Consider the following 57,671-nt stretch of genomic DNA (forward strand, 5'->3'; position numbering starts at 1 on the left):
CCGTTGGATCTGTTGGRTCYGTTGGATCTGTTGGRTCCGTTGGATCTGTYGGGTCCGTTGGATCTGTTGGGTCCGTTGGATCTGTTGGGTCCGTTGGATCTGTTGGGTCCGTTGGATCTGTTGGGTCCGTTGGATCTGTTGGGTCATCGTCATAAGAGGCGGTCAACGTCACGCCGCTATAGCGCAAATAACCGTGCAGCATGATGTGATACACGCCAGGTCTCACGACCAAGTCGTCACAGACCTCTTCATTGCCATTTTTGTAGGGACGGCAATCGTATTCAGTTAGCGTCGGATCTTCTTCCGCTCTGACGTACAGATCGACATCTCCGCGACCGCCTTCGATCTTGACGGAAAGATGCTTGGCGCCTTCAGGCACTTCGATAGTGTAATAAACCTTGCTGTCGGAAACGCCGTTCAAATCCTCAATCGGCTTGCCGTTGCCCAGCACGTTATCGTCGTCGCCATCGCCGTCATCGGGACCGTCTGGATCATCCGGATCGCCGGGATCAGGCGTGTCGCCGCCGACATAAGAGGTTACCCAGTCCTTGAAGCTGGGCACAGCGGTATATACGCCGTATTTTCCTGGTCTTGCGCAACCATCGCCCCAGCTTACGATACCCAGCTGACGGAACTCGCCGGCCTGGTTAACAAACAAAGGACCGCCGGAGTCGCCCTGACAGGAGTCTTTCCCGCCCTGCTCCAGCCCCGCGCAAAGGCTATAGTCATAAATCGCGTCGTCGCCGTAGGCCATACGACACTCATCGAGAGACACGACCGGCACATCCACTTTCTGCAGGATATCCGGGGAGCCGCCATTTTCACGTAACGCACCCCAGCCGATAACTGTCACGTCGCTGCCGGGCATAATGTCACTGGGGTCGCCCAGAGTAATGCGGGTGTACTTCTCATCCACTTTTTCCGACAGCTTCAGCAAGGCGATGTCGTTCTCCAGAGTCTGTTCATTAAACTCTGGGTGATTGATCACTTCCACCACTTGGATTTTCTGTGCGTCGCGCATGTCGTTCTGGTCGTGCAGACCGATGACGGCTTTGAAGCTTTCGGCAGAAATACCAGCGGTACAGTGCGCCGCAGTGAGCACATAATAATCATCTATTACCGACGCGCCGCACCACTGGCCGCCGTTGTATTGCAGATACACCATAAAGGGAAATTCGCCCTCGGCGGCGTCTTCACCGCCGACGATCTTGGGCGTCAAATTGCGATATACGCTTAGATCTTCCGGCGCGCTTGGGTTCGCGTAGCTCGCGCCGCTAAAGGTGAGGCCGGCAATCATCCCTGCCAGCAGGTTCTTTTGAAACGGTTTCATAGTTCTATCAGTTCATTGGCGATTGGTGTTAATAACATCAGGCAGCTTCTTCTAGATTATTCTGACAACTGCTACCTGCTTGATTCTGAACGCTAATTTCGGGACACAGAGACGCTCCCGCAACAGCAAACCAAATCGGCGCCCAGCCTGACCAAGCTAACACGCTCACAAAGTGGCCTACAATTCGGACAGATATGCTAGGAACCAGGGCCTACTCGCGGCGTTCGAGAGAATACCGCCAAGGCTAGAAACGACAGGGGGTTCAGCCAGGGTCGATACAAATGAGACTAGACTCTAATGCATCGAATAAGCGGCGAAATCTGCTAAGAAAAAGGGATATGCAACTATGTGATTGTGTCTCGGGTTTTCGCCGATAGGTGGTTGATGAAAAAGAGAAAATTGCTCGTTACGAACAATTGCCAGGGGAATGTTTGTAAAGACGCCGCACTGATGGCGGCGTCTGGTATGGAAAGCGGATTATCCCTGTACGGAGTCCAAGCTGTTCAACACGGATTGCGGAGCTTTCCCCATCCGGGAGCGTTGCGGGAACTCGCCGACGGGAATGCGGGCGGCTTCCTGAGTGGTAGTGTAGTCAAACACGCCCACCGTGCCCTCCACGCTATTGGAAACGAAGCAGTAGGCGCCATCAGAGCTGGTCGTCGCCCAATACGGAAGATCATAGCCATCCATAATGCGATCAGTGGCGAGGGTTTCCGTGGAAATGATCGCAACATAGTTATCGATGGTTCCCGCCAGACAGAGTTTCTTACCATCGCCGGACAGCGCCAGACCATGATGCGCCGAGTTCTTCGGGAAGTCGTCATAATTGGGATAGTTGGCTTTGCCGAATGCGCTGGCGGGCAATTCCACCGTATGAGTAATAGCACCCTGCTCCAGATCCACTTTCACAAATCCACGCAGATAGGAAAGCTGGGCGTACAAGGTTTTCTCATCCGGCGTAAACACATTGGGACGCACTCCCTGGGGAAACTTGATGGTGCGCAACAACTGCAGGGATTCCGCATCGACAATGCGTAATGAGCGCTCGCCTTTCATAAAGTTCAAGGCGTGAGGCAGCAATACGTTGCCGATACTGGTATTGTAGATGCGCTTGCCGTCCGGGGAGAAATCGTTTTGATGAGGAAAGTCTCCCGTAGCGAATTCGCCTGTGCGTCTGCCGGTGACGGCGTCTATCAGAAAGGCTTTCTTGGATGTGGAATCGGAAACCACCAGCGTCCCGCCATCGGGAGAAAGCGCCGCATGGTCGGCATGAAATCCCGGCACTGGATGCCGCCACAGCATGCGATGTCCCGGCGCGGTAAGATCAAATGCGGCCACGTCTCCCAGATAGCCCCGGGAGACATACAACACCGTCCCGTCCGGCGACAGAAAAACGTCGTCAACATTGCGTTCGCCTCCGTTTTCATTAATAAACGCATCGTACAGCAGCTTCAGAATGCCCATCTCGCTGATGCGTTCCTCCTTATCTTCCGTCACATTCACCGACCCCAGATTGAGAAAGGTGTATGGATCTATAAAGCTGACAGTCCCGCTTTGCGCATTCCCCACCAACAGCACATCCCGCATTTCCGGAGCAGCCGCTGACGCCTCCGCACTCGCTACGCCAGAAACGCCCAACGCCAGCGCGAGGGCCGTCACGCCTAACGCCAGTTTCCTGAATCGCCTCTTCAGGCCAAAACCGCGGATATTCCCCTTGGCGCTTACCGCCCTCATCAGACCCGTTTTATTCTTGCGCATCGTTTCAGCTCCTTGATCTTGTATGCTTTATTAGGTCTTTTCTGGTACGGCTCACTTCTCCAGCAATGATTTAAAAGAGCTCTTTCCCCTTCAGCGAAAACAACCGCCGCTGAATGAACAGGGTTCAAATAAGCTCAACCTGACTAACACTAACTGCACTCAACAGAGCGATACTGTCGCCTTTCCGACTTTTCTGTAGAGGGATAAGGTTCAGATGCGATTGACGACTGATTGGTGATAGCCCTCAGCCGACTCCGTAAAGGATGACTATTTGGGTAATCTGGAGTTTGACTATTAACTCTTGTTAATTCATATTATTTCCGGGATTTCAATCAACAGTGTCATCATGTATGCGAAGGGAAACGCTATGCTAACACGTCGAACAATCACACCACGTCTTGTTTCATCATTCATCCGCGTCAGTAGTAGTCCGTGACAGTGCATCTCGGCCATATTCGAATCCGACATTAGTATTCCAAATATCAAAGAGCACACAAAGCAAGACCTACAAAGCGATCAGCCGCATTAACGCTTTCTCTAAATAACCAAGATCATTATTCATAGAAAAAGTTGTTTCTTTAGAGTTGTACAGAAGACGGAAATATAATGAAGCTATCGTGCTGCTGAAAAATACGCCTGTAGACTGATCTAAGGAGGCGCCTCATCATAGATTGGACTGAATGGACAAAGGCATAACGCCGAAACCTTTGATTAACTTTATTCAGCTAATTATTTAAAAACATGAAAAATATAAAAATTTTAATAGCCGATGATCATCAAGTATTTCGGCAGGGACTAATTTCTCTTATTAGTAATAGCTCAGAAATAGAGATAGCGCATAATTGTGATAACGGTACAGAGGCACTGACCTTTATTGAGAACCTTAAACCAGACATTGCCATATTGGATATTTCCATGCCTGGGATGAATGGCCTTGAAGTTATGTCACATGTTTTGGCGGCAGGACTCAACACCCGAATTATTTTTCTCACTATGCATAAAGAAATCAAGATCATCGACCACGCGATGGTTCAAGGAGCATCAGGCTATTTACTTAAAGACGAAGCGTTTGAGCATCTTCTAAGTGCTATCGATCTGGTTTCGCAAGGCAAAATATACCTATCTATAGAGCTGAATAGCGAACTGGCCACTTATCGGTTAAACCGGTCCCATGAAGGCTTAACCACGAGAGAAACGGAGATAATTCACTATATTTCCAATGGACTTTCCAACAAAGAAATTGCCAAAGAGTTACATATTTCACCAAGAACAGTCGACACGCACAGAACGCGACTAATGAGAAAGCTTGGGCTACACCGAGCTACTGATTTAGTGCGGTACGCTATTAAAGAAGGATTAGATATATAGAGTATTAAAAAGAGCAGCCTGATTCAGGCTGCTCTTTTTAAGGATCCTATTCGGACTCTGGCTCTAACTCCATGCCATTTATACTCCCAAGCCTAGATATATAAAAACAACCAGTGATACTACCCGCATCGTTTCCAGTATTTTGCATAACCCCAGTAAAATTATTTACACCTGTATTTTTAGCTGCATAGACCGTATTGTATGTGTTATTACTCTTATATTGAAAAATAAGAACATGATCAAGTTTAACTTTCTTCTCCAAATACCGGCCTGATCCACCCCCTGAAGTTGCGAACACGCCTTTACTTTCAGAGGCGTCGCTGGATTCTTCCGTAAACGTTAAAACTGACGCCTTATTAGTGCCATCGCACCCGTAATCATAAGCCAAGGTCCATTTTCCAGACATGTCCGCCATCGCGGATGAAGACAAAAAAGTCATAGCAATCATTGCAAATAATTTTTTCATAAGAAACTACTCCTTTAGCAGTTAAAGTGGCGATCTAACATTTAATTCACTCCCTTTAAAGCTACAAGTGTTTTTTGAATTAAATGGCCGACTTGAACTTTACCCTGTGAGTCAGACCTTGTATTTCGAGTGAATACTGTATTTAGTGTAAGGAAGACGCTCTAAGTATTAATCAGATACGTAGCTTCTTCGGAGTAACTATCACTTTATTTGGCCGCTTTTAAAGGCCCGCTGAGATAACGAATTGAGCCTGGTTTATAGAAGGCTGACATTTACGACTGGCGGATCACAATAATCGATAAATCATCCGCCAATGCCCCACTTTTATTGCGCGCCAAATCAGCGAACTGCGACGCCGTCGCGTTACTGGCGAAGTTCGCCAACTGTTTGATTTGCGCCAGCGAGGCGTAATTGAAAAAACCGTCGCTACCGACGACTAATACTCCCTGGAGAATCATCGGACCAAAGCCGATAGGAACCGCTTCGCCACATCCTAATAAAGGCTTGCGATGTTGCAGTTGCGTCAATTCATACACAAAGTCAGGGTGGAACAGCCAACATTGAGAGTCGCCGACACTGGCGCCAATCACCTCGCCGTTGGTGACTTTACCAATCACCGCCGTCGTCTCACCCAAGGGGGACGTAGCCGCAATTTCACGATCCCAACGCCGTAAATGACGCTCAAATTCATCTGGCGAATTCAATTCTTCTTCAAACAGCCGAGTGAATGCGTTAGCCACATAGTCTGAAGCTTCTTTACCTCCAGCCAGGCCACCTGCCCCATCAGCGATGCAGAACCAGATGCAACCGTCTTTTTCCTGTACAAACAACACATCCTCACCATGTGAGGAATGGGCTTCAAGATAGTGAGACAAGTCGAAGGGCGAGAATACATCCACGATGGCGTTATACTCGGGAATATGGTTGAATTTTATCGTTTTTTCACAGTGATAGTATAATCGCCGCCTAACAGGCGTTTCTCTTAAAGCTTGGCAATATCACTAGAAGCACAGCCCGCTCCGTCACCTTTTTGTCGGCGACTTTTTGGCTGCCTGATTGGAAATGAACAACCGTCATTCCACGAACTAATATGGACTAACTTATGAAACTGGATATTCAGGAATACGCCAACAAAAGCGTACTTTGCTGGCTGGCTACATCAAGTCTTGAGGGAGAACCCAATGTCTCGCCGAAAGAGATTTTCCTCGCCCTGAATCCCACGACATTATTAATCGCCAACATCGCCTCTCCCATCAGTCAACGCAATATCCGCGCTAACCCCAGAGTTTGCGTCAGCTATATCGATGTCTTTGAGCAAAGAGGCTGCAAAATAAAAGGCGATGCGCGGGTAATCGAGCCTGCAGCTCCAGAATGGAATGACTATCTGGACCAACTTAAAACATTGGCGGGAGATAACTTCCCCATCAAGAGTATCTTTGAGGTCAGTATCTCCAAGTCCACCAGCATTCTCGCCCCAAGCTACCTGCTTTTTCCTGAGATAAACGTTAAACAGCAGGTTGAAAGCGCGATGAAGACTTATGGCGTCGAGATGAAGGCCGATTGAGTATCGGCTGTCGCCAGGAGAGCTTAACGGAGCGTTAGGCTCTATCACTCACAATTTCCCACTCCTTTTCAAAGCCCTGGACGGTCAAATAACCACTAATGATCGTCATCAGCCTTTCCACCCAAAATGGGACGTTAGCATCGTAGAGTTTTCCACTCTCGCCATCAGCAATGGACTGGTCCAGCATCCACCAGAAGAACTCCGCCAGTTCAGTTGCCTGCTCCGGCGTCGCCACCGATGCGGAGCTTTGTGAAAGGCCCACGATAAAGGGGGCGCCAAATCGCAGAGCATAATGCGCCATGACATCCTGAGCGGCTTCATCCCGACCACTGAAATCTATCATTTCTCACCACTCAAAACCTGTAACGCTTTCGGCGACTCAATAGAGAAACGATCTTTTGCAATAAAGCCTCTGGCGCCGCAGTAATAAGTACGGCAGGCGCCGTCGACATCCTCGAACACCAAGGACTCATCTTCCAGATAAATGCGGAACACACATTGGCCCACATCCAGGTCACGATATTCGTATACGCCGCTTTTCGCCTGCAATGCTTCGCCTTCAACGTTACAACTGTGACCATTCGCATGATTGGATTCGTAGGCGAATTGCAGCACTCCGCCGTTATCGCTGCTGACTTCCAGATAGTCGGGAACCTGCGGCGCATCTACCTCGCCCACCAGTTGGCGCTCATATCTGGCGCGGAATAAACCCCGCATGCCGCCTAACTTGCCCAGCAGCTCAATGCGTCGCTCATAGGCGTTGCGCAGGCAGTCTGCGTCTACACACAGGTTGCGCGCCTCTTTCAACCACAATGTCTGGCTGAATTTTATCTCTTTACCGAACTGAGACTCTCTGGCCTGCTTGTATGCAGCAGCCAGCTGTTCATCCAGGTTAGACAGGTTTTCGTCTTCGCATATCAGCGTTTCAACGCTGGACGACGCTTGAGCGCAATCAAAACTGGCCGCGGCGCATATCGCGCCGTTAAAAAGCAGGAATGCCGCGCTGACGGAGACAAGCCCGTATCTGCGCAGCCTAGAAATCAATTTCATGTAAGCTGAATTTACCTTTATCCAAATCTTCAAAAAACCGCATCAATCCATATTTTACGGTATAGAAGCCAACCTCATCCCAAGGCAGATCATCTTTATTAAACAATTGCGTCCCGGAGGTCTCAGGACCATGAGGGCCGGTATCCTTCAACTCCGCCAGATACAGCATATACACCTGATTGGCGTGCGGCAGATTGGCCACCAGAAACAGATCTTGCATCGCCACGATAGCGCCGGATTCCTCCATGGTCTCCCGCTTCGCCGCGTCCCGAGTGCTTTCACCATTCTCCATAAATCCCGCCGGCACGGTCCACATCCCTAACCGCGGCTCAATGGCCCGCTTGCATAACAGCACTTTGTCGCCCTGATACACCAGACAGCCCGTTACGACTTTGGGATTTTGATAATGAACATATCCGCACTGATCGCAGATATGACGGGAATGACTATCGCCGGCGGGTGTGGCCAGACTGACCGAACCTCCACATTGACTGCAGTACTTAATATCCACTGAACTACACCTCTTGAAATGATTATTAAGTCACTTGAGACTGATCAATCCGCACCCAAAAATCAATCATCAGGACAACGTCGTCTCCGATTTACCCTGGCGGACGGCATTGTAGCGAGTGGAGGTCCGGCAAGCCCGTAGTTTAAATATATGAGTTTTGGTGATTTGATTACGTAGTTTGATTGCTTAATGGGTCGCGTCATTTGAGGCGAGTCACCGCAGTAGATTCATGCGGCGCCTGCACCCTCGGCGTCAACGAACTTAGATAACGTCCCTTCTCATACGCAACCAGTAGAGTCCATAAACGCCATAGACACATGCGACGCCTATCAGAGGCACAAGAAGTACTTTCGGATTTGAAAAATCAGTTTGGACCCATTTAGTAACGATGGGAATTGCGAGCACGGCAAATACGGAAATGCCTAATATGTGCACAGACACTGGCGGCCGGGAGTTTTTAAAATACTTCATTCTGCGCAGTAAACTACCGGCGCTAATGGCGAACATTCCCCAAAATACGAATATCAGCCCTAAATAAAACGCTTCTCTGGTGCTGTTAAGTCCAAAAACCGCCCCCGCTAATCCCAATACACTTATGACAACAAAAAATACCGCTAAATACATGTGCTACCGACCAACGTTCCCTTATCTCTGTTTTAAATTCAGCCGTAGCGTTTCCAGTTCAATACTTCACCGCGCCAAGCTGCTATGGGGGCGGCATTGTAGCGATTAGCGGTTTCATAATCCCGTTGTTTATAAGAATTCCTGGGACCTAATTACGGTCGTCGATTTCTCGCCATTGTTGGTAGATATCATCCGGCCACAGGCTTTGGAAATAGGCGACCAACGCCAGTTTCTGCTCCTGATTGAACTTGTCGCCAAAGGCCGGCATTACGCCTCCTACCGGCGCACCGCCATTTTCGATCGTCGCTAACAGCGTTTCCATGGGATGGTGCCACGCATGCGCTGTTCCGTTCAGCGGTGGGGGCGGATAATGTCCATTGGCGTCCGGCTTCTTCCAATTCTCCGCCAGCCCTTGGGCGCGACGCCCATGACACACCCCACAATTGGCTTCAAATAAGGTTTTTCCTGTTTCAGCCTGAGCTTTTGTGTACCAACGGCCGGTGTCTGTTTGGGGTTGCGTGCAAGCCGATAATATCAGCGTTAAGCCCAGTCCTATCGCCATAGCGAACCGACGGTATGCCGCTCGACACTGCACTACTTTCATGTTTAAGGTCATAACTCCAATACCCTCTTGAGCCGCTCTGCAACTTCTCGCGAAGGCGTGCGAATATTTCCAGAGCTATTGATGTTATTTAAGTGGTAATTCGCGTGCGCCATAACATGATGGTTAATGTAGTGCAGGAAACTGTCATACCTATATTCGACTTCCTTTGCGCCGGGATACCAAAATACTATTCGATACTCCTGTATCGCCTCGTTCCAATCGCTTGTATCAATACAGTCACAACATCGATCATGACCATGATTAATCACTATATACGGCTTTGGTTTGGCGGCCCGCCATTTATCGCCATGAGCCCTTCTGCGCAACCTGCGAAATATCCTGTTTACTCTGATGATATGGTAGTGGTTGTAGTAGTCTTCCCCCAGGCTGGCGAAGAAACTGCCAAATTTAGCCGATAGCATTGCGAAATCTATCAGTCCTTGGGGCAACGAAAATCCAAAGTGTTCATTGACCCGGTTAATGCTGTCCAGGGTTGGCTTTTCTTGGTGACAGACATATCCGCTCACCATATCATTAACTTCGGCCAGCTTTTCCAGGCTATACATCATTTTCGCATCGAATAACCCCGCAAGGCGGAGATATAAGCCGTCTTGTCGAAGTAGAAAGGACCGGTTCTTTTCATCCAGTCATTTTGGCTAAAGCCTTGTCCCCAGTTTGATTCCCATCTAATGTCGCTCCATTTTATCCGGTCACCCATGTCTTCTACCTTTACCGTTACTGCGCCGCAACCCAATTCCGCACAACAACCGCACAAATAGAGGGGAACGCGTCCTGACGCCAGACATGAAGGCATTCTCAGTAGTAGCTGCTTCGCATAATCACGGTCAACTTCAATAGCGCTGAAGTCGTCATTTATCCCTAGATGTTTCGCCAATCTGATATTGCCGATCTTGTAGTCAGCAAAGGATCTAGCCTTGTCTCTAGAACTTGGGGCGCTATATATTTCCAGTGTGTGCATGATATGTATGACGTTACAGCTTGCTCAAAAACAGGTGCTTTCAGCTTATCATTTTTCGCCGCACGAGACTCGACTACCAAGCGTTAAGCCACGCATCCCTGCGCAGCTTCTGGCGAAGTTATCGCGACAGGGATTATTTCACCGTCACGTCGCCGTGCATGCCCGCTTCATAGTGGCCGGGTAAGTTGCAGGCCATTTCGAAGGTTCCGGCGCTGGCGAAGGTCCAGACGATTTCGCGGCTTTCGCCGGGTTCCAGGGAGACGGAGGCGCCATCGTCGTGTTTCATGTCAGGCATGGCGCGCATCATTTCGCCGTGGGCGCGGTGTTCTTCTTCCGTACCCAACGAGAATTCATGACGCACCTGACCGGCGTTGGTAATCACCAGTTTCACGGTTTCTCCCGCTTTGACTTCGATCGCCCCCGGTTCGAATTTCATGGCGTCGGTGGTTTTTATCTCAATGGAGCGGCTTACTTTGGCGGCGTCGCCAGGGGAGCCGGCCGGGGACGCTTTCGACTCGTGATGGTGAGAATGGTCATGGCCGCCGGAAGCAGCGACTGTCACACTGGCGCTCATCAACAGCGCGCCGATCATCCAGTTTCTATTTAACATCTTTTTCTCTTCTTGCTTCGTTTTACTTAAGGATTTGTTCACTGTACTACTCGATCCAGTCGTCCCTGCGGAAATGACATCAGGAATGTAAAGACTCATGCCGATCTTCCCGTTGGAAGCCCCGTTCGCTTCCAAAGAAAATACAACGCGGGTATCACCAGTAGCGCTAACGCTAATGTGCTCAGCATGCCGCCTATCATGGGGCCTGCGATGCGCTGCATGACTTCTGAGCCGGTTCCCTCACCCAGCATGATGGGAATCAGCCCCACTACGATCGCCGCAACGGTCATCATAATCGGCCTGACGCGCATCCCCGCTCCCTGCATTACTGCGTTCAGCAGGTCTTCACGATTCAACGCCCGCCCCTCTTCAATCGCCTTCTCCCGCATCGCCGCAAAAGACTGATTCAGGTACACCAGCATCAACACGCCAATCTCCACCGCCACCCCGGCCAGGGCGATAAAGCCCACGCCAACGGCCACGGACAGATTGTAATTGAGCAGGTACAACAGCCACACGCCGCCCACCAGCGCAAACGGCAGCGTGCCCATAATGATCAAAACCTCAATGAAGTTGCGGAAGTTCATGTACAGCAACACCACGATGATCATCAAGGTCAGCGGCGCCACCAAAGTCAGTTTTTCTTTGGCCCGCAGCATGTACTCATACTGGCCTGACCAGGCAATGGAATAACCCGGGCGAACTTCCACCTGCTCTGCGACCACCTTCTGCGCCTCCGCCACGTATGACCCCAGGTCTCGACCTTCGATATCCACCAGGGTCCATCCGTTCAGGCGGGCGTTTTCGCTCTTGATCGCCGGAGGGCCGTCATCGATGTATATGTCCGCCACATCCGCAAGGGCGATGCGCTGTCCTGAGGCGGTGACGACTGGCAGCAGCTTCAACTGCTCCACGGAATCCCGGTAGGCTTGCGGATAGCGAATATTTACGGGAAAACGCTCCAGCCCTTCCACCGTTTCCGTCACATTCATGCCACCTACCGCCGCGCTGGTGACATCTTGAATGTCCGCCACCGATAAGCCATATCGCGCGGCGTCGGCGCGACGGATATCCACTTTGACGTAGCGCCCGCCCGCCACTCTTTCTGAGTACACCGAGGCCGTTCCCGCCACTTTCGGCAACACTTGCTCCAAGCGCTTGCCGATCTTCTCGATTTCCTTCAGGTCCGGGCCGGAGACTTTCACGCCCACCGGAGTTTTGATGCCCGTGGACAGCATATCGATACGCGTCTTGATCGGCATGACCCAGGCGTTGGTGAGGCCCGGCAGCTTCACCAGCCCATCCATCTCTTTGCGCAGGCTTTCCGGCGTCATGCCGGCGCGCCATTCCTCACGGGGTTTCAGTTGAATAAACGTTTCGATCATGGTGAGCGGCGCGGGGTCCGTCGCGGTGTCCGCCCGACCGATCTTGCCGAACACGGAAACCACTTCCGGCACCGTGCGAATCAGCTTGTCCGTGCGCTGCAGCACTTCCCTCGCCTCTTCGATGGACACGCCGGCGTAGGTGGTGGGCATGTACATCAGATCGCCTTCATCCAGCGGCGGCATGAACTCTGCGCCCAGCTTGTTCACTGGCCACAGCCCCACCGCCAGGATCACGATACTGAACAAAATCACCAGCAACGGATGCTTCAGAACGCCTTTGATGACGGGACGATACATCGCCGTCAGCAGACGATTCAGGGGATTTTTATGTTCAGGCGTCACCTTGCCACGGATAAAATAGCCCATTAGCACCGGAACCAGAGTGATCGCCAGTCCGGCCGCCGCCGCCATGGCGTAGGTTTTAGTGAACGCCAGAGGGGCGAATAATTTGCCTTCCTGCGCCTCCAGCGTGAATACCGGCAGAAAGCTCATGGTGATGATCAACAGGGAGAAGAACAGCGGCGGCCCCACTTCCGATGCCGCGTCCGCAATGACTCGCCAGCGGTTTTCAGCGGTCAAAGGCGTGCGCTCCATGTGTTTGTGCACGTTCTCCACCATGACAATAGCGCCGTCCACCATAGCGCCGATGGCGATGGCGATGCCGCCCAGGGACATGATATTGGCGTTGATGCCCTGATGCTGCATGACGATAAAAGCCACCAATATGCCGATTGGCAGACTGACGATGATCACCAGAGAAGAGCGCAGGTGGAACAGGAACACGGCGCAGATCAACGTCACCACGATAAACTCTTCCAGCAGTTTCTCGTACAGGTTGTGCACCGCTCTTTCGATCAGGTGGGAGCGATCATAGGTGGGAATGACTTCCACGCCCTCAGGCAGGCCCTTCTTGAGCTCTTCCAGCCGTTCTTTCACTCCTTCTATGGTCTTTTGCGCGTTCTCGCCGAAACGCATGACGATCACGCCGCCGACCACTTCGCCTTCGCCGTCCAGTTCAGCAATACCTCGACGCATCTGCGGGCCGATGACAATATCCGCCACGTCTTCCAGCAGTAACGGCGTGCCGTTGACATTCAACCCCAGGGGAATCTTTTTCAACTCGTCGATGCCCTGGATATAGCCGGTTACCCGCACCATATATTCCGCTTCCGCCATCTCAATGACCGAGGCCCCGCTCTCCCGGTTGCCCTTCTGGATCGCCGACTTGATGTGCGCCAGAGGCACGCCGTAGGCGCGCAGACGATTCGGGTCCACCTGCACCTGATACTGTTTGACCATGCCGCCCACCGTCGCTACTTCCGACACGCCGGGGACCGTCTGCAATTCGAACTTCAAAAACCAGTCCTGAATCGCACGTAACTGTCCAATGTCATGACCGCCGCTGCGATCCGCCAACGCATAGGCATATACCCAGCCCACCCCTGTGGCGTCCGGCCCCAATTGCGGTTTGGCGGCGAAAGGCAGTTGCCCCGATACCTGACTCAGATACTCCAGCACACGCGAACGCGCCCAGTACAAATCGGTTCCGTCCTTAAATATCACGTAGACATAGGAGTCCCCGAAAAACGAAAAGCCCCTCACCGTCTGCGCTCCCGGCACCGACAGCATAGCGGTGGTCAGTGGATAGGTCACTTGATCCTGCACGACCTGCGGCGCCTGCCCCGGGTAGGAAGTCTTGATAATGACCTGCACGTCAGACAGATCGGGGATGGCGTCGATGGGGGTATTGCGCAGAGAATGCCAGCCCCAACCCACCAGAATAAAGGTCGCCAGCATCACGAAAAATCGGTTGGCGACCGACCAGCGTATGATGGCTGCGATCATTGCCCGCCCTCCGTTTGCATCGCGTCAGACGCCGGCATGTCATGGTCCATGGAGTGATCCATCTGCATATCCGCTTCCATCTCAGCGTCCTTTGCGCTGTTTTCCGCACCCATAGTCTGAGCGGCCGGAGCGGCGGCGATGATATCCAGCGCAGTCACCTGGAAATCCGAAGGACTGCTGCGGGAGATTTCGAAACGCACACGCTGACCGGGCGCGACATCTTCCAACGGCAGCCCTTCGACCGTCGTGAAGTCCATGTCCATGGAGGGCCAGTTCCACGCCTTCACCGGGTCGTGGGAGATATTCAGCATGCCGTGGCCCGCCATCACACTGTTGATGGTTCCTGTCGCCCACACCGTACTTGGCGCAGCATCCTGTTGCGCACTTTGGCTGGAGGATTCCAGCGCCGCCAGCGCGACATCCACTTTGGACTCCGAGTCGATCAGGAACTGTCCCGAGATCACCACTTGATCTCCCGCCTTCAGCCCTTCCAGCACTTGCACGCGATCGTCCGCTTCCACCCCCAGTTTCACGAACGCGGGACGGTAACGGCCGTCGCCTTCCGACAGCACCACACGATCATGGCTGCCAGTGCGTATCACCGCCTCACGGGGAATAGATAGTGCTTGGTCATCGACTTTCGCCTGCAAGGTCAGGTCCGCAAACATATTGGGCTTCAGGGTCAGGTCAGGATTCGGGAAACGCAGGCGCACGCGCAGAGTCCGTGTTTTGGCGTCCAGCACCGGGTACAGGTAGTCGACCTTGCCTTCCCAGGTGCGTCCCGGCGCCGCCGCCACTTGCATGACGACCGGCTGTCCGGCTTTCACCCAGCCTGCCTGCCGCTCAAACACCTCCGCAATCACCCAAACTTGCTCCAGCCCGCCAATGGACATGATTTCCGTCGCAGGTTTGATGAACATGCCTTCCCGCACCATCAACGCATCCACCACGCCGCTCTGTTCCGCGTACACACTGATGCGCTGGTCCACCGAGCGACGTTTTTCCAGGCGACTGACCTGCCCATTATTCAGGCCCAACGATAACAAGCGCTCCCGCGATGCTTTGAGCAAAATATTGTTGGCGCTGCGCAGCGCCGCCAGATACTCTTCCTGCGCATTCACCAGCGCCGGGGAATAGATTTCATAGAGCTTTTGTCCCTTGCTGACCGGGTCGCCGCTGGACTTCACATTCAGCGCCTCAATCCAGCCTTCCACGCGACTGTGCACATGGGTCAGACGGTCTTCGTCAAACGCCACATAACCCACGGTATGAATCGGCAACGTTAATTGCCCCTGCTCCACCTTGGCGACGCGCACGCCCAGATTGTGCTCCATGGTGGGGTTGATGGTGACGCCGCCGTCATCGTTCTGGCCCTGAGCGTCTTCTTCATAGACTGGCGCCAGATCCATGCCCATGGGGGACTTGCCGGGTTTATCGCGGCGGTAATTGGGGTCCATGGGCGCCACCCAGTACAACGGCTGCTTCTCCCCGCCTGACTCGGCGGCGACCATATCCCCCATCGCCCCTATGTCTCCCATCAACGCAGTCAGCGCCGGATGCCGGCTGACGAACAGGCCGGCGACAAAGGCGGCGACGATAAAAATTAAACTGATCACTAAACGCATGGGTCACTCCTTGAAGGACAGGCTATCGATGGGGGATTCCGCGGCGAAGAAGTAATCGAGTCTCGCCAGCGCCGCGCGGCCGTCGATATCAATGCGTAACTGTTCCAGCCTGAGCTTCTGTACGGTCAGATAGGCGCGCATCACTTCCGCAAAGTCAGCCGTATCCGACTGATAGGAAGATAACGCCGAATCAGCCTGGCTTAACGCCTGAGGCGTGATCTGCTCCTTGTACAAGCGACCGCGCTCCTGAGCCTGCCGCCAGCGGCTGAAGGCCACTTGCGCCTCCGCATCCAACATGCGCAGCATTTCCAGGCGCCGACTGCGGCTGGCTTCCTGATTGCGCGCGGCGGCTGAGACGCGGCGATCCTGTCGCTGTCCGGTGAATAAGGGAAGTTGCACGCTTACCGCAGCGGAGAAAAAGTCTGCGCGCGCGGAGCCGTCCATATTCTCGCCGTCGCGCCAGGCATAGCCCACGTCCACGCCCCAGGACGGCTTGTAGGACTGCTCGGCCAGCGCCGCATTGGTGGCGGACATATCCACTTCCGCATCCAGGGCTTTTACCGCGGGATGCGCCAGCAACGCGCTTTCCAGCGCGCCGACATGAGGCGCATTCAGATCCGGCAACGCCGCGTTCAGCTCTCGGCTCATCACTTCCGGGCCAACCCAGCGAGCCAGCCGCGCCAGCGCTTCGTCTTCTTTCTGGCGAGCGTTGATCAAACGGTCGTTGAGCTGACTCAATTCCAGGTCAGCGCGCAATACGTCCTGCTGTTTGCTGCGGCCGACGCTATACAGGGATTGCGTGACTTCCTGCAGTTGCTGAAACAGTCCTTCATCCTGGCGATAAACCTCCTGGGCCTGCTTCCAATACAATGACTCCAGCCAGGCCAGACGCACTTCGCGGCGCACCTGATGGGCGCGGTCCTGGGCCATCCAGCGTTGGGCGACGGCATTCTGCTCACCGCGACGGCGGGACAGGGCCAAGGTGTCCCCCGCCGGGAATTTCTGTCCCAGCCCGACGCGGAACTGCGTCATGGGTTCCTGATCTGTGGCGAAGGTGTCGGTAGGCAGGTTCAAGGCGCCCAGAGACAGGCTTGGGTCCGGCAATTGTCCGTCCGCCACCGCCATGTCTTCACTGGCCTGGGATAACTGTTGCAGACGCGCGATATCCGCGTCTCTTTGCACCGCCAGGGTTTCCGCCTGCGACAGAGTCAGGCTCTGCGCGGACGCGGCGATGCTCCAACCCAACAGCAGGCTGGATAGAAACAGGTTTTGCAACGGCTTCATGGGAAGCTCCAATCTCAATGATCATGCCGTGCGACGCAGCAAAAGCCGGTCGCAGTTCCAGAGCCGGCGCGCGCGTATGCGCGGAACGACGCCGACTACGAGCTCAATTGAGTATTGGCGCTATTTAAGATATGTACAGTGGATGTCTTGCAGGGAGGGAGGTTTGGTATCGAGTTTGTGTTCACGGTAGCGTGCGCGACATACTCGCACCACACGTGCGATCAAAACCAGCCAGAAAATGAAAATGGCGGCCGCCAGAATCAGTTTCAATATCTGCGAAGGCTGCGCGCCAGTGGTGGAGTCATGCTCATCGCAGCAGTCCATGGATGGCGCCCCATCGGAGGCCTGAGCCATCTGCTGGCCGGCGATGTCTTTGCCGGTCATGTCTTTTCCAGATAACGGCATAGCGCCACCATGATGCTCATGCCCGCTTTGCAGCTGCGGCGCACCCTGAGACGTTCCGGCCACCGGCGTCGACGCGCCAGCGCAGGCGACAAAGCTAGCGCAAAGCAGCCACAGGGCCAGCAATGGCTTTATCAACCAGCGATATCGTTGCGGGAAACGGCTCAGCATGGGGTAAGGAGGATCTCTTTCTAACTTCTACTCACAGTTACTAGCTTCGTTCTGAGAGTCACAGGGACAAACTGAGGCTAATGTTACTCTTTACATGCGCACTTATGTCAACTTAAAAACTTGATATATGGAGCAAAATTAATAGTGATGTCATCAAGCTGAACCCAGTTCTCAATTTCCCGCAGGGATATGATGTGCAGGAAGAGATATTAGCAGGCACGGCTGAGGCCGGGAGCGAAAAGGAAACGCGACGGGGAAGAGAAAAGAAGACAATGACGAACCGAAAAGTGACCGCGGAGAAACAGCGTCCGCGGTCAGACGGCATGGAGCCGTCGCTGGGGTCAGGTTACTTCAAAGGAGTATAGGTCACTTTCAGGTTATAGTTGGAGGTTGCGCTGCTGTAACCGCGCACCATCACATAGGCTTCCTCTTTTCCTGCCGGAACCTTGAGATCGCAGGTTTCGTCAGAGCCGCCTTTGTAAGGACGACAGTCGTAGTTGCGAGTGGTCGGCGCTGCGCCGAAACGCACATACAGGTCAGCGTCGTTAGTACCGCTCATCGCCGCGCTGAAGTCCGTGCCCGGCTCCACTTTGAACGGTCCATGATTATCCGCCTGACTACGTCCGACACTGCCGCTGAAGTCTTCAGTCACTGGATCTTCAGGATCTGGATCAGGGTCAGGTCCGGGGTCATCGCTGAAGTTACCCTTCGCCAGTTCCGCCACATAAGCCGCCGCCAGTTTGCCGAAGCCCACCGCGTGGTTGGCGTTACCGCCGCTCTTGTCCAGGGTGTCCTGAGCGGAGTGAATGTGAGGGTTGGAGCCGTTGAAAGTGGACTCAAACGGGAACGACGCCGCGTAGCCCTGGTTGGTCCAGGAAGCATGGTCGGAACAACCGTAGCCGCATTCGCTGTATCCCACGGTGACGGTCGGCTGATAAGTGGTCACCAGATCCGCCAGGAAGTCGTTCTGACCGGAGTTGGTATAGTCCTGCATGATATAAATATCGCCGCTGGAGCCTTTGTAGTTGGTCATGTCCAACTGCAACACGCCTACCACGTTCTTGCCCTGGCTGCTGTAGGACTGAGCGATCGCCTGGGAGCCGCGCAGACCCACTTCCTCCGCCGCGTAGGCCATGAACGACACCGTGCGGTCCGGCTTATAACCCGCTTCCATCGCCGCCTTGATGACGGAAGTCAGCGTCGCAATGCCGGAGGCGTCGTCGTCCGCGCCAGGAGCGCGAGTGCCCTCGCCAGTGCCGAAGCCTGCAGTAGAGTCTTGATGCCCGCCGAGCACCACGATTTCATTGGGTTTGGTTTTGCCCTGAATCGTCAGGATAACAGACGGCTGACGCCAGCTGTGATTGAAAAACTCCACTGTGACATCGCTGCGCGAACCAGCCAGCGTCTGCCACTTGTCTTTGATCCACTGAGCGCCCTGCAGGCCGGTCTGGGTGGTGTAATAACGGTTGGTGAAGTTGGCCAGGCTCTCGATGGTGGAGCGAATATCAGATTCCTTCACCTTGCCCTGCATGGCTGCGACCACTTCCGCGTTATCAATGCTGTAGTCCACTATCCGTGGCGCGATGGCGGGCGCCATTAATGAATCATACAACGCCGCGCTCTGCGCGGATTCCTGAGAAGCATGCGCGATGAAACCGCCACAACGATTCAGCTCGTGGTGCATCATCTGCGAAATTTCAGGAATCCGATCTTCGCTCACTAGAAACGCGGACACGCCATTAGCGGTAAAAGTTCTCGCCCGGTTCGCCTCGATCACCTCCGGAAAATGCCGCTTAATGGCTGCAAAGCCATCGGCGTCCGTGGTAATCCATACATCATCAGCAAGAGCGAGTTGCGACGCCGCCAGCAAAGCCGGTACGGTCAGTCGTAGGTACTTGTTCATTAAGTATCTCCATTACTTAGAAGCCATTCCTACCACTACAGCCGGTCAACCACGGTCAGTGGGCCGCCGCAAGGAAAAGCAAACGTTTTATTAGGCCTATTTAGTAGTTATAGAGCCCGGGTTGTGCCCGGTCGCTCACGCCAGTGACCTGCCAGCCGGTAAGCCTGCGATCACTGATCAAAAAACACTCTAGTAACGGATCGTCAGTTTCACAATAGTCCCTACAACCTAAATTCAAAATTTGAGGTAAGAAACATGGATTAAGCTGATAACTATGGGCTTGCAAGGGTGTGACAAAATGTCGCATATGCTCTTTTTTTAATGCTTTTATTTCATGTAGTTATAAAACACTAAAATTTAATGACGCATATTTGACGCACCAGCAACTAACAGCATTAAGGGGCAATCTATGACGAGTTTAGTTGTTGGCGGGGTCATTGTGGCCTTACTGGCGGCCACTATATGGGGAATATTTCGTTCTGACGGAGAATGCGAGGCATGCGGAGCGAAGGCGGAGACTAAAATTTCATCGCGGGAGCTATATATCCAGTGCGCTGAAAACTGGGATGATGTCGGCGGGCCTTAACAGGTCCATTCCACTCGGATGGAAGCTCCAACATACTCAGGTTCTATACAAATTTCTAAGCGCTAGAGCGATTAAAAAAATTAATATACTAGAAACCACATCTTGAATTATTGCAAAAACATGCACGCAATCAGAAATCTGCTGCGCGCTTCCAAATAGGGTTACCAGTGCGTCTTCTCTAGCGTCTCGGGATGCGGGATAAAACGGTATCGTATGCCCCATTGAAAGGGTAAGTCCCGACACAAAGCTAACGTCAGGTTGATCTGACAAACTCCAATATCCCCCCCCAAAGATCAAAAAGGAGAATATCAAACACAGTAATGGTCTCAACACACTTCTTCCATAGTCACTAAAAAGGTCGTACAGGAAGAAAAAAAATAATCTAACACCAGTTATCCCTCTCCAATAATCGCTTCTCATTTCCTTGGCAAAAAAATCAAGTGCGCTCTTATGGTCCTCGGCTTCTTTAGCTAATTTCTTCAGCCTTCTATAACATGTTGAAGAATCAGGGCTTACTGCTTGTTTAAAAATAAAAAACCAACTAAAAAATCGCTCAAATATAGCCGAAACCTGTGAAATTCTTCTGATTACTTTTAAGTCTACAACCTCACTTCTATGACAAATTTTCGTTTTGTCCAAATCAATCGGACATTGTAGCTTGGAATGTCTTAAGTCGATCACTTCCGGCACGGAGATACCAGAAATTGATAGAACACCATCGAATAAAGAAGAAGACATATCTATTGCATTAACACCCACCACACGAGCAGGCTCAAAAATAAACACACCTTTAGAATAAATAGAATTCAAATAAACATTACACTCATCAAACTCGCAATTCCTAAAACTTGTTTTTTTACCGCGAAACCACGTTGAAACAAATGTTGCATTATTACATCTAAACTTTGAAAACTCAAAAATAGAATCACAATCCTCCAAATCATTCTCGCAGAAGTTAAAATGCTCACCTTCTACAGTAACATTTTGAAAATCGAATCGCCCCCGGTGAAACTTAGTACCAACAAAAGAAACGTTTCCCGAGAATTCGCAATCTGTAAAATCAACTTTTGAAAGGTGAAACTTCATATTATTAAAAATGGCATCCCCCTCAAACCTTGATTGATTGAAGCTTACATTTCCTCCCTGAAAAGAGGCGTGACTAAAATCAACCACTCCATTTCCGAATTTGCTTTTACAAAAACTTGCGCCTAGCACGCCAAATTTAGTATCACGAAACAAAACTTCATCCGCATTTTCAAAGCTCGCACCATCAAACTCCAACCTTGAAGTCTGTACATTCAAACCACTAAAATCATAAACCCCTTTTCCAAATTTCACATTAGAAAAACATAACAAGCAGCCTGAAGGGATTTTAAAGCCAGTGAAATCAAGCCCTTTATCTTCCAGTATAGAAAAGTCACAGGAACTAAAATCAAGCAATGATTCTGAAGCTAGACGAGAATTCCACGCAGAAACCCCTGAAAGGTATAGTTGCAAGGGATCTTCAATTGTTTTAGAAAGATTCCTTCTAAACATGATAGTCACTCCTCACATCATAACTTTATTCACTCAACTCATCCATATCTCAATGCTGCAACTACGCCGCCATTATTTCAATAATCGCGAATAGTTTATTACTTTCAACTTATTCCACCCAAACCGGTGTTGTTTCCGCTTGATAAAAGTGCAAGCCCCTATTTATTTTTGACAAGAACCGTATTGAATTAGCCCTTACCATCCTGTTTCCTTCAGAATTCTCAWCACCAAATATACTAACAAAAACTTTATTAATCTTACTGTCATATATTTCATCAAAAATATGTCGATCACTTTCATTCATTGAATGACCATATACAAAAAGAGCTCCATCAAGCTCTTTTAATTTCTGAAAACAGAAGCTCAAATATTGATTATTCTTTATTTTACTCTCTTTCTTTGAATACGTAGGCTCTGAAACAAAAAGAGGAAATTTACCTACTTCAAGATTCTCCCTTACCTGCTCCATTATCGTCTTAGATCCATATACACCATCAATAAAAACATGCTTCTTAACATGCTGATCACTTTCAAATAAATGAAGGCCACCATGCAAAAAAAACACATTTTGTGAAGTGCCAATTCCTATCCACTCTCTATCTCCTCTAAAGCCATCATCTGAATCAAAGTCCCGGGGCTCAATATTCTTCATATTTCTTGCCCAATAAAGCAATAAATCGTAATTCACAGTGAATATATTCGAAAAAATATTCAGGAAATTCCTAACAGTAGAAAATTGATTATCTGTAACTTGATGAGGAAGGTCTGGATGTGTCCGTGAGATAACTGATACTAATTCGCCTTTTAAAATCTCCATGTCGCGACGAAGCTGTTCCAAGGTCCTTGGTTCCACATTATATTCAGTTAGTATAAGTTCACTTCCGAGAAGTTGCTTTGCAACCGCTTCAAAGTCATAAGTTTCTAATCGATTGAATACAGCTCGCAATACTTGGTCCCTACCCCCAAAGTTTGCGGATTCCAGTAAGTTTGCGTAGTTGAATATATTAGGGTCCCAAGCCTGAGAGAACCCATTCCCTAGTAGAATAGAGATATCGCCCTCTTCATCAATCATATCAAGGGCTTCCTGAAAACTTAGCATCTTTGCCCTCCCATTTTTGATTAGCACAGGTAGACAAACTATAGGCTAATTCCACCTATGTTGCAGACAACAAACGGTGGCTTAAAGTCGAAGGGGGGCGCTTTTCTATATAGACACTATGCTGAGTCCAGCAATACCAGCCCGTCCTGAACGCTATAAATATCCCCTTTCATATTGTAGGGGATGATCGGCAGCTTTTCCCAACTCTCATCTATCACATTGTCGAACTGGTCTCGTGTCACATTACGGCGCCAGACATGTAGATAAAGATCAGCAACGGCTAACCCATATCCTTCAAGGTAGGCCACATAATTCTCAGTGGCCGCAATTGACGAAATATCGCTCATATCAGGCTCTAACGGATCTATGAGCCGCGCAATCTCTGTATCGGTGGCAAGGTCGAAAACAAACAGATAATTTTGGGTGCCTGCGGCTTCTCGGCCATACGCATACAGACGGTCTGCCGCGACCGCCAATGACCATGCTAGCGCGGCATCAGTCATAAGGGTTACAACAGCCGGCGACGTTGCAAGCCCCAAATTGTGGCCAGTTAACTTTGGCGGATGCTCCGCATCCAGGTCGCTAGTCAATATGTAGATCCTAGATGTAGACGCAGCTAAAGCCGCTATCCCTTCGCTGCTGTCGACCAGTTGCGGATCTATAGTTTGGGCAAGCGCTCCACCAAACGTATACTGCTTAACCCGCAAATCAAGTATTGTCCCATGCGGAATGAATAGAAACTCGTCGCTTACAGCGATTCGGTTGCCGAAATTACTGTCATAGCCAACCAGTTGGGTATTGTTTTCTTTGATGCGTGTGCCGCTGGTAGCGTGTCGCTCCACATAATAGAAATTGCCATCCCTATACTTCATTGTCTCAAGCAGCGTTGCGCCGTCACCAAAGTCGTAGAGGTCATCGATAAGGTGCGCCGACATATCAAATCGACGAATACGCCCAGGACGCACAAAGACTGTCGATCCCCGGCCGTCAAGTAGGTGTGCGGTAAAGGTCAATTCCGGATCTGCCTGACCTTCGCTCGGCGCTCCGAGCGCGCCACTGACTTTAGACGGCAATGCGCCTTTATCATCAGCAGCCCCCAGCCTTCCGCGCCGCCGGGGATGCCGTATCAGTGCGTTAATGTCTCGCTGTAGCCGGTTTGGCATTATACAGACAGCTCCTGCAGGTTATTCGTCGCTAGGCTCAGTTCGGTTGATACTCCCAACGTCGCAGTAGCATCTTGCACGCGGACATGGACCGGCAACGCATTGGCCACACCACTAAGCAATTGCGTCCCAAGGTTCAACGAGGAGCCGGCAGTGGCCGAGTCTAACCCCCCCGAGGACAAAGCCAGCTTAACCTCCGTCGCTTCATGCCCATCGCCTGGGTTGGCGTCAGCAATGCTCAACACGATCTGATCAACTCCAGGACTGGTCGCAGCTTCGAATTTCTTGCTGGCCTCCACGCTGCCAATATAGATCACTGTATCGACCGGCCCCGTAGAGCCGTCGACCTTTTGATTAACTGACAGCTTAAGCAACTCAGTTGTCAATCCGGAATCAGCATAGGCTTTTAAAGTTATCGCCATGTTTACACCGTAATGGTTAACAAATCTTGAGGGATATAGACCGTCGCAGAGAGTTCGAAGTTGTACTCTAAGGGGTCTCGCGTCGCAGCTGGGATCTCCGGCGTTGCGATCGCAAACTTTGCGTTGTACAGATTGCTTCCGATGTAGGGAGCCGTCATGTTACCCACATAGCCGGTCCAAGCATCATTTTCGACAAGCGAGTACTGCTGACCTCCAATGTGATTGCCGAGGATCGTTAGGCCGATAGGTGCGGCCGCCCCGCCAATCGAAAACTCGTCAAGCTCGTATAGAGCATCGGCGTTTTGAGCCTTTACCCGATAACAAGCCAGCTCTATCTCAGTAAGCGCGGCGCCCGTGTCCAGGTTAAGGTCGTGACGCACGCGGCGGACTTTGCCTTTGGCCTCCACCTGAATGGACAGCAAATGCATATAGTCGCTACGTTCTGCAACTGGATTGATAGGCATGGTAAAGGTCACTGAGTTCTGCCGATGGCTACCAAGGATATCCTTCACCGCTTTTTGATAGGCGCAGTTGACGGCCGCTTGAAGTGCATCGTAATCACTCAAAACCCATACCTTATCAAGCCCGACGTAACTGGTTGCGCCTGGCGGGTCCACCAAAAAGGAGTCAAACTCTGTAACGGGATTGTCGAAATCGAGCACTATATTCTCGGTCTGTGTAATCGCTCCGATTACGGCAATCTCCGCCGGCGTTGACACTGTGAGCGCATAACGCTCCGTCAAGGTCTGGTCCCATCTGGTCGCAATAACGAAGTTAGCCCCGAGCGCCAGATACTGCCGGAGCTGTTCATCAATAATCCAGTTTGTCCCCTTACCGCCTCCCAGGCTGATATAGCCGGATTCCGGCTGCAGCGTGTAAGAGACCGCGCCCTTAAGTGACCATCCCGTGCCACTGACAGCGCCCTCAATCATGTCGCGGTTTGGGAGCGTGTGGTTTTTGGTCGTCAGAAACTCCAGAAATGTAAAAGGCGCGTTCCACTGGTACGCATGAGAGCGTTCGCGCAGGACTGGATATCTGTAATCGATAAATATTTTAACTTCGTTAAGTAGGTCGCGACGGCTTGCAAGCACCACATCAACAGAGTCGGTAATATACTGGCTGTCGATTAACTCATGCTCTTCTGCAGGCGGAGCCCACGATGACAATACAGGGACGCCATTCACATCCAGATCATAGCTAGCCGGGATAGTGGACAGGACATCCTCGAAGTACTGCGTAATCGTGGTGTATCCGTCAAAAACGTGGTCACTATACGCGCCGCCCAGCGCATCAACCATCGGCACAGACAGCCGCTCAATGTGTTCCTGGCGGTTGTCCGTGCAAGTCAGGCTAAATATGCCGTCGCCCATGCTGTACTCAGACACATCGACCAAGCCCCGGAACAGTCTAAATTCGCTCCCACCCTCCAAATAGAAGATCTCAACAGCGGCGCCCAAGTACTGATCTGGATCGATGACGCCGGACTCCGGGACAAAGGTGAACTGCGCAACCCGCGCGGAGTCTTCCTCCGCCTCGATCGAGATTGTTCCGATAATCCGATCGGACACATCCACACCTGCCATCCGCAATGAGAATGACCAGGCTGTCGAATTAAGGTCGCCATAAACGTTGACAGCCAGCGGGAGCGTCATGCTGTCCACGTCATAGACATCAATGCGAACAGGCAAAGACAAAGCACCCGTGTCCAATGTCACATCGATCTCGACAGGCAGGCTGTAGCTACCTGTCGCAGGACCGACTGTTATTTCAAGCGGCAGATTGTAACTGCCCAGCTCGATAACGGGAGGATCGCCAACAATTTGATCGCCGACCAACTGATTGACTTCGGTACTATTTAGCGCCCGACTCCAAACGCCAACGTCATCAACAATCCCGTTCCAGTAGTAGTTAGCCGATGAACTATAAGTTTCGTCATCTGACACCCCCAATGCGCCGCCAAACACCGCCAAATAGGGATCAAGGACTTTATCCGAGGCGACATTTCCGATAAATGTCCCATCGACGTAAAGGTGCAGTCCTGCCGCGTCCTTAACCAGCGTGAAGTCATGCCATTCGTTTAGTGATATGGCACTTGTCCCGACAACTTCCTCAAGCTGCGTGGCCCCAAACGGATAGTTAAGATCACTAACGCCAATGCCGATATACCGCATTGTTAACGCATACTGCCATTCCCCGCCGTCATTCAATCCTTTGAGATAGGCGCGGACGCGAAGGGTCCAATTGGTGAAGGATGTCGGCGAGGTTGTTACAGGCCTGAATATGTAGCCTATCGCACCCTCGCGCGTATTGTCGTGATAGGTTACATCGCGCCCTCGAAACAATGGCGTTTCGACAAGGGATTCATTGAGCTGACCTTCGGTGTAAGTATCATTTGGGTTAAAAAGCTCGGCGTTTAGACCTGATCCCACATGATCGGTCAGGTCGCCGTACTCATCCACTTTCCAATAGTGGATCATTCCGTCGGCTAAGGCCTCCGACGCGGTATCATAAACCCCCATTTACACCTGCTCCCCTACCATTTCCCATGACGTTGTAATGCCAGCCATGTCGGTGCTTTCCGCCGGCGGATCGGCGAAAATTAAACTCATAATCGGAAACCAAAACACTTGATAGAAGGACGCACCGGCAACCGGTGTGATAGTGCAGTCACCACTAACCGCGACTGAAAGATCTGCATCCTGCCGGCTCCCATCGACCATGATCGCATGCGCATAGGGCGTATAATCAACCTCCGCCCTGCGATCTGTATCAGCCCCAATATTGATATCGCCGACGCCGCCCACTTTCGAAAACGGAGCGATGCTTGCCAGCAACACGGCGCCAGAAAAGTCCACGGATTGAAGGCCGGGCGGATACCATCCCGACCCGCTGACAGTTACGCGGTATTTGCCCGACCAGAGCGTCTGCTTGATCGCTGTTGCAGACGGCCCGATCCGGTGCATCGCTGAACGCTCAAGGCGCTGATAGCTCACGCTGAGGTCTAACCGTGCATCAATTGGGATCTCAACTCCGTCGATAATCAAACTCATGTCTGCTTACGCCCTGTTTTGAGTGCCTGAATTTGCACCGCGCGGCGCAGATCTTTGGTAGTGTTTGAGTCAGCTGTCATGGAGTAGCTGCGACCATCCAAGTTAAGCGTTACCGAGTTACCTGACGGCGCCGGCGCTTTTGTCTGCACCAGTCCGCCAGTCGCAAAAGCCGGCAGGCGTCGCCTGCGTAATTCGTCGAAGAAGTCGCGCCCAAAGTACCGGACCACATTCGCAGGCATGACATACTCACCATTAGACAGGCGCGCCAATATGCTGTCGCTCGTGGCTGTACCCGGCCCTCTGATAAAGCCGCCTTGCGCAAAGCCAGGCGCGTTAACGTCGCCACCATCGAGATCAATCCCGCCAGGCTGCTGGAGCACCACGGGCACGACAATCGGGTTTTCGCGGACAATCCGCTTTATGTCTTCGATCAACGCGCGCGCGCCTTCCAGGCTGCCGACCTCATCGAAGTCGAAGGTAATGGAGCTGATGAGGTTGATCTGTGACTGGATTTGTTGGACGGCCTTTTTGGCTTGGTCGATCGCCTTGGCGTTGGACGTTAACAAGCTGTTGGCGGCGCTTGTTTGCACTTCCTGCGCCTTTTTGAGTGCGCCTTCTAAAGCGATCCCGCTGGTTTCTCCCGCTTCAGCGATCTGCTCGACGATGTCTTTCGCCTTAAGAGACTCCTCGATCGCTTTTTCAAAGTTGCCCTTATCGAGTTCCTTTTGCGCCTTGCGGATCTGGTTAAACAAGTCGATGAAATTCAGGTCGCCGCTATCTTTTCCAGCGTTGCGGATCTTGTCGAAGGCAGCCCTAAACTCATCGCCGGCTTTCTGAACCTTGCTTGCTGACCGATCAAGCGACTTTTCCGACTCGGCAAGTATCTTCTTCTGCTGAACCAGGTAGCTATTTAAAGCCGCCAGTTCATTTTTAAGCAGCCGGTCTATCTGCTGGTTGTAGTAGGCCCTGGCGCGAACTGCCGCTGACAGCCCTTTCGTCTGACTGTCCGCCGCGTCCTCAGTGGCCTCAGCAATGTCCTTAGATGCCTGCTCTATCTTCTTGTTGATCTCATCCATGCTGGTATCAACTGAGTCGATAAAGTTGGAGATGATGACCTCTAATGCCACCAGCAGAGCACCGACAATAGTGGCTATTTTCAACCCACGTAACGCCAAGGTCAGGGCGCCTACACCCCGCGCAGCGACCAGCGACGCAGCGCCAACCGTATACAGTGTATTCGCAAAGGTGGCCAGCTTGATCGCGACGAGAACCTTCGCCATGGTCACCGCCGCCTCGACGATCGTGTCGAAGTTTTCGGCCAGGAACAGAGCGCCATCAGCCAGCTTATCAAGCTGCGGCGCCAAGCGTATGACCGCCGCCGTAAGCTTGAGCTGGAGAGTTTTGCTGACGATCGTCAGTTGATCGTTCAGGTTTTCCGCGTTTCGCAGTACTTCTTCCGGGATGATGATCCCGAGGTCATCGGCCTGCTTTTTCAAGTCCTGCAACTTGTCGCCGATTTGGACCAGCGCCACCCCCTCAGAGTCAAACAACTTCATGGCCAAAGCGTTGCGGATAGTGACGTCTTCGACCTTGGCCAACTTGTCGATCGCCTCGTCAAAGACTTCATTTACCGGGCGCAGGCTACCATCGAGGTTGGCGACATTGATCTGTAAGGCCTTGATCGCGTCCTTAGCCTCTCCTGTACCCTGCGCAGCCTCTCCAATCCGACGCCCGAATCGCTGAAACGCTTGGTCGAATGTTGTCGTGGCCACGCCGGAAAGCTCCGCCGCGAAGCGATACCGCTGCAATTCATCCGTCGCGAGACCAAGCCGGAGAGACGTTTTTGCAATGTTATCAGCAGCAGATACAGCGCTTTTCGCCAAAGCCGTCAGGCCTCCACCACCTAAAGCGATCCCGCCCAAAGTGGTGACAAGGCCGGCCGTTTTGTTGGCTGCAATCTGCGACGACAGAGCCACGCCTTCCATGTCGCGCCGGATAGCAGTGAGACCTTTTGCACTTACATTTCGCACGGACGTCGACAGCCTGTCAGCGCTGCCGCTCGCAAGCTTTGCCGCGGCGTTAATTGCAACGATGTCGCTTCGCACCCGCGCCAAATTGTCTGCAGAGTCGCTAACACCACGCAGCGCCACCACCAGGCTTTTCGTTCCGCCGGCAGCTCGCTTGGCGGCCCCAGGAATTGAGTCAAACTCACCAGTTATCCGGACAAACCCCTTGCCGGCGGCATCAGCCATCTGGTTGACAGATTTCTTAAGGGCCTTGGTGGCGACGTCTAGTTCGCGCTTGAAATCAGCGTTATCGCCCACGAGCCGGAGCTTGACGTCACTCATTCTTCGAATGCTCCTTTACTGCGGCCACATAAATTGACCATGGATAGGTAAGGACATTGGCATGCCCTAGCGCCACCAAACGAACAATATTGGTTTCTAGATCCCGTATTATTCGCCGGGGAGTTGAATGCGGACGTCCGCGCCGATCACGGCCGCCCGGAACTGAAAAAAAAGCGGGTTAGCCTCTTTGCATTTATCGATAACCTTAACCAATTCGCGCGGGGTGAACTGGTTAAGCTCGCTAACGTCCAAAGTGGTCATGAACGCAATCTCAGACGTGATCATCTGTTGCTCTTGAAACAGAAGGCCGTCGACGAGATTCGTTTGATTAGAACTTGCCATCATGGTCAGCCACTCCCGGATATCACCGACAGTCAACTCCCTGACGGCTATCTCCCTTTCACGCACTGTCACTGAGTAGGTCATAAGCCCTCGATGGTGTTACGCCGCTACTTTCTGCGTCCGGCGGAAGTATTGGGATTTGGTGGTTTTGCTGGAGTCGATCAACACCGAGCCGGAGATATCAAACGAAGCGAAGTCGTCAGAGATTACGCCAACCTCTTGGGCCGGAGACGGCTTGAACTTCCAGATATCGATGATAAACGGGAGACCACTTTGCGCATCGTTCACGCCATCAATGATCATTTCGAAGGTTTTGCCGGAGTTTTTCAGCGAGTCTACATAGGTAGCGGCAGCTTTGGTGTAATCAATCTCCAACGCCGTCGCATCAGCAATGCCCCCACCTTCTACAATCTCGATACCGGCTGCAGTGATTGTGTAGTCAGTGCCTTCCGCTAAAACCGTAGGACCTGCAGTATCAGTAACCGTCACGGTTTGAGTCGTGTCGATCATAAACGCGGTTCGCAGCAATCCTGAGTCTTTTCCGGTCACTGCCTCGGCAGCAACAGCGGCGCTTGCCTCTGTAGAGGTATCCCCGTAGAGCACCATCGCCAGGTTGGCGCTGTTAAAGTCGTGCAACGTCAGCGCAAGGCTTACCGCTGTAATTCGTTCCAGTTTGTTCGCCTCGCCACCGCCACCACGATAGTTACGAAGCGACTGCGACTCAGAATCAATACCAAAGTTAGCCGCCGAAATATTGCCAAGCTCGTAAAACGGTCCTGTCGTGCCCGCTTCACGCACCCAAAACTTGCCAGATCCAATATAGGACTCGTCTCTGTAACCCATTATTTACACTCCGCTTATAGACTACTGTGCCGCTGCACATGAGGAATTCTGAATGTCACCATGGCAATTACCACGGCGCCGCTGTCTGATGATTCAATGCCGGACGACTCCGCGAAAACTCGGTCTATCCTGGCAAGTCCTGTTAAGTAAGTTTTGTCTTTAAGTACTGCGCGGCGAATATCCTGCTCCAACTTCATGGCTTCGCGTTGCGCGTTCTGGCTGGTCAGGCGTTTATGAGCCTCGACCAAGACAGAAAGCTCGTCGAGCTGCGCGTGTGGCGATTGATCCGCGATAGTCTGCCCAGCATAGGCAACCACCGCCGTCACGCCCTCATCAAGGTCGTCATTGCTGACGTTGTAAGGCGCTTCTTCGACGTGAGAGATAGTGTTTTCATATTCTCCGCCAGCGACAACAGCGCCAAGCTTAGTCACGATCGCTTCTATGATTGCCTCTGCCGTCATCGCCTGCCCCTGCTTTGCCTCAAATACCGGTTGATCTCTTTTTGCATCTGATCACTGATATATGGATCGACCTGCTCGCCGACATTGCCTTTCACGTTTTGGTATACCTGGGAAATTGACGGCGCATAGCGGACATTAATTTTCCGATTACCCGTCTTATAGCGCGGCCAGCGCCCGCCCTGTTTTGGCTGCGCTACTGCGATCGCCTCCACCCGGCGATTACCGGCTTTAAGCGTTGTAACAAAGCCACCGCGAATAAGCTTCGCCCCGCCTTTTTTCACGCGCACTTTCACCCCACGCTTTAAAACCCGATGCGGGTAACGCGTCATAAGCGTTCCCCTGCGCGGCGTCTTGATTTCCGCCGCCAAGCGATCCGGGTTTGCCTTAATAAGCGTCATACGCTCTTTGACGTAGTTAAGCTTCAGGTTAACTTGGCCCCGGATCTCGCGGTTAGACAACGTTGCGGCTTTTGACAGCCCCTTGTTCAGAGCCCGCACAGTCATCAGGTCGGCTTCTTTCTTGAGCCCCTCTAACTGCCTGATGGCCGTATCAGCGCCCTTGATATCGAGCTTAAACTTCATTGCTCTTTAAGCCTGTATGCCGCCACGAATCGGTTTTTCCGCACCTCATCGCCCAAAACATAGCTACCGCCAGACTCCATCACTAACGCCTGACCTTTGCGGGGCGTAATTTCGGAAAGAAGGAACTCAGCGACCTGTTCCCGGACGTGTGAGATAGACTCATAGCCGACCAACTGGACCACCTCCTCTTTCACGATGGCGTTACAGTCAACGCCAGCCAGAGCGCCAGGCTCCGCGCGATGCGCAAAGACATCAGCAATCATTTGGCCGGCGTCGTCTGGAAACCCCATTAGTCGTCGTCGCCGACGTTGACCTCCGGCGCCGCCGGCTTAGGAATAACTGATTCCAGAGCCTGCTCGCGTTTACTTACCCACGCTTCGCTTGCCTCAAATTCGGTGCCGGCAGGGATTACATGACGCCCTTTTTGATCGATGTCGACGATGCGATGCTTAGCCTTCACCTTGACCTTTTTTGCAGCCATAGTGTTCTCCAGTAATTGAGTTTGGTTAGGATTTCAGCGACGAGAAAGGGAGGGGAGCCGCCTTATAGTACTTTGATTTTTGCTGTTCCGTTGATGCGCTTCGGCACAGTCAGAGGAGAGCTTTGTGTCATGAGATATTCAAGAGGAGGATCTTTTTCTGCCCAGTTTTTCGGGAAGTAGCGTGCAGGCATATAGCCCGCCTCACCATCAAGAATAGCGCCAAACGCCTGAACGCCTTCCACTGCCATTGAAACCAAGATAACTTCGTCATCAGGGATGTACAGTTGCTGCGCTCCGCCCTCGTCGGTGTAATAGCCTTGATAACTCCAAACTTCTGGTCCTGCAGACCCCAAACGGCCTTTGTAATCAGCCAAATTAACAGTTGGAGCAGTCTCAAGCTGAGTAGAGCTACCACGGCGGGTTTCAATGAGTTCCTTGATGTCTGCGTGCTTCATAAACGCGTTAATAGCTCCACGCCCACCAATCACGTAGTTGCACGGCGCTTTCATGAGCGCAAAAATATCTTCCAGATCCTCTTTGGGTGTGGACGTGCTCTGATCCCAAGCAGCCGCCCCACCTGATACATCCACCGTCAAGTTAGGGTCGCGTCCAAAATCAACGACTGATGTCGGATACTTCTCACCTGATACAATGATCTGACCAGTACGCAAAGCAGAAGCCGCCATCCACTCCATACGCCGATCAATTGAATCCATTTGGCTATTTAAAATGTCAGCTCGAATGGCGTTCATTCGTTGGGCTGGCGTTAAAGTTCCGCCAATAGGCTCTCCCGCTCGACGCTTCAACGGGCGGTTTGGCAGTACAGGTGTTTTAGGTTTGATGTAGGCTGCCTTGAATTTTTTCAGAGTTGATCCGCGCTCTTTCATCACCTGCCCAGCTACAAGAGGGCTGACGAATGGAGCAATGCGGACGTCTTCATCAATGGCATCGAAGTCGATCTCATCCGTATCGAACATTATTTCTTCGGTGAAAAACAAGCTCAACAGAAACGGAATATTCCGGTCCATTTCCTGCATTACCGAAAGGAGCGTTGAAGTTTCATAGCTCATTAATTTGTCTCCAAAACTGTTTATCTATCAGGACAGCGTTGCTTCCGCCGTCGAGTTAATAGGCTGTTTTCAATGTGATCGGCGTTTTATCAAACGCCGCCGCTTTTTGGAGATCGGTATAACCCGCGCCCCAGGTCAAAGCCGCTTGATCAAAATCGCCACCAGTGTAATAAGCACACGTTGCGGCACCGGAAGCTGCGTCTACGTCAAAACCCAGGATGCCGATAGGCACCTCAGAGCCGTCTCCGGCCGCCGCAGCGGCCATTTTTAGCTCACCCGTTGCCGTTACGCGGCCCACAACAGTCCCGCGCGTCCGATTCTCACCGCTTGCAAGGATGCCTGACGCGGTCGAAACCAGTCCGCCAAGCAACAGGGTGTCCGGTGTATAGACTTCAGTCTCTGATCCTGCATGATCCATGTACTATGCCCTCTCGTTAATGGTTTGCATTCGCTACGGTTACGCGCTGCGCTTGGCTTTACCTGTCGCTGCTCGGAAATCAGACAGGATGGTTGCAGCTTCGTCCTGCTTGTCGCCTGTAGGATTTGATGTGTCCGCGCCAACTTTCGGCTGCTCAGTGTTGCCCATCGCTGCATCAAGCAGCCCCTGCGGCACACTTCCGGACGCCGCAGTTTTCGGCGCCTTATCGAGCGCCGCTGACGCTTGATCTGCTGGCATGCTGGTTTCAAATGCGAAGTATTCGGCCAGCTCGCGACGTTCTGCGGCGGCTTCGCTTTGTAGGATTGATTTAATCCGTCCACGCTCCTCAGTAGCAGCTTGTGTGCGCTCTTTGGCAACGTCGGCGACGGGTTGCGTTTGTTCGGTTGTCATGTAAACGACCCCTTTTTTACTGTTGGTTTTCAAGTACTCACTGAAGATGCCGACGGCTTCGTGACCGTTGACGATTTCGTGGGCAAAGCCGACATCAATCGCACCCTGCCCACGGTATACTTGGGCCTCGGTAGACATTACCGCCTCAATCGATAGCCCGGTGTTGGTTGCAACTATCCCCGCGAACTGTTCGCGGAGCGTGTGCATCTCTGCTTGAAAGCGAGATAGCGTTTCCTCCGGCAGGTCTTCGTAGGGATTACCCTCTGCCTTGTACTTGCCGGAATAGATCAGCGTGACTTTACGCCCCATGGCCGCAAGCTCTTCCTGCCGGCTGACGTGAGCCATGATCACGCCCACGCTACCGGCAACGCCTGATTGCGTAATCAGGCGGCGGCTGGTGGCGCTTGCGATCGCGAAACATGCGCTGCAGGCCATGTCATAAGTAAGCGACCAGATAGGCTTTTGCTTCGCATAAGCGGCGATCATGGCCGTTGTGTCAAAACATCCAGCAACCTCACCGCCAGGCGAATCCATATCAAGCAATATTCCCCTTACTTCTGGGTCGCCGATCGCATCGTCTATGCGCGCAATCAATCCGTCGTAACCGGTCATGCCGCTGGTCGGTCGTAAGTAGCCGAACTTATGGACCAGCGTTCCCGATACAGGAACAATCGCGACCCCATCCACGACCTGGTAAGGGCGTTCGCGCGTTCGGTTTGGCCCATAACTGGCCGCCTTTGAACGCATTTTTTCGCCCAATATCACCTCGCCGTCTGGGGCTTTGATTTCGACGATATCCAGACGACCACTCAGAGCAGAGAAGAAGGTCTTTGCGTAAGCTGGCTCAACCGCCAAAGGGGTGTTGAACACCCGACTGGCCAAGTTCGCGTAATTTGTATTTGCTGGCATGGAGACTCCATAAAAAAACCCGCCGGCGGCGGGTCTGTTTCTAGGCGGCTTCGCGTTCGTCCGGAGCCATGTTGTTTACTCGCATCCAAGACGGCGGAGGCAAGCCAGCCTCTTGGCGTTCGCGGACCTCTCGGATCTGTTGCTGGAATATTTCCTGATAGTCTTCGCCCATCAACGCCAGCTCTTTTTCGTAGGTCGACAAACCGCTGTCGATTCGCAGGACTGCTTCTTTGACTTCCTTCAATCCGTCGATCGCGACGCGGCCGGAACCGATCCAAGTGCAGTTACACCAGGACGCCTTTCCATCGTAGAAGGATTTCGCGCCCTTCGGCGGCACGATCACGCCACGGCTGAAGGCTTCTTCAAGCCACAACGCGAATATCTTTGTCGCAAACCGGGCGGCAATCACCTTCCGGCGCCCCATGAAGTAACGCCACCCGTCAAGCATCGAGGCGCGAGCCGAGCTATAGGTGGTTTTGCTGTAATCGCGCGCCAACGCCTCAAACGGAACGTTCAAGCCCGCAGCAATCCAGCGCAATATACTGGCTTCCAGCTCCGCAAACCCGTTGTCCGCATTTGAGGACGTCATCAGGTTAAGCTTTTCGCCTGGCATCAAGTGCGGGATCTTCACCCCATTCATACGGATGTTAGCGCCGGCGTGGTAGTCCAGCATGGACATCATCCATTTCTGCAGGACATCCTCGCCACCATCGCCACCGATGATTTCAAAGGCGGCAGAGCTATCCATTTCGGATTCGATGACGGCGGCATACATGGCGTTAACGATGGCGTTTTGGAGTTTGGTGTGCTGGAGCTTGCCCAGCATGTGCATTTGCTCCATCACCGCCAAAAAGCGGTTCGCGCCACGGGTTTGACCGTCCTCGGTTGGCTCAAATACATGGAGAAACTGTTCGCGCCCCCAGCTTGTTTCTCGCGGGATCTCGCGCCAGGTACTGCCCATGCCATCGCCAAACATATAACCAGGCACGGAAGTATCTCGAACGTTGTACGATCTCGCCGCACCGTATCTGTCGACATTAACGCCCCCGCGCAAACGGTTGGTGTCCATCAGATTATGAGGATTACTCACCCGATGTGGAGTAATGGTTTTTATGCACGTTTTGAAAAGGCTGCCAGGACGGTATTCCCATTCCGCCGAGGCCATTATTTCGCCCTTAGTCGTATGGGTCGCAATCGCTTCGCGAATCAGCATCGTAAAGGTACGCTTGCGCTCCGCATCGAGGTAGCAATGCACGTCATCTTCTGCGTATTCCGTCCAAGCCTGCTCAATATCCCGCGCTAGGCTGGCCGCATCTTCTTCTGACATCCCTAGCCGTTGCCAGCGTGGCTTGTATGACAAGCGGAACAGGTGACCGACGATGTTATCAACATGGAGTTGCACACCGTTTGACGCAATACCGTGATTCCGCGCGAGGTCATCGGCGCGCGCATTGCCCATTTTCAGGGTCGGTAACAGGGCGGCGTCTGCCGTTTGGGCCATCGGATTCCAATTGACCAACTGGTTGCCGAAGCCTGCGCCCGCGCCGGTATATACCGACGACATTGGCCGGCCTTTCGCGTCTAAAATCCGCACACTGGTGTCGTTCATCCAGTTACCCCCGCAGGCCCGCGCCGGCTGCGCGTCGTCAGACCGAGTTGTGACTCAAGATCTGCGATGTATGCGCGCAGCTTTGCTGCGTCCGCCGGCTTGTAAGTAGCACTGTAGTTGTCGTGTTGGACCTGCACGACTGATTGCCCGGTCAGGAGCTTGTTTAACGCTGCGCGTGCGGCGTCTAAATCTGCTTGCGTAGCCATCAGGTAGCCCTCTGTCCTAATGATCCCCATCCTCCAGACTTACTTTCGCCTGCTTGCTTGACTGATACGCCAGCAGACGGCTTTTCATCCGGTTGGGTCGGTATGGTTATTGGTGATAGCAGGTCTACCTGCTTCAAATTCGCCTCAATATTGTCCCAGTCAGCTGGCTTTTTGAGCTGTATTCGCAGCACTCTTGCCGCGTGTAGCGCGTAAACTTCGCAGTCCAACGCTTCGTTCCGAACGCCGGCCTTCTTTTGCCAAACCTTTTTACCAAGTTGGCGCCGACTGGGCGCTTTAATCTCGCTTAGTACCTGCGCGTAATAGTCTGAGCGCACGTCTTTATAGTTGTGCATTCGACCAGGACCAATCCCGCTCAATTTCAGGCGCGCAGATATCAGGTCTTTCGCCTTTTGCGTACCGACGATATAGACCTGCAGGCCATATTTAGAGGCCTTTGTCTGGCTGTTCACGTCCACTTTGCGGGGAGGCGTGACAATCTCGCGATCACTGGCTTGCTTAGTGTTCTCCGAGTCGCCCTTGATCGCCATAATCTTCGCGCCGAGCTTTTTCCGACTCCGGACATAGTGGTAAACGGCGTCATTCGTGGCGCCGTCTGAACTATCAATGCCGGTTGCAGAGATTCGCAGGCCAGCGCCGGACGCATGCTCATAGACCCCGAATAAAAACGTATCCAGTTCTTTCCAAACTGCATCGTTTTTATCGGTACAAGCCGTTTGCGCAGCCAGCTCGCCCCAATAAACGAGGAAGCTTTCTTCGCCTCGGCCCCACGCCCGAATGATGACAGCCAGACGATCATGCTGGACGTCAACGCCCATCGTCAGAATCAGTCCGCCGGTAGGTATGCTTTTCTCTGGATACTCCAGCGCTTTGGCTTCGAGTTCATCCTCATTGGCCGAGTCGGTTTCGTACTCATAAGACAAGCCCAAGGTGGAGTTCACGAAAACAATCATATCCCCGTCGTCGCCCTGCTCCTTCTTGTGCTTCGCCTCCAAGTATTTCGTCAGCAGGTTTGTAAACCGGGAGCCAGGGAAAGGTGCATACAGCTCGTTGACATAGAAGCCGGCGGTCCCTGAAAAATCAGCCTCAGCAACCCACACGCCGTTTTTAACGTTCCGGTTCTTCTGGTTGTCATTCCAAACGCAGGTGCAGTGCGGACACACATAAAACGCTGACTCGGGAATGATCTTCCCAAAGACTTCATGGCTGCGGCTTTCGTCCTCATCCCATCTGATATTGTCCCAAGACAGTACATGAGACTCGCCGCACTCATGGCAAGGGATGTAAAACTTGCGCTGATCACTGTTTTTGTAGCTTTCATCAACGCGAGAAACGCCTTTAACCGTAGGCGTCCCCCCGAATATCACTTTCCGGCGATCGTAAGTCTTGGCCCTTTCTTCAAGTAGCTTAATTGAGTCGCCCTGACCGAATACGTTCGTGTTGCAGTCGTCCGGTTCTTCAACGGCCACCACCGGGGCTGATGTCGACTTGACGTTATCCGGAGCGTTCGACGCAACGAGCGACAAAAACCCGCCGGGGAAGTTTTTCTGGTCCTGGCGGTTGCCGGCCTTGCGGCTGGTTGTAACGTCCACCAGATCCCGCAGCACAGGAGTAGCGGTGATCATCGGGTTGAACTTCTGATCCAAGTACTTCTTGATGGTCTTTTCCTTGGGGAATAGCAGCACAATAGGACAAGGATCAGTATGAATTCGGCGCCCCAAATAGTTATTCCAGAACCCGTCGGTGTAGGCGACCTGAGCTGATTTCTTTACAACCAGCTTTTTCACTTGGGGATCATCGACCGCGTCCATGATACCTTCAATCCAAGGCGTCAGACGGGTGTTATATTTCCCCGGGCGGGCTGACTGTTCTTTCGCAAGCCAACGATACTTATTCGCCCAATCCTTCGTCGTCATCTTCGGCGGAGGCTGAAACTTCAGCAGTGACTTCGCTATCACTCTCCGCGTATTGCTCACCAAGCGCCGCCAGGTGAGTGAGCGCCTGTCTAGAATGTTCGTCGAGAATGTCTGGTTCAACATCTATATCGTAACGAGCATCCAATTCGGTTTTTAAAATGTGATTGCTATCAAGCAAGGTTGTTTTGATAGCGGTGACGACCTGTTCAAGCAGCGCCTCCAGCTCACTTGCGGGCACCAACTCCCCGAGGTCACGACCTAAAGCCAAGGTCTCCCGCTCTGCCCTGATGCGGTCCAGTCTGTCGCGGGCTGATTCGAATTTCGCCCCGGATAACGCTCGATCCTTCAGGAAATTGAAAACGGCAACCGTGTCGTATTGATTCGAAGCCCCCCGCCCTGCATCCAACACAATCGGGAAATCGGGGTCTTTTTGATACTGCGTGAAGGTCCGCTCACTGATCCCGAAAATGTCAGCAAGTTGTTTCTTGTTTACCTTCACAATGCCCCCGAAATAAAAGGAAGGAAGGCTAAGGCCAACCTAAATCTGCAAAAAACGCGGACTCTACGCACCCTCACAGGGGGCCGGCCGGGGAAGGACCCGCAGCCCCTTGGGCGGCTAGCCGCTGACGTATAACCGCGTTTGACCCGAGATATTCACCCCGCGCACGGCCGTCGCCTTGGATGTGATCTCCAGATCATCCGGCGTGGCGCTCACATCACCATGAGGCCAGGACCGCGCAAAGGGGGCTCCACTTTCGATCACGCTTATCGGTGCAGTGGTGTATTCAACACGACCTTGCGCACCGGCTCCTATCTCCATGCCGACTAGAAACCCGTCATGGCCAGGCGGCAATGTGATCCATTCACCATTACCCGCCGCCGTCAGCGTCTCTTCATAGTAATAACGCTGCTGTCTTACTTGGCGCTTTGCCCAATTGGTATCACTGGTATCTACTGGCAACTCAATCATGCGACCTCCCGAAATACAGGCCTGAATATGTCTTTGAATACTGGCCCCATAATGGAGTCCACCTCCAACGAACCGTCTTCTCCCACGGTGAGAGTGACAGTCCACGACGCAGTCGTACCGTCGTCATAGATTTTCTGGAATGTAACCTGAAACGTCGTCCCCGCCGGCGTCCCTTCCTCTGCCTCCACCACATCGTTAACGTCCAACACAATGTTGGCTGTGGTAATCGCCGACACACCATCCTTAAAAACCAGATCATAAGTCACAGTGGTATCAGCAAGCGGAAACGCCGGCGGTTCAAACCATGGATTGTTTCCGCCACCCTGACCAGCAGCGAATGAATTGTCATCAGCATTGGTTCCCGGCGCAGGAAACTGCACCGCGTGCGTCTGTGTGTGGGCAACTCCCGCCAATGTAGCCGACTCACTGGCTCCGGATAACACCAAATCCATTGCCGAGGTTGGAGCGTCACCAGGTGATCTGTAGTCGACCGTGCCATCCAAATTGTCCGTAACCTCAAGCAGTGCGTACTGCGTTGAACCCGCGTCCGGGGTCAGATAACCGCTTATAATGGTTTCGCTGAAATCGGTAACGTTGGCCGTCTCATCACCATACTGGACTGACGCATTACCACCGGCCAAACCACTGATGGACGGGTTTGGCGTTGGGCTTACAGTGACGATCGCCCAAGCCGCCAAACGATCGGGATCTTCCGAATCCCGGACCCACGCACCTACGCCCGAGTTACAAACCGAAGAGGTGACTACATCGCTGGGATGCTTGGCGGCGTTTAGGTTGGTATTGCTCGTACCAGGGATAGCGCCAACAACAATCGCACAAAAGCTTCCCGCTCCCGCCGGCTCCACATAAGGGGTTATTGCTCCGCCAAATACCCCCCCAGAAGTATTAATGCTAGGGATATCAATATATCTAACGGGACTTGAACCGGCTTGCGGAAGCTTGTCAGCGGCACAAATATATAATCCTATCCTGGCGTTTGACGTGCCGGACGCAGCCTTTATGGCCGAATAAATCTCGTCGACAGAATCCCCAGGATTGAGAAAAAACACGTCGCCGACGGCCATGGATTGAGCTTTGCCGGCTTGAATAAATAGCGTCGCAGCAAAAGACTCGTTGTGATAGCCATACTCAGGCATTACAAATCCCCCGGCGGAATATCAGACGGCGCTTGGACGCCCACATAAACCTCTGTCAGGTAATAGTCCTGATCAACTTTTGCACCGCCGCCGTTTTTGGCTCCGCCAAAGTAAATAGAGGTCATGCCAGGCCACTGCGGATCAAATGACACAATCTGCGTATCGTTGCTGTAGACCAGCTCAATAGCGCCGCCGTCGGTAACGTTCTTTTTCCAAACCTTCACAACACCATCAGAAGCGCCAAGCGCAGAAGCCTCTTGGATATACGCGGAATATTCAATGAGCCTGCCGGCGTCCGTGCTGGGGTCTATCAAGTACGCAAACGAGCCGTCCGAATTATTGCGGTGAGACTGATCTGTATTAGCCCCCGCATACTGAGCGGCCGCGTTGTTGCTTACAACGTCGGCAGTGGCGGCGGTATCTAAATTGGTAATGGTGACACCAGCGCCCCACTCCGCCGCATCTGTTGGGCTTTGCATAACATCGACCCATATTGTCGACGTCTCGGTGTCTACATACCGGACAAACGCTGTTGCATCAACGCCGCCTTGGATTGTGTCTCCTGTATTCCAGTCAGGCGCATCAGGAGCAATATCCAAAGTAATGCTGCGGTATGACCCGCCAGTCTGATGACACTTAACGATGCTGGTCCCGGCAACAGGGTTATCCTGATATGGATCAGCGTTGACCTCCAAGCCAAAACCGTGCTGCGAGTATTCGCGCTCCCAAGCGGTCAACCATTTGTGATTATTGCCCGGTGTGCTGTAGCTGGTGATCCCCGCACTCTGCGCGGCAGTTAAATTTTGAAGGGTGTGCCCTGACCCAAAGTCAGCCGACGAATACAGCGCCGACGGGCGATCAATAACAACCCGGTTAGCCCCTTCGTCGATGTGGTATATGGTGGCTGTTGTTCCTGCGTCGCCCTGCACCGTATCGCCAATATTCCAATCAGGCGCGGACGGCGCTGCATCAATGATTAGCACCGCCAAATTACGGTGATAATAGTCACTTGGAATGCGGACACTCCAACGCACCCATAACGGAGCCCGGAAGCCACTAAGCCAGAGGTTAGCCTGTTGGGGCGAGCCGTTTGTGTAGTTGGTTCCCTGCTGCGTTAACTTGATACCGTTAAGGCCAGCATGCGGAGCCGGCAAGGCCTCCACCACATAATCAGTCTTCTGACTGGCGGCGACTCCGTTACCGTTTGCCCAATAGATTCCGTTTTCAGCATGCGAGCTGTCACCAGACGAAAAGTCATCATGGAACAACCACCAGTCGCCACTCGGTGGCGGCGCTTCGGCCGCCAATAGACCGGTAATGGACCGGTTAGCCTCTAACTTGGCGTCCGGTATCACCCAAACCATTATTGCGCCCACTCCCGCAACGCTGACTTGTCCGCGTTACACATGCGCAATGAGGCAATCAGCCGCTCGATATAAACAACCAAGTCCGCATTCGTCGATCCACTGAATGCGGGAATGTCGCACGGCTGCATTAAAACCTCGGGAGGAAACTGCTTAATTGTCTGCGTCTGAGTGATCAGCCGTGTCCGCGCGCAACCGGTTTGCAATGTCATCAGGCAGACGAGCGCGAGCCCACTCGCGATTGATTTCATTCGCAAGCGTGACTTGGAGCGCATCACTATCAGCCCTCAATTGTTTTGCTATGGATTGCTGCGCCAGGTTTCGGCGACTTATGACGTCATCCCTGCGTTTCATCTCCTGCGCCAGCTCATTGATTCGCGCCACGTCGGCGACGTGCTGGCTTTCGTACTGATCAACGGCGACCGTAAGCGTCTCGTTTTCCGCCTTCAGCGCTCTATTCGCGTAAAAGAAATAAGCAATGGCCAGCGCCATCGCCAGGATGACGCCCACCAATGCCTTTAAAATCATGCCTTACCTTTGACCTGCGCCGCCGCTTTGATAACCCATTCAACCGCCCGCAAGCCGCCCAACGATCCCAATGCGCCAAACATAAGCATTTGCAGATCGGACATTCCCTGCAGCGCTCCCGCTGCATAAAGTGCTACCGCTCCAATTGCGGTTAAAATCAACTCACCCAAAAACTTTTTCCTGTCGAAAGGCTCCTGCGACACCAACGTGCGTGCAACGAAGCCCGCAACGAACAGCACCAGAACCGTCCAGAATTCTTTACTCGTCCATATCGATGAGGTTTCAGCAGCCCTTTGAGCTAGCTCGCGTTCATCCGGCATTTTCATTTCCCATCACCGATTGAAGTACCATGCCCGAACATCAAAACTCGGACATGCTTTATGGACACCTGGGAAGTCACGATGACCACGCAACTCAATGCCGGGGAACCGCGCCAACAAGCCAGCTAGAACAGTACGTAAAGCGTTCTTTTGCGCCTCCGTGAAGTTGTCTTCAGGCGTGAACTGGTCATCCACTCCGCCAATTAGACACACACCAACAGAGTCACCGTTATGACCGCGCACATGCGCGCCAACAGACATCAGATCGCGACCGTTTTGCACAGTCCCGTCCCGCTTAATAACCAAGTGGTAACCAATATCCGACCACCCTTTATCCTTATGCCATGTGCGGATAGTCTCCGCGTCAACGTCCATTGATGCCGGCGTGGCCGAGCAATGCACCACCACAAATCGCGTAGCTTGTCGCTTCATGGTTTCTCCGGGCATAAAAAAACCCGGCTGAACCGGGTAATGTAAGGTTTTTTCTACACTTGCTGAGCGCAGTTGCGACAGCCTACGTGAAAAATACTAATTCTTGATCAAAACTGCGTCAACACACTGTTTTTAAATAACTTTTCCACTTCTTACCGTAAGAGTAACTAACGGCCTTTTAAGCCGCGCAACTACTGAACACGCCCTTAACTGTAGAAGTACAAAATAATTCTCGAATGTTTACGCATTGAGCAGTCTAATAATCATATTGATGCCGTATTTAAGCTTCTAATCCTCTTTCAACCTTGCGTACCACCCTCTAAAAGGAAAAAGGTCACGCATGCTGGGGGAATCTGAAAAGCCAGTACCACAACACGCATAGTGTATTGTGCCCTCATCTTTATGTTGCTCAACAAGCACCCTAAGCGGAGTCGGTACCGTAACTGTTACCGGTGAACCTAACAATGCCAAACCATCTGGAGGCATAACTGTAAAGTCTATCATTTCATTGCCTTCGGTGAGTTCAAAAGGATATTCATCACCCGGCATAGGCTTGACTGTAGAAGAGTCTCGTTGTTTTAGCTCAACCATTGATATATCAACAACTGCTTCCACTTCAACCTTTTGAGCCAAAGGATTATCTAAAGCCGCCCCCGGCGGGGCATAGCAAATGAGCGTAACCCCAGGCGGAATCGGGAATGTTGGTATTTTCTTTCTCCCTGCTGTAGCCAAATATTTTTCATTAAATGTGCCATGTCCACTAATCACAATTGACATTTTCTTTTTCTCCCTGGTTGATTGCTTTATGGGAAGAATAAGCTCCCCATTCCAACCAAAGAAAAGCGTTAAAGTGATGAAAAATGCGTCAATTACTTCGCCTCACAATGTTCACTTATCAACCACCCCCGCATTAATTAACAATAGCCGCCAGGCAGCATAAGGAATTCCCCGAGCGTTCTCCGGCGTCTTCTCCGGGTCTGCTGTCCACTTCCGGACAGTCCTGGAACCCGCATTCGTTGTCTCTCCCACTCCAGCAATCTGTGCAACTTCCGACCCCGTCCACCCAGTCGCCGCCATCAGATCCCGAAGGTCTCGCCACGTCGGCGGCTCGTAGCCTGGATCAGCAAACCTCAAAGCACAAGCCCGCCCTTTTATGTCGCTCAAGCTAGCGCTGTTGCCTGTTGTATATTGTGCTCGTATCTCTGTCATAGCTCAGGCCTCCCAAGCTTTTACACCTTGATCGATTGAAACAAAGGGGCCTATCGGCCCCTCTCGCTTAAAGCATTCCTCGCTCCGCCATGCTAACCGTTGGCCCAGCCCCAAATATAAAGTGGTCCAACACCCTCACATCAAACAAAGACAAGGCATTCATCAACGCGTGAGTAATATCCTTGTCAGCCAACGATGGATCTGTCTGCCCTGACGGGTGATTGTGAGCAAAGATGACGGCCACCGCGTTGTGCATCAACACAGCCTTAGCCACTTCGCGAGGGTAAACACTTGCTGAAGCAATCGACCCACGGAACATTTCCTCAATAGCGATTACTTTGTGTTGGCTATCCAGGAACACAACCATGAACACTTCATGCTCTAAGAGAGCAATCCGAGGACGCAGCAGGTTCATTGCTTGGATTGTGTCGATAATGGCGTCACCAAGCTTAACCTTGCGATCAATAATGGCGTTTGCTTGGTTGATAATGTTGATTTCGGATACTGAAAGCTTCACTAATTGTCTCCTTGTTTTGGGTGTCGGGGCTTGATCAGCCCACAAAACGAATAATAGGCCCATTGGGCCTATTTGTAAAGAAAAAACAAACTTTTAAGTTAATATACTAACAATATCAACCGAGATTATTAGATTCCTCCATAAAGCATCACATAATCTCGCGCGTTCGTATTAACAGGACCTTACGGAAAAAATCAAGTCTTTCAATTAATTCAATTTCTGTTTTTGGGCACTCTTGATACTTTTCACCAAGAGGGCAGAATTCATCCACACCCACAAGACCTATTTTACAGTCGCCATTAGATGAATATAATATATTATACTCCTCCTCATCTTTCCGTGGAGGAGAAACAAACCTAACAAAATAGTCATCATCTTCAGCATGCCTAATATATCTAACCTTTGAGCAGAACTTCTTGCTACAAGAATTAGCAATACAATGAAATACATTGTCATAAATTGGTAGAAGTCTACTAACTTTCAAATTATCAGGAAGCTCCGCCTGATCAATAAGTTTCTCTGGATTAAATAAAGCCTTTGAGGCTAGCTCCACTCCTAATCTAATTATCAGGCACTGTATAATATATGACATCCCATCCACTAGAAAACCTTGATTTCTATTATGCAACTTACACACAGAAAGAATTGGATATAGATCAACAATACCAGCTATCGCCACCAAAAATAGGTCTGACTCACTTATTTCCAAACCCCACTGACGCCTATTTATATTCCCATATGAGACCTCAGCCAATATAGCAATTAAAGTAGTGTATGAATCATTAAATACTTTATCCCTATGAATCCACAACTCATCTAATTCACCACCTGCAGGAAGCAACGCCAGGTTAGAGAATTTAGATACAACAACCTTACATCTACCTGAGAATGCTAACGACGCAGGAACAAATCTAGCTAGAGTTCTAGGGTTCTTTCTCAATAAAAGCTCTAAGTCATGGCCTTGCCATATTGAGATACAAATTTCTTTATGTGATTCTTGAAATTGTTTTACCCAATCTAAGGTAGGATTAGATACAGTCCCATTTGTAATTATGACAAGATTATCCTTTGATCTATGACCTGCAGCATTTAATACAGTTTTTTGAACGTTAGACTTGGCCAATTGTTTTTTTCTATACTTAACCTCAAACCAATATTTTTCTTCAGCTGAATAAATGGGCTTAACGGTCCAAAAAGTTGCCTCTAGATCTCTTCCTCCATCAGTTGCAGAATTACCCTCACCACCCTTTCTCCAACTCAGATTCGAAAACCCCATTTCATCTAACAAGTGAAATACAAGTCTCTCAAAGTCTTCTGGGGTAGTATTAGAAAAGTCAAGTTTTTCCTGCAAAAAATCGATATCTTTAAGTTCTGTTGACACACTCATTTGACTCTTCCTTTGACGAACACCAGCTTATATCGATATAATTAAACAGCTTCATCGACTTGTTCAACCCATTTAATTATTTTCTGAAAAAGTATTAATAGTTGATAGCCCGAATAAATCTCCTGCTCTAAAAGAGCAATCCAACGACGTAGCAAGTTCATTATTTTAATGGCGTCGCCATGCTTAATTTTACGACCAATGATTTGGATTTGGTTGGCAATATTGATTTCGGATATTGAAAGCTTTACTAGTTTTCTCTTTGTTTTGGTCACCGTGGCCTGATCAGACAACAACAGATAATTTCAGTCTGTTACACACATATAAAGTGAAAATGTTTTTGACGTTAATTATCACCATCAACAATCTTTTCTTTAACGATATCCATACAACATAAAGCATTTTTAACCAAAGGATGTTCTAGCGGGAGCGCCTGTATAAATATATCTTTTGCCTTAGAAAGTAAAATGTACGACTCTTTATACTCATTCATTAAAAAAAGACAATCCGCAATATTAAAATATAATTTACCAACTACGGGATGATACTCACCAAACTTTCTCGTGCAAGGAGAAATCATTTCCATAAACAATTCAAAAGCCTTCTCATTATCACCCATATTTGCCATTATTGATGCCTTATTTATATATTTTATCAAAGTTGAAGGGTGTTCCTCTCCAAGTTTTTTTTCACTAATACTTATCGCTTTATCCAAACTTTCTTTCGCCTCCTCCAGGCGCTMCATTTTTATAAGAACCAAAGACAAATTAGCATAATAAACAGCTACAACTGGGTGAGATTCTTTATAGATATTTTCACCACGCGAGATCGATATCTCCAAGAGGTTTTTAGCTGCTTCGTAGTCTCCAGCATCACATTTAACCATTGCCAAATCTGAATACCAAGAAATTGTATTGGGATGCTCAACGCCAAACGTAGCCTCACTAATACGAATTACTTTTTCTAGCAAGCTTCTAGCTTCGCCATAATGTCCAAGCTCTCGCAAACAAATAGCCAAGTTCGCATACCGTAACGCAATTAACCCCGGCTCCTCATTTAATTTTTGTGACAACTTTATACTTCTATCAAACAAATCTCTGGCGGACTTATAGTCACCTAAAGACATAATCGACAACCCTAGATTAGAGCAATATTTAGCAACTTGAGGGTTATCTACTCCAAAGAATTTTTCTGCAGATGCCAGCCCCTTTTCCAAGTACGATTTTGCTTCTTTATCAAAGCCGAGATCTCTTGCAACTAGCCCTATATTAGTATAAATAGCTGCAGTATTAGCGTGATTATCTCCGAATACATTTTTAGAAAAACATAATGCCTGTTCAAACATAATCTTTGCTTCTTCATATTCTCCAGAAACTTTAAGAATCAACCCCAAACTATTGATTACATCATATTTAATCTTACCATTTTCAAGTGGGATTCTATTCGCAACAGCCTTCCCATATGGTATCCACATAAACTTTTCAATTGGGTTATCGGCCGCCTGGTGAAGAGTTAGCCGGTCCCATACCTTATTAACTAAAAACTCAATATCTTTAATCGTAATAGAAAGCTGCTGTGCCAGCGCATCAGAAACTAAGCGATGTATTTTATAGCTATCTATGGAACTATCTTCCAATAACCATCCCTGATCTCTGAAACGAATTAGAGATTCTGATAACAGATCTTTCCCACCCACTTTTTCAGGATCCATCAATATTTCTATCATTGAGAATGGTATAAACTCGGATGGAAGGCATACATATTGCTTCAACAGCCAAATTTCATATTCACTAAAAACATTTAAGGTTATTGTAAATATAGACTTGATATAGCTATCTATAGCATCCACGCTCATATTTTTATTATGAGGTACGACAACACTTGTTTTTTTATCGATGCTTATCGCTTCACTGATACTCTTATATGAGAGGCGCTGAGAGTTTGCAGTCTTGGCTAAGATCTCAATAGCGAGAGTGTGAAAGTCCAAATTATTAACAAGCGCCCTAATTTCCTCCAGGGACAAATCAGCTCGCTTGTAGTAGTGTCTGAATAGCTTGATTGAAGCTTCTTCTGATAGGAGATCAAGCCTTTTTATACTAAAGCCAGCAAGAGCTTCACGTGAAGTCGCAAGTATGTGCCAAACAGGCGGCTTTGGTAAATTATCAACCCATTTGACAACATCGTGACCAACGTTATCCAATATTAGGAGGTTAGGAGACTCATCGGCTTGTGTTAACAGGCGCATAACCTCGCTAGCAATGCTCTGAACACTCTGACTGTCTTTTACTATGCCAAGGTTATCACAAAGCCCTGGACTAGTAACAACTGACTCAGCGAAAGTCTTATCTTCTTGTGAGATCCAAGCGACATCACAGTACTCTTCACGGTACTTCACAGCATAAGCCAATGCCAAAGTAGTTTTTCCAACACCTCCCAAACCATTAACCAACAACATTGACTGATTTTTGATTAAGGTTCTACGTACGTCTAGCAACTCTTTCTCACGACCGAATAAATCACTTAGAGAGACTATCGGAAGAACTGTAGTTAACTGTCGCCTTTGCTTTTTTTTTCCGGACTTCCAAAGTAATTATTCTGAGCCCCTAGAATGGTCTGATTTCCCTGCACACCAATGTTAATAACTTCTGAGCTATTTAAAAACTGCGATGACTCTTGGGTGATATTTTGTTGCTTTTTAAGCACTTCGATCAGTTTTTCAATTAAGGGCTCTAAAGGGCTGAAATCCTGGATGCTGGCCCCTTTAAGCTCCATTTCGAATATATCCCTATGGAGTTTAGAGTCAGGATTCTTCTCCAATTCTTCAAGAGCATCTACCGCCTTTGTTTTCCCATCCAAGAGCGTTATTAGCCGTGCCTTAACAGCAGCGTAGGCATCTTTCGTTGCCAGCTTCACGACATCGCTAAAGCCAGCTCCAAGGTATCCCAAAATAACACCAGCAACCGATGCAGCATCCATATCCATCCCCTCTTAGTTAATGAAGCTAAACAAGCAAAGTCCTGAGATTCAAGAGCAGCGATTTCATATAAAATTAGTACATGGAGCTAAGGGTTGCATATGAACTGACAATAAAATTTGACGTTCATCCAAGTTTCACTAATAAATCTGAAGATAAATACGGCTGAAGCAAACCCGACATAATACATTCACCCATCCGCAGCAGCTCTCTGGCCGCCCCATAGCTCCGCCCTAAATCCCTGGCTATCACGCGGATCTCGCGCCGATCGATGTAAGCCCACTTAACCGCTTTACCCTCAAATGGTTGAACTCGACTCAGAAGCGCCAAGGCCTTATCGACAATCAGCGCCTGGTCGTCTGTCAGCATTTCTGAGCCGTCGTATTCATCAAGTGGAGAGTCTACTCGCTCATAACGTGGCAGCACGCCCCCAGCTCTCACCCAACGCCCGTATCGAACCAGCCAGTCCCGTGTAACATCCAGCAAGATTGAATCAGTCATATTCACCTCAGCTCTGTTCGCTCTTCCTTGCTTATTACTAATCCTTATAAAAATTATTTATGTGCAGAGTTTTAATTAAAATGTGCAGGGTTAACGGTTATATGTGCAGGGTTTGACGAAAAATGTGCAGGGTATATATTCCGGCAAATCACTGTTACCACTATACAAATCACTGTTACGCGCAGGGTGTGCAGGGTTTCGTCCTCGCGCACGGGAAGTAAAAAAAGAATCAGGGGAAAACTAGAATTACTTTTATAATCTCCCGCGTATGCGCGCCCGCGAGAACCCTGCACACCCTGCACACGACTACCCAACACAATGATTTTAAAGAAAAATCACATGTTAAAGGTTTGAGCAAACCCTGCACATTTTTCGTCAAACCCTGCACAAAAGACGCCTAACCCTGCACAAATCAGAATGAATCATCCCTATGAAGCCCAGAATCCTGTCTGAATTTGACGACGCAATTGCCTAACCATTGCTGCCGACTAACCGATCGATCATGACCATCCTCATCAACAACGAAAAACATATGCTGTCGAGCCGATATTGATGTGCCTTCAATGAACCGCTCGCGGGATTTATGCTCTTTAACCGACAGCAGCAGGGAAAACTTGGTCTGTGTCAGCGATCGTTCGCCCTCGCGGCTGCACCATCGCTTATAGACCTCATACAGGTCTGTCGTGATACAACTCATATACGGAGCTTCCAGCAGACCATCACGCCAAGCCTGATAGAACAGCTCAGTCCCGGATAAACCGAAGTGGATCAGCCTCGCCTTATCATCCGTCATCAGGGGCTTGGTGTGCTCATTAAAACCCTTGGTGTTGTAGGCCAGCAGGTAACCGTAGAAGGCTTCAATACCGCCGTTTTCCATTTCATTACTGACAAGCTGCTGCAGGTGTTCCGGCAGCGTCGCCCGAGGCCACACAACAAGGAAACGACGATCGCTAGGCTCCAGGGGGAACGGCTGGAACTCGTTACTGAGAAATATGCAGTTCATGTGGTTGGCTTCCTCCCAGCCCGACACGAACTTTTTCTCGATGCGCTGCGTCTTACCGGTAATCATGTGCTTGATGGTGCCAAGGTGCGCATATTTCTGGTCGCGGCTTAACACCTCTTCGAATACAGCGAATAACAACCGGTCCCGCCAATCGGTGTACTGGGATTCCAGCTGATGCTGACCCAACACCGCGGCATATTTACCATAGAGCTGCCGGCAGATATCGGCAAACAGCAGTGATTTGCCCGAGCCGTGAACGTCAGAATGAAACATCAGCGCCGTGTCCATCTTCGCACCGACATTCTGGATGGGATAGGCAAGCCACTTCATAACCCAGTCGATGACGTCCACGTCATCATTGCACAGCCACCTGATCAGCTCCCGGATTGCGTCGCAGCGCCAAAATTCCGATTTAGGCGACGGCTTATGCGGCAACCCTTCGAAAATGTTGATGTGTGTTTTGGGGTCCGCCGTCATCGTCGGATCAAACACCAGGCGATCGGAATCAACCTGGCGTCGTTGCGGATGCTTAAGCCACCAGTCGTAATCGTTGGGCATGGCCGCCCGCAGGTTTTCCAGCGGTATTCGATCCTTGCGCTCCGTGTCCCAGGCGTCCTTTGTTGGATAAATGTATACGTAGCGCTGAAGTATACGAAGGTCGCCCCCCTCCCCCCCGTTTTGAATGGCGGCGACGTCGGCGCGGGTAATCATCCGCCGGCGCTCATGCTCTTTCCATTCGTTGTAGATCGACTTCCCGATCAGCTCGACAAACGCCGTCTTTTTGATCTCGCTGCGCTCCTGACAGTCCCAGAACTTAGTCTCTCCGGCGATGAGCGCATAGCGGTTAAGCACCTGCTCCAGATCGATACTGATCACTTCACCATTCGCGCGCGACTCTTCCTCTGATGGGGGTGCGGGGGAAGCGGCGGCCAAGTTAAGCTCAGGGTTATTGAGAACGCCCGTCATTTGATGAGAGATAACATCAAGCCCTCTGGCCAAATGCATATCGTTGTAGTCCAACTTGGGGAAGTCTGGACGGAGGCATTCAGGCATGCTCTCAATATCAGGAACGGTTGCAATAGCTCCCAATTCCTGCGCTGCCGCGATCGCCGCTGCTTTGCCTGGGTTATCCTCCGAACTGGCGTCATTGTCCCCGGCAATGATCAACTGCACGTCAGGACGCAACTCACGTATGGCCTGCGCTGCCGGCAGCAGATTGCCACAATCAAACGCCACCAGCACCGGCCACTCGGTCGCCATATGCAATGAGGCCCCTGTCGCGTACCCCTCGCAAACTATCAGCGGACAGTCCGGATCAATCTTTCCGATTAAATGCCCGGCCCCTTTCTTGGACGTGCCCGTGAGAAACTTCTTACCTCCTTCAGCGCTGATGAACTGCAGGCCGGTTAACACGTCGTCAGCAATGCGTCGTACAGGCACAACGACCGAACCGCGCGTATATCTCACCCCGAAGCCGGCAACGCCCTTATTGGAGAGGTACGGAGAGGCACCGGAAAGCGGGAGCCCTTCCCATATCTGCCCAGCTCTACGGCGAACCTTTTCCCGGCTCGCTTCCTCTTTCGCGTCCATTTCAGCACGCCGCCGATCCAGGAAGGACTTACGCAATTCGCGTAACTCATCCTTGGACATAGCGGGATCGCTGGTGTCGAAATAGAGGGTTTTATCGTCTATGGATTGATTGCCGAAACGGCCTTGATAGGACTCTTTGCCAGAGTCAGTGGTGATTTTAAAGCAGATATACCAGCCAGATTTTTTGCCTCGACGGTCTCCGTCGACAGGACAACGCACCAAGTCGCCGGACGTGTCCAGACTGTCAACAACCAGGCCGGCAGACCGAAACCGGTCTAACACCTCGTCAATGAGCACCCCTACCCCCTTTATGCAACGTGCGGTTGTGTTCTGTTCGTTTTTCGCACACAATGAAGCCCTCTTAAGTGAGAAATTAAAACCCGCTGACTGTCTTGCCGGACTCAGCGGGTTTTTTCGTTGTTACAGATACCCTCTGCGCTTCAGCGTCGTCGGATCAACGCCGGCCGCAAGCATGACCTTCCGGTCTCGATCCCCCAACAGGCCATACGCTTTTTGCACCGCCCAACCTCGGATGGTGCGGAAGGATGAATAAAACGCACCGAAAATCATTAACGCCTCCGTCAACCGGGACTTTCTAAAGCGCTTGACTGACTCCAACTTGTAGACGAAGGGGTATAAACCATCGCCAGCCAAACGCTTTAAAAAGGCCCCTATGGGGCAAGGCAGGGTCTTGAAAATGGACGTAGGGGCCGGATTCGAGCCGGCGGCCTCCGGGTTATGAGCCCGGCGATCTACCACTGATCTACCCTGCTTTAACTCAACTAAAAGTAGTGTGGTGGCTGGCACTGACTATCCGGCATGGTGCAGATGGGTTTTTCTTTCGAGACTTTCACTGTCCTGCACGCATCTGTGCCCTGACCCGCTCACGGTATTTCCAGCGCATCAGCCTGCGCATTCACCACACATGAGAGCGTTCCGCCAAGGCCCTTTCTCACCCAGTCACACAGCATCCCTACCCTGGCGGAGCGCTCTCATGTGTGAAGAAAAAACCGGCATCCTGCCGGAATCACACAAATCGAGCCCGGTTACCTTCGTCCGGGAGCCCTTGCGGGCGGGTTAGCCATCCAGTTGCGCCGGGTAGCGTTGGCGGCCCTGAATGGGGCGACCGCCTCGGCCGGGGGTATTTTTATGTACAAACGTACATATACCAGAGGTAGTTAAAACGCCGCCGACTAACTACTACAGTTGTTCCCAATGGGAACTGAGACGTTTAAAATGCACTCTGGGGGTAGTTTCTCGGTATGAAAAAAGTCGGGGCGCAGGCTGCGCAACGAGATGTATTTTTCTGGCGTCAACTTCAGACTGAGCAAATGCACGCGCCGTGCCTTGTGGGGACCAAGCGTTTTGAAGCCCATACTTGCCTGATACAAGTACTCTCCGCTCGTCGGAGTTAGGGCGCATAGATCGCTCACAACCTGTCGATCTGTCGAAGCAAGCCAGTCTTTCAAAGATAGCGCATCACTCATACCGATTAACCATCGTCAGCTTTTGAAACATTCAACGACTGTCAGAGTAGTGGAAAGTATTTCCGCTATCAAGCTGTTGTTAGGAATTTTTTTGTCCAAACGACCGCTAAAGTGGCCAAGGCATGACAATGGGAACACTAAATATAAGCGAGATACGGCGAATCAATTTGAGGAAGATCGCCGAAAAGCATGTGAGCGGGCATGACCGGAAAGGTTACCAAGCACTAACCAAGAAGATAGGGTGCCACCACTCATACTTATCTCAAATACTGAAAGACAACCCAACAAAAGAAATCGGTCCAGGGTTTGCTCGTAAGGCTGAGAAAGCGTTAGGGCTGGAGGTATACGCATTAGACACGCCACCATGGCTATCTAACTTAAAGGACAACATAACCGACCAAGAGAAAGCCCAAGACGGGATAATCAGAGTTGCGGAGAGTATGCTGGTTACCAGTGCGCTGCCCGTAATGGAAATAGTCAATGGAGAACTGAAAACCACAGGCCAAACAAAGAATATCTTAGGCATGGCAAGCGAGAAAGCGTTTGTTACCCAAGCCATTGATAAGTCAATGGAGCCCGTTATTAACCAGCATCAATACTTTGCGGTTGATCCGACATCCCCCCTGGAAGACGGCGTTATCTGTTTATACTGGGATGGAGGTGGCGTCGTAATGGGTAAGTATCTTGGACGAAATGGCGGGGAGATACACCCAGCCAACGATGATCGTTACCGCCCTATTTACTTGAACCAAGTCACCGGGGGAAAGTACTTAGGCAGGATATTTAAGCGGCTCGAACAGGACTTTTGACCAGCTGTTACCAAAAATAACAGGAAATTCAGTAGTACAACCGATGCCGAACACCCCCAAGATGATCAAAAATCATACCACACAGTCAATAATCACGGAGATCCCGTGGCATGGCCTCTGATAGGTGTAGAGGGGACAATATAGTGAGATCTAAACGGGTTTTAGTAGTTGAAGACAACCCGGACGACATCGCGCTTATCAAGCGCGTATTGGACAGGAAGGACATACATTGCCAGCTTGAGTTTGTCGATAACGGCGCCAAAGCGCTTTACCAAGTACAGCAGGCGAAATACGACCTGATCATTTTGGACATAGGATTACCTATCGCCAACGGCTTTGAGGTTATGTCCGCCGTGCGTAAGCCTGGCGCGAATCAGCACACCCCTATTGTGATACTGACAGACAGCGTGTCCGACGATCGCGCCAAGCAGTGCATGGCTGCAGGAGCCTCCAGCGTTGTTGATAAATCCAGTAACAACGTCACTGACTTTTACGGTCGAATCTACGCAATTTTTTCATACTGGCTAACCGTTAATCATTGCCAATTGGCCCGGTAAACCAAGGTAATGCAGGTCGCGCCACCACTCAACTAGGTCTTTCGTTCTATTTGCCACACACCTGTCTATGTTAAAATTTACGTAAGCGTTGCACAGCGTAAGAAAAGGAGAATGGTTCATGTCCGAGAAGCGAGTGATTAAAGAAAACGGCAAAGACATCATGGAAGGCTTGACCGCCGCAGAGATGGAAGAAATCAAACAGGCAGCTCTGCGGGTCCGGATGGACCGAGTTGCAAATGGGAGACCTAAGACCAAAGGGAAAAGGGTGTTTAAGCGATATGTCGGTTGAGGTATTTTTGGGCGAGGATGTTGAGCCAATACAGCACCTCCCAGCAGTCAAGCACCTGATTGAAGGTTTTAAACATTGGAAGAATACGGGCGATCCCGGCAAGCTCTTTGGCCGGGACGTTATTACAAGAGACCCAAGGATCTGCAAGGAAGAAAAGGTCTACCACGCACACATACTTGAGGAAAAGGAATTCAAAATTAAGAGAATGCACCTGCGTACTGAGTATGATCGCACCAGCGACGCATGCATTTTTTATTGCCAGGGCCTATGCCGCCCAGATTACTATTTAATCTTAGCTATCGTTTGGAATGATGCCCATTGGTTTCTAGATAACAGACATGACCAATTGCGCGCATATGGGAAAGAAGCGGAAGACTTCAGGAATGCAAACTAATGCCTAAGCATACACACCCACCAGAATGGATAAAGTCTTCAAAGCCTGAAAAGGCTGGACAATACCTTGTCGCCATTGAGTATCCTATGGGCATGGGGATCATAGCGTGTTACTACTACTCCCTTGTTGAGGGTTGGTCGCACCAGGACCCCAATGAAACTATCGTCGCCCATATGAGGCTTGATGATGCAATAGACGCTTTGCCCTCGCCTTGGGATGATGAGTCATAGAATAATAGGCACAATCACCGCCAATGAATAACGGGCGTTATCGCCCGTTTTCTTATTCTCCGCCCGCCACACCTAGTCGAAAATCATCCACCAACCCCGCCAGCCGCTTAACGAAATTTACGTCCATCGTCATCAGCATGCGGACTATGTATTGGAAATCTCCGTCACTGTTCCAGCGCGCAAACAGGTCATCCTGCAGTAACTGCTGCCCTTTGTGCCGGCTCGGCCCTTGGACTCCCGCAAGAAACCAGATCGGCCACTGCTGGTAAAACACACACAACCGGGTCAACTCCCCTAAATCCGGCAATTCTGACCGTTCAGTCAGCACCCACTTTGCGTATTTAGACCGCTGCACGCCTATAGCGTCCGCGACTTGTTGTTGCGTGTATCCATAGTAATCCTGCGCTTGGCGCAGCCTCAGTTTGAACGCCTCCCTGTCGAACTGAACGTCATCATGAAACAGTTCGGGGACCATTTTTTAACCCAATGTTATAGATCAGTACATTCCTATGGTACGACCACCGAGATTGTTAGGCCACGGAACATCCTCGGGTTTTGCAAAAATTTGAAATACCGTATAACAACGTTACGGAATTAATAGGAGTATTTACTTATGCCAAAGGACCAAAAGGAACTGATTAACGAAATCACTACCATCCTTCACAAACTAACCGATATCGGCCTGTCTGAAATCCACACTCTTTGCGAACGCCAGCTTGAAATCGAGCAACTGGTAAACGCATTTCATCGCGACCGGGACGACACTCAAGACTAATACCAGCGAGAAAAAAAATAACAATCCCGTGGGGGCTCAGATGGAGTTGATTGAAATCGACTTTGTTCAGCAAGTCGTTGCCGTAAAAAACGGCGACGACGTTTTGTTCATACCTATTACCGATCCCATAGCCGCCAAACTTCTTCCCGATCACGCCGTCATTTCATCTTTCATTATAGATAATGACAATCAAAAATGACTTATAAATAGCCAAATTTAAATACCTTCCGATA

At 50.9% G+C, this 57,671-nt stretch carries 60 protein-coding genes and 1 tRNA gene; 8 read left to right on the plus strand and 53 right to left on the minus strand.

Features of this window, described 5'->3' with window-relative positions; translation table 11 throughout:
• Positions 1 to 1,330 (minus strand): trypsin-like serine protease (locus KP814_RS24250; RefSeq protein ID WP_216739201.1); only part of this gene is annotated, 1,330 nt, incomplete at its 3' end.
• Positions 1,331 to 1,807: 477 nt separating this feature from the next.
• A complete protein-coding gene (locus KP814_RS24255) occupies positions 1,808 to 3,088 on the minus strand; it encodes a YncE family protein (protein WP_216739202.1) in 1,281 nt (426 codons plus the stop codon).
• 741 nt (positions 3,089 to 3,829) lie between these two features.
• On the opposite strand from KP814_RS24255, the gene KP814_RS24260 reads away from it, so the two are divergent.
• On the plus strand, positions 3,830 to 4,456 hold the full coding sequence (locus KP814_RS24260; RefSeq protein WP_216739203.1) for a response regulator transcription factor: 627 nt from the start codon (positions 3,830 to 3,832) through the stop codon (positions 4,454 to 4,456).
• A 46-nt stretch (positions 4,457 to 4,502) separates the two neighbouring features.
• Here the strand turns inward: KP814_RS24260 and KP814_RS24265 are convergent, their stop codons facing one another.
• Together KP814_RS24265 and KP814_RS24270 are read right to left on the minus strand one after the other, a co-directional pair.
• Positions 4,503 to 4,922, minus strand: a complete 420-nt coding sequence (locus KP814_RS24265; RefSeq protein ID WP_216739204.1) for a hypothetical protein — start codon at positions 4,920 to 4,922, stop codon at positions 4,503 to 4,505.
• 272 nt (positions 4,923 to 5,194) lie between these two features.
• Positions 5,195 to 5,821: a protein phosphatase 2C domain-containing protein gene (locus KP814_RS24270; protein ID WP_216739205.1), complete on the minus strand. Its 627-nt coding sequence runs from the start codon at positions 5,819 to 5,821 to the stop codon at positions 5,195 to 5,197.
• A 203-nt stretch (positions 5,822 to 6,024) separates the two neighbouring features.
• Between KP814_RS24270 and KP814_RS24275 the strand changes: the two genes are divergently transcribed.
• A complete protein-coding gene (locus tag KP814_RS24275; RefSeq protein WP_216739206.1) occupies positions 6,025 to 6,486 on the plus strand; it encodes a pyridoxamine 5'-phosphate oxidase family protein in 462 nt (153 codons plus the stop codon).
• 34 nt (positions 6,487 to 6,520) lie between these two features.
• Here KP814_RS24275 and KP814_RS24280 read toward each other — a convergent pair whose 3' ends face one another.
• From KP814_RS24280 to KP814_RS24515, 48 genes are all read right to left on the minus strand, one after another.
• Positions 6,521 to 6,829 (minus strand): hypothetical protein, encoded by a 309-nt coding sequence (locus KP814_RS24280; RefSeq protein WP_216739207.1) that lies wholly within the window; start codon positions 6,827 to 6,829, stop codon positions 6,521 to 6,523.
• Positions 6,826 to 7,536 (minus strand): lysozyme inhibitor LprI family protein, encoded by a 711-nt coding sequence (locus KP814_RS24285; protein WP_216739208.1) that lies wholly within the window; start codon positions 7,534 to 7,536, stop codon positions 6,826 to 6,828. Before KP814_RS24285 ends, KP814_RS24280 begins: the two co-directional genes overlap by 4 nt.
• Positions 7,520 to 8,041 carry an NUDIX hydrolase gene (locus KP814_RS24290; RefSeq protein ID WP_216739282.1) on the minus strand — a complete coding sequence of 174 codons (522 nt, stop codon included), beginning with the start codon at positions 8,039 to 8,041 and terminating at the stop codon, positions 7,520 to 7,522. The genes KP814_RS24285 and KP814_RS24290 overlap by 17 nt, the downstream gene beginning before the upstream one ends.
• A gap of 778 nt (positions 8,042 to 8,819) precedes the next feature.
• Positions 8,820 to 9,287 (minus strand): cytochrome c, encoded by a 468-nt coding sequence (locus KP814_RS24295; protein ID WP_216739209.1) that lies wholly within the window; start codon positions 9,285 to 9,287, stop codon positions 8,820 to 8,822.
• Positions 9,284 to 9,841, minus strand: a complete 558-nt coding sequence (locus tag KP814_RS24300) for an SMI1/KNR4 family protein (protein ID WP_216739210.1) — start codon at positions 9,839 to 9,841, stop codon at positions 9,284 to 9,286. Before KP814_RS24300 ends, KP814_RS24295 begins: the two co-directional genes overlap by 4 nt.
• A 546-nt stretch (positions 9,842 to 10,387) precedes the next feature.
• The gene (locus KP814_RS24305; protein WP_216739211.1) at positions 10,388 to 10,864 is read right to left on the minus strand and encodes a plastocyanin/azurin family copper-binding protein; all 477 of its coding nucleotides are present in this window, start codon (positions 10,862 to 10,864) and stop codon (positions 10,388 to 10,390) included.
• Positions 10,865 to 10,959: 95 nt separating this feature from the next.
• Complete coding sequence (locus KP814_RS24310) at positions 10,960 to 14,094, minus strand: efflux RND transporter permease subunit (RefSeq protein ID WP_216739212.1); 3,135 nt, start codon at positions 14,092 to 14,094, stop codon at positions 10,960 to 10,962.
• Positions 14,091 to 15,719 (minus strand): efflux RND transporter periplasmic adaptor subunit, encoded by a 1,629-nt coding sequence (locus KP814_RS24315; RefSeq protein ID WP_253938616.1) that lies wholly within the window; start codon positions 15,717 to 15,719, stop codon positions 14,091 to 14,093. The genes KP814_RS24310 and KP814_RS24315 overlap by 4 nt, the downstream gene beginning before the upstream one ends.
• A 3-nt stretch (positions 15,720 to 15,722) precedes the next feature.
• Complete coding sequence (locus KP814_RS24320; RefSeq protein ID WP_216739213.1) at positions 15,723 to 17,003, minus strand: TolC family protein; 1,281 nt, start codon at positions 17,001 to 17,003, stop codon at positions 15,723 to 15,725.
• A 120-nt stretch (positions 17,004 to 17,123) separates the two neighbouring features.
• Positions 17,124 to 17,576: a hypothetical protein gene (locus KP814_RS24325; protein ID WP_216739214.1), complete on the minus strand. Its 453-nt coding sequence runs from the start codon at positions 17,574 to 17,576 to the stop codon at positions 17,124 to 17,126.
• Between the two features lie 346 nt (positions 17,577 to 17,922).
• Positions 17,923 to 19,479: a M20/M25/M40 family metallo-hydrolase gene (locus KP814_RS24330; protein ID WP_216739215.1), complete on the minus strand. Its 1,557-nt coding sequence runs from the start codon at positions 19,477 to 19,479 to the stop codon at positions 17,923 to 17,925.
• 622 nt (positions 19,480 to 20,101) lie between these two features.
• Complete coding sequence (locus tag KP814_RS24335; RefSeq protein WP_216739216.1) at positions 20,102 to 21,601, minus strand: pentapeptide repeat-containing protein; 1,500 nt, start codon at positions 21,599 to 21,601, stop codon at positions 20,102 to 20,104.
• 109 nt (positions 21,602 to 21,710) lie between these two features.
• Positions 21,711 to 22,700: a DUF4917 family protein gene (locus tag KP814_RS24340; RefSeq protein WP_216739217.1), complete on the minus strand. Its 990-nt coding sequence runs from the start codon at positions 22,698 to 22,700 to the stop codon at positions 21,711 to 21,713.
• Positions 22,701 to 22,816: 116 nt separating this feature from the next.
• On the minus strand, positions 22,817 to 23,863 hold the full coding sequence (locus KP814_RS24345; protein ID WP_216739218.1) for a hypothetical protein: 1,047 nt from the start codon (positions 23,861 to 23,863) through the stop codon (positions 22,817 to 22,819).
• Positions 23,863 to 24,285, minus strand: a complete 423-nt coding sequence (locus KP814_RS24350) for a hypothetical protein (RefSeq protein WP_216739219.1) — start codon at positions 24,283 to 24,285, stop codon at positions 23,863 to 23,865. The genes KP814_RS24345 and KP814_RS24350 overlap by 1 nt, the downstream gene beginning before the upstream one ends.
• A 2-nt stretch (positions 24,286 to 24,287) precedes the next feature.
• Positions 24,288 to 26,804: a LamG domain-containing protein gene (locus tag KP814_RS24355; protein ID WP_216739220.1), complete on the minus strand. Its 2,517-nt coding sequence runs from the start codon at positions 26,802 to 26,804 to the stop codon at positions 24,288 to 24,290.
• The gene (locus KP814_RS24360; protein WP_216739221.1) at positions 26,805 to 27,335 is read right to left on the minus strand and encodes a hypothetical protein; all 531 of its coding nucleotides are present in this window, start codon (positions 27,333 to 27,335) and stop codon (positions 26,805 to 26,807) included. It abuts the gene before it with no gap.
• Positions 27,332 to 29,683 (minus strand): hypothetical protein, encoded by a 2,352-nt coding sequence (locus KP814_RS24365; protein ID WP_216739222.1) that lies wholly within the window; start codon positions 29,681 to 29,683, stop codon positions 27,332 to 27,334. The genes KP814_RS24360 and KP814_RS24365 overlap by 4 nt, the downstream gene beginning before the upstream one ends.
• Positions 29,684 to 29,791: 108 nt before the next feature.
• A complete protein-coding gene (locus KP814_RS24370) occupies positions 29,792 to 30,109 on the minus strand; it encodes a hypothetical protein (protein ID WP_216739223.1) in 318 nt (105 codons plus the stop codon).
• Positions 30,110 to 30,124: 15 nt separating this feature from the next.
• A complete protein-coding gene (locus KP814_RS24375; protein WP_216739224.1) occupies positions 30,125 to 30,868 on the minus strand; it encodes a hypothetical protein in 744 nt (247 codons plus the stop codon).
• Positions 30,869 to 30,882: 14 nt separating this feature from the next.
• On the minus strand, positions 30,883 to 31,329 hold the full coding sequence (locus KP814_RS24380) for a bacteriocin immunity protein (protein WP_216739225.1): 447 nt from the start codon (positions 31,327 to 31,329) through the stop codon (positions 30,883 to 30,885).
• Positions 31,326 to 31,910 carry a phage tail protein gene (locus KP814_RS24385; protein ID WP_216739226.1) on the minus strand — a complete coding sequence of 195 codons (585 nt, stop codon included), beginning with the start codon at positions 31,908 to 31,910 and terminating at the stop codon, positions 31,326 to 31,328. Before KP814_RS24385 ends, KP814_RS24380 begins: the two co-directional genes overlap by 4 nt.
• Positions 31,907 to 32,200 carry a hypothetical protein gene (locus tag KP814_RS24390; protein WP_216739227.1) on the minus strand — a complete coding sequence of 98 codons (294 nt, stop codon included), beginning with the start codon at positions 32,198 to 32,200 and terminating at the stop codon, positions 31,907 to 31,909. Before KP814_RS24390 ends, KP814_RS24385 begins: the two co-directional genes overlap by 4 nt.
• Positions 32,200 to 32,391, minus strand: a complete 192-nt coding sequence (locus KP814_RS24395; protein WP_216739228.1) for a hypothetical protein — start codon at positions 32,389 to 32,391, stop codon at positions 32,200 to 32,202. Before KP814_RS24395 ends, KP814_RS24390 begins: the two co-directional genes overlap by 1 nt.
• Positions 32,392 to 32,453: 62 nt before the next feature.
• Positions 32,454 to 33,461: a major capsid protein gene (locus KP814_RS24400; RefSeq protein ID WP_216739229.1), complete on the minus strand. Its 1,008-nt coding sequence runs from the start codon at positions 33,459 to 33,461 to the stop codon at positions 32,454 to 32,456.
• A 55-nt stretch (positions 33,462 to 33,516) separates the two neighbouring features.
• A complete protein-coding gene (locus KP814_RS24405) occupies positions 33,517 to 33,879 on the minus strand; it encodes a head decoration protein (protein WP_216739230.1) in 363 nt (120 codons plus the stop codon).
• A gap of 39 nt (positions 33,880 to 33,918) precedes the next feature.
• Entirely contained in the window at positions 33,919 to 35,199 is a 1,281-nt protein-coding gene (locus KP814_RS24410; RefSeq protein ID WP_216739231.1) for a S49 family peptidase, read from the minus strand.
• Positions 35,200 to 35,239: 40 nt separating this feature from the next.
• A complete protein-coding gene (locus KP814_RS24415; RefSeq protein ID WP_216739232.1) occupies positions 35,240 to 36,808 on the minus strand; it encodes a phage portal protein in 1,569 nt (522 codons plus the stop codon).
• A complete protein-coding gene (gpW, locus tag KP814_RS33495) occupies positions 36,805 to 37,044 on the minus strand; it encodes a gpW family head-tail joining protein (protein ID WP_371824088.1) in 240 nt (79 codons plus the stop codon). The genes KP814_RS24415 and gpW overlap by 4 nt, the downstream gene beginning before the upstream one ends.
• On the minus strand, positions 37,014 to 38,948 hold the full coding sequence (locus KP814_RS24425; RefSeq protein WP_216739283.1) for a phage terminase large subunit family protein: 1,935 nt from the start codon (positions 38,946 to 38,948) through the stop codon (positions 37,014 to 37,016). Before KP814_RS24425 ends, gpW begins: the two co-directional genes overlap by 31 nt.
• Positions 38,923 to 39,447 (minus strand): terminase small subunit, encoded by a 525-nt coding sequence (locus KP814_RS24430; RefSeq protein ID WP_127971010.1) that lies wholly within the window; start codon positions 39,445 to 39,447, stop codon positions 38,923 to 38,925. The genes KP814_RS24425 and KP814_RS24430 overlap by 26 nt, the downstream gene beginning before the upstream one ends.
• Positions 39,448 to 39,564: 117 nt before the next feature.
• On the minus strand, positions 39,565 to 39,918 hold the full coding sequence (locus KP814_RS24435; protein WP_216739233.1) for a hypothetical protein: 354 nt from the start codon (positions 39,916 to 39,918) through the stop codon (positions 39,565 to 39,567).
• A complete protein-coding gene (locus KP814_RS24440) occupies positions 39,915 to 41,075 on the minus strand; it encodes a hypothetical protein (RefSeq protein ID WP_216739234.1) in 1,161 nt (386 codons plus the stop codon). The genes KP814_RS24435 and KP814_RS24440 overlap by 4 nt, the downstream gene beginning before the upstream one ends.
• A complete protein-coding gene (locus tag KP814_RS24445) occupies positions 41,075 to 42,439 on the minus strand; it encodes a hypothetical protein (protein WP_216739235.1) in 1,365 nt (454 codons plus the stop codon). Before KP814_RS24445 ends, KP814_RS24440 begins: the two co-directional genes overlap by 1 nt.
• Positions 42,439 to 42,690 carry an Rz1-like lysis system protein LysC gene (lysC, locus tag KP814_RS24450; protein WP_371824089.1) on the minus strand — a complete coding sequence of 84 codons (252 nt, stop codon included), beginning with the start codon at positions 42,688 to 42,690 and terminating at the stop codon, positions 42,439 to 42,441. The genes KP814_RS24445 and lysC overlap by 1 nt, the downstream gene beginning before the upstream one ends.
• The gene (locus KP814_RS24455; protein ID WP_216739237.1) at positions 42,593 to 42,967 is read right to left on the minus strand and encodes a hypothetical protein; all 375 of its coding nucleotides are present in this window, start codon (positions 42,965 to 42,967) and stop codon (positions 42,593 to 42,595) included. Before KP814_RS24455 ends, lysC begins: the two co-directional genes overlap by 98 nt.
• Positions 42,964 to 43,287, minus strand: coding sequence for a hypothetical protein (locus KP814_RS24460; protein ID WP_041598631.1), 324 nt, complete (start codon positions 43,285 to 43,287; stop codon positions 42,964 to 42,966). The genes KP814_RS24455 and KP814_RS24460 overlap by 4 nt, the downstream gene beginning before the upstream one ends.
• A gap of 12 nt (positions 43,288 to 43,299) precedes the next feature.
• Positions 43,300 to 43,719, minus strand: a complete 420-nt coding sequence (locus tag KP814_RS24465) for an N-acetylmuramoyl-L-alanine amidase (protein WP_216739238.1) — start codon at positions 43,717 to 43,719, stop codon at positions 43,300 to 43,302.
• 288 nt (positions 43,720 to 44,007) lie between these two features.
• Positions 44,008 to 44,496, minus strand: a complete 489-nt coding sequence (locus KP814_RS24470) for a putative adhesin (protein WP_216739239.1) — start codon at positions 44,494 to 44,496, stop codon at positions 44,008 to 44,010.
• A gap of 499 nt (positions 44,497 to 44,995) precedes the next feature.
• Complete coding sequence (locus tag KP814_RS32935) at positions 44,996 to 45,445, minus strand: RadC family protein (protein WP_371824090.1); 450 nt, start codon at positions 45,443 to 45,445, stop codon at positions 44,996 to 44,998.
• A 148-nt stretch (positions 45,446 to 45,593) separates the two neighbouring features.
• Complete coding sequence (locus tag KP814_RS24480) at positions 45,594 to 46,832, minus strand: restriction endonuclease (RefSeq protein WP_216739241.1); 1,239 nt, start codon at positions 46,830 to 46,832, stop codon at positions 45,594 to 45,596.
• A 41-nt stretch (positions 46,833 to 46,873) separates the two neighbouring features.
• Positions 46,874 to 47,104: a hypothetical protein gene (locus KP814_RS24485; RefSeq protein WP_216739242.1), complete on the minus strand. Its 231-nt coding sequence runs from the start codon at positions 47,102 to 47,104 to the stop codon at positions 46,874 to 46,876.
• A 71-nt stretch (positions 47,105 to 47,175) separates the two neighbouring features.
• The gene (locus KP814_RS24490; protein ID WP_256446107.1) at positions 47,176 to 49,323 is read right to left on the minus strand and encodes a tetratricopeptide repeat protein; all 2,148 of its coding nucleotides are present in this window, start codon (positions 49,321 to 49,323) and stop codon (positions 47,176 to 47,178) included.
• A gap of 53 nt (positions 49,324 to 49,376) precedes the next feature.
• The gene (locus KP814_RS24495; RefSeq protein WP_216739244.1) at positions 49,377 to 49,805 is read right to left on the minus strand and encodes a hypothetical protein; all 429 of its coding nucleotides are present in this window, start codon (positions 49,803 to 49,805) and stop codon (positions 49,377 to 49,379) included.
• Positions 49,806 to 49,929: 124 nt separating this feature from the next.
• Positions 49,930 to 50,304 carry an antiterminator Q family protein gene (locus KP814_RS24500; protein WP_216739245.1) on the minus strand — a complete coding sequence of 125 codons (375 nt, stop codon included), beginning with the start codon at positions 50,302 to 50,304 and terminating at the stop codon, positions 49,930 to 49,932.
• A gap of 412 nt (positions 50,305 to 50,716) precedes the next feature.
• Positions 50,717 to 53,194 (minus strand): DUF5906 domain-containing protein, encoded by a 2,478-nt coding sequence (locus KP814_RS24505; protein WP_216739246.1) that lies wholly within the window; start codon positions 53,192 to 53,194, stop codon positions 50,717 to 50,719.
• 123 nt (positions 53,195 to 53,317) lie between these two features.
• Positions 53,318 to 53,467 (minus strand): hypothetical protein, encoded by a 150-nt coding sequence (locus KP814_RS24510; RefSeq protein ID WP_216739247.1) that lies wholly within the window; start codon positions 53,465 to 53,467, stop codon positions 53,318 to 53,320.
• Positions 53,468 to 53,595: 128 nt separating this feature from the next.
• Positions 53,596 to 53,668: transfer RNA gene (locus tag KP814_RS24515), tRNA-Met, on the minus strand.
• 844 nt (positions 53,669 to 54,512) lie between these two features.
• Here KP814_RS24515 and KP814_RS24520 point away from each other — a divergent pair.
• From KP814_RS24520 to KP814_RS24535, 4 genes are all read left to right on the plus strand, one after another.
• The gene (locus tag KP814_RS24520) at positions 54,513 to 55,193 is read left to right on the plus strand and encodes a S24 family peptidase (protein WP_216739248.1); all 681 of its coding nucleotides are present in this window, start codon (positions 54,513 to 54,515) and stop codon (positions 55,191 to 55,193) included.
• Between the two features lie 143 nt (positions 55,194 to 55,336).
• Positions 55,337 to 55,750 (plus strand): response regulator, encoded by a 414-nt coding sequence (locus tag KP814_RS24525; protein WP_241566810.1) that lies wholly within the window; start codon positions 55,337 to 55,339, stop codon positions 55,748 to 55,750.
• A gap of 118 nt (positions 55,751 to 55,868) precedes the next feature.
• The gene (locus KP814_RS24530; RefSeq protein ID WP_164887293.1) at positions 55,869 to 56,039 is read left to right on the plus strand and encodes a hypothetical protein; all 171 of its coding nucleotides are present in this window, start codon (positions 55,869 to 55,871) and stop codon (positions 56,037 to 56,039) included.
• Complete coding sequence (locus tag KP814_RS24535; protein WP_164887294.1) at positions 56,029 to 56,433, plus strand: type II toxin-antitoxin system YafO family toxin; 405 nt, start codon at positions 56,029 to 56,031, stop codon at positions 56,431 to 56,433. Before KP814_RS24530 ends, KP814_RS24535 begins: the two co-directional genes overlap by 11 nt.
• A gap of 282 nt (positions 56,434 to 56,715) precedes the next feature.
• Here KP814_RS24535 and KP814_RS24540 read toward each other — a convergent pair whose 3' ends face one another.
• Positions 56,716 to 57,138, minus strand: coding sequence for a helix-turn-helix transcriptional regulator (locus tag KP814_RS24540; protein ID WP_216739249.1), 423 nt, complete (start codon positions 57,136 to 57,138; stop codon positions 56,716 to 56,718).
• Positions 57,139 to 57,276: 138 nt separating this feature from the next.
• Between KP814_RS24540 and KP814_RS24545 the strand changes: the two genes are divergently transcribed.
• Positions 57,277 to 57,438, plus strand: a complete 162-nt coding sequence (locus tag KP814_RS24545; protein WP_216739250.1) for a hypothetical protein — start codon at positions 57,277 to 57,279, stop codon at positions 57,436 to 57,438.
• A gap of 40 nt (positions 57,439 to 57,478) precedes the next feature.
• Entirely contained in the window at positions 57,479 to 57,637 is a 159-nt protein-coding gene (locus KP814_RS24550; RefSeq protein WP_216739251.1) for a hypothetical protein, read from the plus strand.
• Positions 57,638 to 57,671 lie beyond the last annotated feature (34 nt).

Origin of the sequence: Hahella sp. HN01 (assembly GCF_018986435.1) — a bacterium.
Classification (GTDB): Bacteria; Pseudomonadota; Gammaproteobacteria; order Pseudomonadales; family Oleiphilaceae; genus Hahella.

Excerpts from the sequence above, each read along its gene's own strand:
- KP814_RS24265 (WP_216739204.1), bottom strand. The coding sequence starts at position 4,922 with ATGAAAAAATTATTTGCAATGATTGCTATGACTTTTTTGTCTTCATCC.
- KP814_RS24370 (WP_216739223.1), bottom strand. The coding sequence starts at position 30,109 with ATGACCTACTCAGTGACAGTGCGTGAAAGGGAGATAGCCGTCAGGGAG.
- KP814_RS24300 (WP_216739210.1), bottom strand. The coding sequence starts at position 9,841 with ATGTATAGCCTGGAAAAGCTGGCCGAAGTTAATGATATGGTGAGCGGA.
- gpW (WP_371824088.1), bottom strand. The coding sequence starts at position 37,044 with ATGGGGATCATTAGGACAGAGGGCTACCTGATGGCTACGCAAGCAGAT.
- KP814_RS24425 (WP_216739283.1), bottom strand. The coding sequence starts at position 38,948 with ATGACGACGAAGGATTGGGCGAATAAGTATCGTTGGCTTGCGAAAGAA.
- KP814_RS24520 (WP_216739248.1), top strand. The coding sequence starts at position 54,513 with ATGGGAACACTAAATATAAGCGAGATACGGCGAATCAATTTGAGGAAG.
- KP814_RS24330 (WP_216739215.1), bottom strand. The coding sequence starts at position 19,479 with ATGAACAAGTACCTACGACTGACCGTACCGGCTTTGCTGGCGGCGTCG.
- KP814_RS24530 (WP_164887293.1), top strand. The coding sequence starts at position 55,869 with ATGTCCGAGAAGCGAGTGATTAAAGAAAACGGCAAAGACATCATGGAA.
- KP814_RS24465 (WP_216739238.1), bottom strand. The coding sequence starts at position 43,719 with ATGAAGCGACAAGCTACGCGATTTGTGGTGGTGCATTGCTCGGCCACG.
- KP814_RS24395 (WP_216739228.1), bottom strand. The coding sequence starts at position 32,391 with ATGGCTGCAAAAAAGGTCAAGGTGAAGGCTAAGCATCGCATCGTCGAC.
- KP814_RS24460 (WP_041598631.1), bottom strand. The coding sequence starts at position 43,287 with ATGCCGGATGAACGCGAGCTAGCTCAAAGGGCTGCTGAAACCTCATCG.
- KP814_RS24500 (WP_216739245.1), bottom strand. The coding sequence starts at position 50,304 with ATGACTGATTCAATCTTGCTGGATGTTACACGGGACTGGCTGGTTCGA.
- KP814_RS24495 (WP_216739244.1), bottom strand. The coding sequence starts at position 49,805 with ATGGATGCTGCATCGGTTGCTGGTGTTATTTTGGGATACCTTGGAGCT.
- KP814_RS24440 (WP_216739234.1), bottom strand. The coding sequence starts at position 41,075 with ATGCCTGAGTATGGCTATCACAACGAGTCTTTTGCTGCGACGCTATTT.
- KP814_RS24380 (WP_216739225.1), bottom strand. The coding sequence starts at position 31,329 with ATGACGGCAGAGGCAATCATAGAAGCGATCGTGACTAAGCTTGGCGCT.
- KP814_RS24510 (WP_216739247.1), bottom strand. The coding sequence starts at position 53,467 with ATGATTTTCGGTGCGTTTTATTCATCCTTCCGCACCATCCGAGGTTGG.
- KP814_RS24470 (WP_216739239.1), bottom strand. The coding sequence starts at position 44,496 with ATGTCAATTGTGATTAGTGGACATGGCACATTTAATGAAAAATATTTG.
- KP814_RS24320 (WP_216739213.1), bottom strand. The coding sequence starts at position 17,003 with ATGAAGCCGTTGCAAAACCTGTTTCTATCCAGCCTGCTGTTGGGTTGG.
- KP814_RS24280 (WP_216739207.1), bottom strand. The coding sequence starts at position 6,829 with ATGATAGATTTCAGTGGTCGGGATGAAGCCGCTCAGGATGTCATGGCG.
- KP814_RS24355 (WP_216739220.1), bottom strand. The coding sequence starts at position 26,804 with ATGGGGGTTTATGATACCGCGTCGGAGGCCTTAGCCGACGGAATGATC.
- KP814_RS24400 (WP_216739229.1), bottom strand. The coding sequence starts at position 33,461 with ATGAGCTATGAAACTTCAACGCTCCTTTCGGTAATGCAGGAAATGGAC.
- KP814_RS24365 (WP_216739222.1), bottom strand. The coding sequence starts at position 29,683 with ATGAGTGACGTCAAGCTCCGGCTCGTGGGCGATAACGCTGATTTCAAG.
- KP814_RS24315 (WP_253938616.1), bottom strand. The coding sequence starts at position 15,719 with ATGCGTTTAGTGATCAGTTTAATTTTTATCGTCGCCGCCTTTGTCGCC.
- KP814_RS24415 (WP_216739232.1), bottom strand. The coding sequence starts at position 36,808 with ATGAACGACACCAGTGTGCGGATTTTAGACGCGAAAGGCCGGCCAATG.
- KP814_RS24390 (WP_216739227.1), bottom strand. The coding sequence starts at position 32,200 with ATGGGGTTTCCAGACGACGCCGGCCAAATGATTGCTGATGTCTTTGCG.
- KP814_RS24360 (WP_216739221.1), bottom strand. The coding sequence starts at position 27,335 with ATGAGTTTGATTATCGACGGAGTTGAGATCCCAATTGATGCACGGTTA.
- KP814_RS24305 (WP_216739211.1), bottom strand. The coding sequence starts at position 10,864 with ATGTTAAATAGAAACTGGATGATCGGCGCGCTGTTGATGAGCGCCAGT.
- KP814_RS24405 (WP_216739230.1), bottom strand. The coding sequence starts at position 33,879 with ATGGATCATGCAGGATCAGAGACTGAAGTCTATACACCGGACACCCTG.
- KP814_RS24335 (WP_216739216.1), bottom strand. The coding sequence starts at position 21,601 with ATGTTTAGAAGGAATCTTTCTAAAACAATTGAAGATCCCTTGCAACTA.
- KP814_RS24275 (WP_216739206.1), top strand. The coding sequence starts at position 6,025 with ATGAAACTGGATATTCAGGAATACGCCAACAAAAGCGTACTTTGCTGG.
- KP814_RS24540 (WP_216739249.1), bottom strand. The coding sequence starts at position 57,138 with ATGGTCCCCGAACTGTTTCATGATGACGTTCAGTTCGACAGGGAGGCG.
- KP814_RS24345 (WP_216739218.1), bottom strand. The coding sequence starts at position 23,863 with ATGCCAAACCGGCTACAGCGAGACATTAACGCACTGATACGGCATCCC.
- KP814_RS24375 (WP_216739224.1), bottom strand. The coding sequence starts at position 30,868 with ATGGGTTACAGAGACGAGTCCTATATTGGATCTGGCAAGTTTTGGGTG.
- KP814_RS24255 (WP_216739202.1), bottom strand. The coding sequence starts at position 3,088 with ATGCGCAAGAATAAAACGGGTCTGATGAGGGCGGTAAGCGCCAAGGGG.
- KP814_RS24535 (WP_164887294.1), top strand. The coding sequence starts at position 56,029 with ATGTCGGTTGAGGTATTTTTGGGCGAGGATGTTGAGCCAATACAGCAC.
- KP814_RS24455 (WP_216739237.1), bottom strand. The coding sequence starts at position 42,967 with ATGATTTTAAAGGCATTGGTGGGCGTCATCCTGGCGATGGCGCTGGCC.
- KP814_RS24310 (WP_216739212.1), bottom strand. The coding sequence starts at position 14,094 with ATGATCGCAGCCATCATACGCTGGTCGGTCGCCAACCGATTTTTCGTG.
- KP814_RS24550 (WP_216739251.1), top strand. The coding sequence starts at position 57,479 with ATGGAGTTGATTGAAATCGACTTTGTTCAGCAAGTCGTTGCCGTAAAA.
- KP814_RS24435 (WP_216739233.1), bottom strand. The coding sequence starts at position 39,918 with ATGATTGAGTTGCCAGTAGATACCAGTGATACCAATTGGGCAAAGCGC.
- KP814_RS24260 (WP_216739203.1), top strand. The coding sequence starts at position 3,830 with ATGAAAAATATAAAAATTTTAATAGCCGATGATCATCAAGTATTTCGG.
- KP814_RS24385 (WP_216739226.1), bottom strand. The coding sequence starts at position 31,910 with ATGAAGTTTAAGCTCGATATCAAGGGCGCTGATACGGCCATCAGGCAG.
- lysC (WP_371824089.1), bottom strand. The coding sequence starts at position 42,690 with ATGAAATCAATCGCGAGTGGGCTCGCGCTCGTCTGCCTGATGACATTG.
- KP814_RS24545 (WP_216739250.1), top strand. The coding sequence starts at position 57,277 with ATGCCAAAGGACCAAAAGGAACTGATTAACGAAATCACTACCATCCTT.
- KP814_RS24295 (WP_216739209.1), bottom strand. The coding sequence starts at position 9,287 with ATGACCTTAAACATGAAAGTAGTGCAGTGTCGAGCGGCATACCGTCGG.
- KP814_RS24410 (WP_216739231.1), bottom strand. The coding sequence starts at position 35,199 with ATGCCAGCAAATACAAATTACGCGAACTTGGCCAGTCGGGTGTTCAAC.
- KP814_RS24285 (WP_216739208.1), bottom strand. The coding sequence starts at position 7,536 with ATGAAATTGATTTCTAGGCTGCGCAGATACGGGCTTGTCTCCGTCAGC.
- KP814_RS24325 (WP_216739214.1), bottom strand. The coding sequence starts at position 17,576 with ATGCTGAGCCGTTTCCCGCAACGATATCGCTGGTTGATAAAGCCATTG.
- KP814_RS24445 (WP_216739235.1), bottom strand. The coding sequence starts at position 42,439 with ATGGTTTGGGTGATACCGGACGCCAAGTTAGAGGCTAACCGGTCCATT.
- KP814_RS24480 (WP_216739241.1), bottom strand. The coding sequence starts at position 46,832 with ATGAGTGTGTCAACAGAACTTAAAGATATCGATTTTTTGCAGGAAAAA.
- KP814_RS24350 (WP_216739219.1), bottom strand. The coding sequence starts at position 24,285 with ATGGCGATAACTTTAAAAGCCTATGCTGATTCCGGATTGACAACTGAG.